We start from the raw sequence: 57,671 nt of genomic DNA, 5'->3' as shown, positions 1-57,671 counted from the left end.
CCATCTTCTCACAGCATGGTGAAATCATGCATGGCAACCCCTCCGATGCTAAGTTAGAAGCGGGTCGTCTGGCACTTTGTGATGCAGGTTGCGAACTCAACGACTATTGCTCAGATCATACCCGTACCATGCCTGTGTCAGGTAAGTTCACCCAGCGACAACTCGACATCTACTCTATTGTAGAGGCCTGTCACGACTATGTACTTGAGGTGGCTAAGCCCGGTGTAAAGTATGCCGATGTACATTTCGCCGTATGCCGTCTGATGACGGAGCGACTGAAGGAACTCGGACTGATGAAGGGCGACGTTGACGAGGCTGTCGCTGCCGGAGCCCACGCCATGTTCCTGCCTCACGGATTGGGACACATGATGGGTATGGACGTACACGATATGGAAGGACTGGGACAGATATATGTTGGCTTCGATGAAGAGACACGCCCCAATCTGGAGCAGTTTGGTACCAATTGTCTACGCATGGGGCGCAAGCTGGAAGAGGGTTTCGTTGTAACCGACGAGCCAGGCATCTATTTCATCCCCGCCCTGATAGACGAGTGGAAGGCCAGCGGACACTGCAAGGAGTTCCTGAACTTCGACAAACTAGAGACATACAAGGACTTTGGCGGTATACGCATCGAAGACGATATTCTGATCACGAAAGACGGCTGCCGTTTCCTCGGACAGAAGCGCATTCCTTATCACCCCAAGGATCTTGAGGCTTTTATGGAAAAGAACAATTACTAAACAATACAATTGAAACAATAGTAAGATTAAATTTATGAAAAAAACTCTGACACTCGCACTCGTGGCCATGATGGCTCTCAGTGCATCGGCTGCCAAGAAAAAGGCACCCGCAAAAGACGCTAACAAGCCCGTCTTTACTATCATTAAGGAGAATCCTATCACAAGCATCAAGGACCAGAACCGTTCGGGTACCTGTTGGGATTACTCTACCCTTTCATACTTCGAGTCTGAGATTCTGAAGGCCACGGGTAAAACCTACGATCTCTGCGAGAGCTTCGTAGCCAACAAGACCTATCTGGAGCGTGCCATCCAGGTGGTTCGCTATCATGGTGACTGCCAGTTCGCTCAGGGCGGAAGTGCCGAAGACGTACTCGCCACATTGAAGACTCATGGTATCGTTCCTGAGGGAACCATGCCTTTCCCTGGCTCTCTGTATGGTGATTCTCTGAACAACTTCAATGAGTTCTTCGGTGTGCTAGAGCCATACGTTGCCGCTATTGCCAAGAGCGATGCCAAGAAAATCAGCAATGCCTGGAAGAACGGTATGCAGGGTATCCTCGACGCCTACCTCGGCAAGTGCCCTGAGAAGTTCACCTATGAGGGCAAGGAATATACACCAAAGACCTTCATGGCTTCACTGGGCATCAACCTCGACGACTACGTAAGCATCACTAGCTATACCCACCATCCCTTCTACACCACTTTTGCCGTAGAGGTACAGGACAACTGGCGCTTCCCACAGAGCTACAACGTACCTATGGACGAGATGATGCAGATTATCGACAACGCAGTAAACGAGGGTTACACCGTAGCATGGGGCGGTGATGTTTCTGAGGACGGCTTCACCCGCAAGGGTCTGGCATACGCTGTTGACAGCAAAAAGACACAGCAGAGCCTCAAGGGCAGCGACATGGCAAAATGGCTGAAGATGACCGCCACTAAGAAACGCGACATCATCGACTCTCTGGGATGCACTGTTCCTGAGATTGTCGCTACACAGGAGTTGCGCCAGGAGCGTTTCGACAACTGGGAGCTGACCGATGACCATGGCATGCTGATCTACGGTGTTGCCAAGGATCAGAATGGTAAGGAATATTACATGGTAAAGAACTCATGGGGTGAGACCGGCGACTACAAGGGAACCTGGTATATGACCAAGACCTTCATTGCCGCAAACACAATGGATTTCCTCATCAATAAGAATGCTATCCCAGCCGAAATCCGCAAGAAGCTCGGCATCTGATATCATATAAAATAGGTAAAAAACGGCATAATCTGTTAAAAAATGAGCAGATTATGCCGTTATTTCATTTTTTATGCTTACCTTTGGGCGCTATATTGGGTTATTGTACCCATTTGCCACCAAAGCGATAAGAATAAAAAATAAATATATTAATGCATTTCAAATGGAATTACGAACCACCTACATCAGAACGACAGACGGCGGCTAAAGAGCTGGGAGAGAAGATTGGGATGAGCCCAATCCTCGCCGACCTGCTTATTCAGCGTGGCATCAAAACGGAGAGCGCAGCCAAGCGATTCTTCCGCCCGATGCTAAACGAACTGATAGATCCGTTCCTGATGAACGACATGGACGTGGCAGTAGACAGACTCAACGATGCCATGGGGCGTAAAGAGCGCATCATGGTGTACGGCGACTACGATGTCGATGGATGTACGGCGGTAGCTTTGGTGTACAAATTTCTACAGCAGTTCTATTCCAACATGGAGTACTATATCCCCGATCGCTATGAAGAGGGATACGGTATCAGCAAAAAAGCGTTGGACTATGCGGCTGAGAAGAGTATCAAACTGATTATTGTGCTCGATTGCGGCATTAAGGCAATCGACGAAATCGCCTATGCCAAGAGCTTAGGTATTGATTTCATCATCTGCGATCATCACGTGCCCGATGATGAACTGCCCGAGGCTGTGGCTATTCTGAATCCCAAGCGCGTTGACTCAACCTACCCATTCAAGCATCTGTGCGGATGCGGTGTGGGCTTTAAGTTCATGCAGGCCTTTGCCAAAAACAACGGCATTCCCTTTTCACGGCTTATCCCTCTACTCGATTTCTGTGCTGTCAGCATCGCTGCCGACATCGTACCTATCATGGGCGAGAACCGTATTCTGGCTTTCCACGGACTAAAGCAGCTGAACACTGCGCCATCAGTGGGACTAAAGTCGATTATTGAGATTTGCGGTCTTACAGGACGTGAGATTACCATGAGCGATATCGTTTTCAAGATTGGTCCACGTATCAATGCGTCGGGACGTATGCAGAACGGTACAGAGGCTGTAGACTTGTTGGTAGAGCGCGACCTTGAGAAGGCGCTGGCAGAAGCTAACCACATCAACGAATATAACGAGCAGCGTAAGGATGTGGACAAACAGATGACAGAAGAGGCCAACCAGATTGTAGCTAAACTTGAAAGCCAGAAGCATCATGCCAGTATCGTGCTTTACGATGAGAACTGGAAGAAAGGTGTCATTGGTATTGTTGCCTCTCGCCTGACTGAGCTTTATTACCGTCCGACGGTAGTACTCACCAATTTCAATGGTGTTGCCACAGGCTCAGCGCGCAGTGTGGCTGGCTATGATGTCTACGATGCCATCAAGAGTTGTCGCGATCTGCTCATAAACTTCGGCGGACACACCTATGCCGTAGGTCTGTCATTGAAGATAGAAAACATCCCTGAGTTCCGTCGCCGTTTCCAGAAATACGTCATGGAGCATATTCAGCCCGAACAGACCGAAGCGACTCTCGATATCAATGCCGTTATCGACTTCAAAGATGTCACCAAGAAACTGCACAACGACCTGAAGAAATTTGCACCTCACGGCCCCGACAATCCGAAGCCGCTTTTCTGCACTCGTAATGTCTACGACTATGGCACCTCAAAGGTGGTAGGTCGCCAGCAGGAACACATCAAGCTGGAGCTTGTCGATTCCAAGTCGAGCAATGTTCTTAACGGTATTGCTTTTGGCCAGAGTGCTGCTGCGCGCTATATTAAGTCGAAACGTTCGTTCGACATTGTCTACACCATCGAAGACAACATATACAAGCGCACAGAGGTTCAACTGCAGATTGAGGATATTCAACCCTCGGAAGAGTGAACTATCAAGAGATACTGAAACACTATTGGGGCTACGATGATTTCCGCGGTATTCAGCGCGAGATCATCGAGTCCATAGGCAGTGGTCACGACACGCTGGGACTTATGCCCACAGGTGGAGGCAAGAGTATTACCTTTCAAGTTCCGGCATTATCAATGGAGGGGACCTGTGTCGTCATCACCCCGCTTATCGCCCTGATGAAAGACCAGGTTAATAACCTGCGACGTCGAGGCATTCGTGCTGCAGCCATCTACTCGGGTCTTACTCGCGAGGAAATCATCATGACCCTTGAGAACTGTATCTTTGGCGATATCCGTATTCTCTACGTGTCGCCTGAGCGTCTCTCCTCAGACCTCTTTCAGACAAAACTTCGCCATATGAAGGTCAGTTTCATCACTGTCGACGAAGCGCACTGTATCTCGCAATGGGGTTATGATTTCCGCCCTTCATACCTTGAAATAGCAAAGATCCGCAAGTTCCTGCCAAATATCCCCGTACTGGCACTTACTGCGACAGCCACCCCTCAGGTTGTCGATGATATCCAAGACCGTCTTTCCTTCCAAGAGAAAAGAGTCTTCCGCATGAGTTTCGAGCGAAAGAATCTGGCCTATGTGGTACGCCGTACAGCCGACAAGCGCGAAGAACTGCTCCATATCCTCAGTAGCATGAAAGGTTCGGCCATTGTCTATGCACGCAGCCGTCGCCGCACAAAAGAATTCTCCGACCTCATCAACGAGGCAGGCATCTCTGCCACTTTCTATCATGCCGGACTCGACAGCGTTGTGAAAGACGACCGCCAGAAAGCGTGGCAAGAAGATAAGGTACGCGTGATGGTTGCCACCAATGCCTTTGGTATGGGTATCGACAAACCCGATGTCCGACTGGTTGTGCACATTGATTGCCCCGATAGTACAGAAGCCTATTTCCAGGAAGCCGGACGTGCTGGTCGAGATGGTTTTAAGGCCTATGCCGTGCTGCTTTACAATGATTCCGACAAACGTAAACTCGAGAAACGTATTGCCGACACCTTCCCAGAAAAAGACTATATCCGTGAGATCTACGAACATCTGGCCTATTATTATCAGATTGGTGTTGGTTCGGGCTATGGTCATACTTTCGAGTTCAACATCGATAAGTTCTGCCACACCTACCGACATTTTCCCATCCAAGTAGACGCTGCCCTGAAAATTCTCACACGTGCCGGCTATATCGAATATACCGAAGAGCAAGACAACCAAGCTCGCGTGATGTTTACCCTCGACAGGAACGATCTCTATCGTTTGGAAAGCAACACGCCCAACGAAGAAAAGGTCGTCACAGCACTTTTGCGTAACTACGGTGGACTGTTTACCGACTACAACTACATCGACGAGGCATTTCTGGCTTCACAATGCGGTATACAGCCACATCAGGTTTACATGATTCTAAAGAGTCTCAGCCAGCGCCATATCCTACACTTCATTCCCCAAAAGAAGACACCTTATATCCGCTATACACAGCGACGCGAAGATAAAGAGCATATCCTGTTGATGCCTGCCGTCTACGAAGAGCGTAAGCACCAGTTTACCCTGCGTATCCATGCCATGCTCAGCTATGCCACCAATGACAGCATTTGCCGTAGCCGACAGCTGCTTCACTATTTTGGCGAGGAGAATAGTCACGATTGCCATCAGTGCGACGTATGCCTGGACCATCATAAGAGTGCAGCATCAGAGCCCCGTCTCAACGAAGCCATGACGCAGATTCTTTCTCTGCTTGACGACGGGAAGCCCCACCCCATTACAGACATACGCGACATCCAGTTGCCTACTGCAGAACTGGATGCCGCGCTCGAATATCTCTTCAAAGAAGAGATTATCCGTCAGGAAGACGGTATGCTCTTAAAAGTCTGAATTTTTATTAGAACTCGATTTTCATCTGACGCTCATCTTCCTTGTCGTGCTCATGACAATAGCTTGAGCCATCGAAACAGTGTGTACAGACATGACACTTCTCCATACCTATCGACTTAATCAAGTCTTCCAACTTAGCGAATTTCAATGATGTCAGGCCCAGACGCTTGGCAATCTCATCAACCATACGCTTATATTCAGGAGAATCTGTCTGTGCATATTTCTCCAGATTCTTCTTGTCATCACCCTCAAAGTCCTTGATGATACGACGTGTAATCAGTTCCATGTCGCTCTTCGACGAGGTAAAGCCGATAAACGGGCAACCATATACCAATGGCGGACATGAGATACGACAGTGAACCTCCTTAGCACCATACTCGAAGAAGGTCTTAACGTTATCCTTCAACTGCGTACCACGAACAATAGAGTCGTCGCAGAACACCACACGTTTGTCTTTCAGCAGTGCCGGGTTTGGTATCAGCTTCATCTTAGCCACCAGTGAACGACGTTCCTGATTGCCAGGTGTAAACGAACGAGGCCATGTAGGTGTATATTTCAGCACGGCACGCTTATAGGGTACGCCCTTACCCTCTGCATAACCCAATGCCATGCCAACACCTGAGTCGGGCACACCGCAAACGCAGTCCACATCCGTATCATCCTGTTCACCCATCATCTTACCATTCGTCTCACGCACATTCTCAACGTTGATACCATTGTAGTCTGATGCGGGGAATCCGTAGTAGACCCATAAGAACGAGCAAATCTGCTCACGTTTGAAAGGCTCCTGCAGCACCTCCATCTTATCTGCTGTCAGAAGTACTATCTCTCCAGGCCCCAAGTCTCTCTCACGATGATAGTCAAGGTTCGGAAAACTCGTAGTCTCACTCGACACGGCATAAGCTCCCTCTTTCTTACCAACAACAATTGGCGTACGTCCCAAGAAGTCTCTTGCGGCAATGATACCCTTTTCCGTCAGAATCAGCATCGAGCAAGAACCTTCAATCTTCTTGTACACCAGATTGATACCCTCAACAAAGGTACGTCCCATGTTGATGAGCAATGCCACCAACTCCGTCTGGTTGATGGTATTGGCAGAATATTCGCTGAAGTGCATTCTGCGATCCAGCAATTCCTGAGCTATTTCTTCCAGATTATTAATCTTCGCTACTGTCACTACAGCATAGCGACCCAAGTGTGAATTCACGAGTATTGGCTGTGGATCAGTATCACTGATCACACCTATACCTTGGTTGCCTGAGAACGAGTCCAATTCATCTTCGAACTTAGAGCGGAAATAATCACGCTCAAGATTGTGAATCTTACGACTGAATCCCTTTTCCGTGTCATAAGTTACCAGTCCTGCTCGCTTTGTGCCAAGGTGAGAGTTATAGTCTGTGCCGTAGAACAAGTCGTTCACGCAGCATTTCGTGGAGATGGTACCAAAAAAGCCTCCCATACGTTATCCTTTTCTTTCTTTTATAGTTTGTTTATACAAAATAATACAGGAACGAAGCAATACCTTCGAGTGCAGGCTTGCGCTGTCCTTCAATCTCTATGCGGAACTCGATTTCTGCCTTGCAGATACCACGCAGATTCTGTATATTGTGCAGTTTTGTTACCAGACGCACCTTAGAACCAGTGATTACCGGCTGTCCGAAGCGCATCTTGTCCATGCCGTAGTTTACGAGCATCTTAATGTTGTTCACCTCGATGATCTGGTCCCACATGTAGGGCAACAGCGAAAGAGTCAGATAGCCGTGAGCAATAGTGCTCTTGTACTGGCTCTCTTCCTTGGCACGCTCCACGTCTACATGTATCCACTGATGGTCGAGTGTGGCATCAGCAAACAGGTTGATGCGGTCCTGATCTACTTGCAACCAGTCTGAGGCTCCGAGTTCCTCGCCCAGATGGGCTGCGAATTCATCATACGAATTAATTACTAATTTTCCCATACTTTTATAAAAATGAATTGCGGGGGTACACACCCCCGCAATTTCCTATTTAGATTATACGTCTTGATTCTCTGGACGCAGTTTGCGTACGGTCTCGCCGGCACGCCACATTTCCTGATTGCGCATAGCCTCAAGTTCCTTCTCAAGACCTGCACGATAGTCAGGTTTAGAGTTAGAATCGATGCTAATCTGCGCCTCGTTACCAGTCTGCACAGAGTAATAAAGCCACTCCATAACAGGCTTGATGGCATCATGGAAACGGGGAGCCCAGTCAAGTGCACCACGCTGTGCCGTTGTCGAGCAGTTGGCATACATCCAGTCCATACCCTTCTCACCGAACAACGGGCCAAGGCTCTGAGTCAGCTCTTCAACGGTCTCGTTGAAAGCCTCCGAAGGAGAGTGTCCGTGCTCACGGAGTACCTCATACTGAGCAAGCAAAAGTCCCTGAATGGCACCCATCAGAGAGCCACGCTCACCTGTCAGGTCAGAGGTAGCCTCACGCTGGAATGTTGTCTCAAACATGTAACCTGCACCGATACCGATACCAAAGGCCAGTGTCTTCTCCTTTGCGTTACCGCTTGCATCCTGATAGACAGCATACGAGCAGTTCAGACCACGGCCCTCGCAGAACATGGTACGCAGTGAAGTACCGCTACCCTTAGGAGCAACCATAATCACGTCGACATCCTTTGGAGGAACCACACCTGTACGATCACTCCAGTTGATGGCAAAGCCATGGCTGTAGTACAGAGTCTTGCCAGGCTTCAGATATTTCTTAATGGTAGGCCACTGCTGAATCTGACCAGCATCAGAAAGCAACATGCAGAGGATGGTACCCTTCTCGGCAGCCTCCTCAATAGAGAACAGCGTCTCACCAGGAACCCATCCGTCGGCAACAGCCTTGTCATATGTCTTTCCCTGACGCTGACCGACAATAACGTTAAATCCATTGTCACGCAGGTTACAAGCCTGACCAGGACCCTGGATACCATAACCGATCACTGCGATCGTTTCATTCTTTAATACTTCACGTGCTTTCTCAAGTGAGAACTCTTTGCTGGTGACAACAGTTTCAATAACGCCACCAAAATTCATTTGTGCCATAATAGCTTTTGTTTTTAAATGTTATACATATCCCTTGTGTACTATGCCAGCCCTTCCCGAGAACCAGACGCTTGGTGTTCACCACCTTTATTATTTTATCAGTCCACCCAGAGCTTACACGAAACTCCGACGAGGGGTTAACTTTAGAAATCGGTTGCAAAGTTAGCAATTTGCCACGACACTGCCAAATTATCTTTCATCTTTTCTGCAAAAAAGTTTTCCAAAAGAATTTTTATTCTTACCTTTGCAGCGTAATTGTAAGATTCTAACTAAATTTATAAACTATTTGTACATGAAAAGATTCCTATTTCTGACCCTGCTGGCTGGACTTTCCGTCAGCACAATGGCTCAGACGAAGTATGCTTGGCAAGACCCCAAGCTGCCAACAGCTGAGCGCGTAGAAAACCTCATCTCTATGCTCACCCCTGAAGAGAAGGTGGGACTGATGATGAACAAATCGGCCTCCATCGACCGCCTCGGCATTCCCTCCTACAACTGGTGGAGTGAAGCCTGCCATGGCGTTCGTCAGGACGGCTACACCGTGTTCCCCCAGCCCATCGGCATGGCTGCAGCCTTCAGTGAGCAGCTTTTCTATAATGTATTCTCTGCCGTGAGCGACGAAGCCCGAGCAAACTGGAACCGCTCCGACCATAATATATTTAATGTACCTATGGGCGTGGTCTACTATCCAGGAAATCCCGAGCTCACCTTCTGGTGTCCTAACGTCAACATTTTCCGTGATCCCCGTTGGGGACGTGGGCAGGAGACCTGTGGCGAAGATCCTTATATGAATGCCGTACTGGGCGTACAGACCGTTCTCGGCATGCAAGGTAACGATGACCACTATTTCAAGACCCATGCCTGCGCTAAGCATTACGCCGTTCACAGCGGTCCTGAGCCCTTGCGCCACTCCATGAATGTCGAGCCATCAAACCGCGACCTCTGGGAGACCTACCTCCCCGCCTTTAAAGCCTTGGTCAAGAAGGCGAATGTTCGTGAGGTGATGTGCGCTTATCAGCGTTTCGAAGGCACCCCCTGCTGCGCCAGCGACCGTCTGCTGATTGACATCCTGCGTAACAAATGGGGCTATGACGCTATCGTGCTTACCGACTGTGACGCCATCAACAACTTCTTCAACCGTGGTCAACACGAGACACATAAGGACGGACTCTCGGCATCTGTCGATGCAGTTCTCAATGGCACCGACCTCGAGTGTGGCAAGGTGTTCATGTCACTCACCGAGGGTTTGAAGAAAGGCCTCATCAAAGAGAGCGATCTCGATCAGCATCTGCGTAAGACGCTCACAGGTCGTTTCGAGCTCGGAATGTTTGACCCTGCCGACATGCTGCCTTGGGCTAAGCTGGGTTCTGATGTCATCAGCAGCGAGCCGTTCGACGCCCTCGCTACTCAGGCCGCCCGCGAGTCGATGGTGCTACTCAAGAACAACGGCATCTTGCCGCTTTCTAAAGATATCAAAACCATCGCCGTTCTTGGTCCTAATGCCGACGATGCTGCCATGCTCAATGGTAACTATGGCGGCACACCTACGCAGGCTCATACCCACTCGTTGCTCGAAGGCATCAAGGCTGCTGTGCCTGGAGCCAACATCATCTACCGCAAGGCCTGTGAGCTCAACGACGAGTACAACACCATCCGTCATCTCGGCGATTTCAACGATGGTCAGGGCGTGAAGGTTGAATTCTTCAACAACCGTAACCTCGAAGGCGCTCCTGTCAAGACAGCTTTCTACAACGAGCTCAACTTCTCTACTTTCGGTGCCTGGGGCTTTGCCGAAGGTGTCAACAGCGACTCAGTCTCTGTACGCATCAGCGGTCAGTACAAATCGACCTTCACTGGTGAGATGAAGTACACACTCATGACCGACAACGGGTATATCCTCCGTGTCAATGGTCAGATGGTAGAAGAGGTTCAGGGTGGCATGCGCCGTGGTTTCGGCTTCGGTCGTAAGGTTGAGTACAAGTCTTTCCCTGTTCAGGAGGGACAGACCTATGATCTCGAGGTTGAATATCGTCGCGGAAATGGTCAGTTTGCCATGCTGCGTGGCGACATCTGCGAACGCAACCTTGCCGACTTCACTGATCTGGCTAAGGAAGTAAGCACTGCCGACGCTATCATCATCATCGGTGGTATCTCTGCCCAGATGGAGGGCGAAGGCGGCGACAAGGCGGATATCGAACTGCCAAAAGTTCAGCAGATGCTCCTTCAGGCCATGCACGCCACAGGCAAGCCCGTGGTATTTGTCAACTGTTCTGGTTCTGCCATCGCCTTCGGTAGTGTCGAGAATGAGTACGACGCTCTCCTGCAGGCTTGGTATGCAGGTCAGGGTGGTGCCAAGGCATTAGCCGATGTGCTCTTTGGTGACTATAACCCTGGCGGCAAGCTTCCCGTAACGTTCTATCGCTCTAACAACGACCTGCCAGACTTCCTCGACTACTCGATGAAGAACCGCACCTATCGTTACTTCACAGGTGTGCCTCAGTATGCCTTTGGCTACGGCCTCAGCTACACCACGTTCACAGTCGGCAAAGGTCAGCTGTCTAAGTCGTCCATGAAGAAAGACGGCAAGGTAACACTCACCGTTCCCGTCAGCAATACCGGCAGTCGCGAGGGTACTGAGACTATTCAGGTATATGTCAAGGCACTCGACTACCCCGACGCTCCCATCAAGAGTCTGAAGGGATTCCAGAAGCTCTCACTCAAGGCTGGTGAGACTGCAAATGCCACCATCACCCTCGATAGCGAGTCGTTCGAATACTATGACGAAAGCATCGACGAACTCTCCACCCGTTCAGGTCGCTACCAGATTCTCTACGGCACCTCGTCATTGGACAAAGACCTCCAATCACTCGACTTCGTAGTGAAATAAACACATAAAAAGAGCAGGCTTCCGATTGGAAGCCTGCTCTTTTTTTAATCTAACCCGAAAAGGAGCTTCAGACCGCCGTCGACTCCTGAGAAGCCCATGAAGGCAAGACTCAGCAGACCAGCGGAGAGCATGACAATGGCCATACCCTGCATGCCCTTGGGAATCTTTACCAACTCGAGTTGTTCGCGCATACCGGCAAAGACGGTGAGTGCCAAACCAAAGCCAAGGGCCGTAGAGAAAGCATAGACCACAGACTGCAACAGATTATAGTCTTTCTGGATGCAGAGGATGGCCACGCCAAGCACGGCACAGTTGGTAGTAATCAGCGGCAGGAAGATACCCAGCGCCTGATAGAGGGCTGGCGATACCTTCTTCAGCACAATCTCGACCATCTGAACCAATGCGGCGATAACGAGGATAAAGGCGATGGTCTGCAGGTATTGCAAGCCAAAGGCATCAAGCACATATTTCTGTACCAGCCAGGTAACGATGGTGGCCAACGTTAGCACAAAGGCTACTGCTACCGACATGCCCAGCGAGGTATCGATTTTCTTTGATACGCCCAAAAACGGACAGATGCCGAGAAACTGTGACAACACGATGTTGTTCACGAAAATGGCGCTAATAAAAATCAGTATATATTCCATAATGCTTTTATTTTTTAGGAGTTCAGGGAGACAGGGAGTTCAGGACATATGTATTGGACTCCTTGAACTACTTGTATTCTTGTCTCCTTAATTTGTTCACGATTGCGATGAGGAAACCTAAGGTGATGAAGGCTCCCGGAGGCAAAACGAAGAGCAGAATATTGTAGGTCTCGGGCCACATGGTGAGGCCGAAAACAGAACCAGAGCCCAGCAGCTCGCGACAGATGCCAAGGAGCGTCAAACCCAACGTAAAGCCGAGACCGATGCCAATGCCATCGAAGAGTGAGGCTACAGGTGAGTTCTTCGAAGCAAAGCCCTCAGCACGACCGAGAATGATACAGTTGACCACAATCAGTGGGATGAACAATCCCAAAGCAGCATCGATGTCGGGCAGGAAAGCCTTGATGACCATCTGTAGAATGGTCACAAAGGCGGCTATCACAACAATGAACACAGGGATGCGCACCTTATCAGGAGTGACTGATTTAAGACACGAGATGACTAAATTGGTACAGATGAGTACCGCCATCGTGGCAAGGCCCATCGACAGGCCATTGAGAGCACTGGTGGTTGTGGCCAGCGTAGGACACATACCGAGCATCAAGACGAATGTGGGGTTCTCCTTGATTATGCCGTTCTTGATAATTCCTATATAGTTCATAATCCTTATATTTATATTTTTGGCGCAGATTTACACGGCTCTCATTTGAGAAGCACTGCTTTTGTGCGCAGCAGGCTGTGTCTTTATTTATAAAGCCGTGTTAATCCGTATCTAATTCTCTTTCTTAGTAGTGGCTCCTGTCTCCGCATCTGTAGCGGGTGTGGCCTTGTAGGCCTTATAAGCATTATTGACTGCGAGCAGGAAGGCACGGCTGGTAATGGTTGAAGCCGTGATGGCATCCACCTGTCCACCATCCTTAGACACCGTCAGAGCTTCTGCGGGGATCTTTCCGATAATATCACCCTTTTCGCCCTTCTGGAACCATTTGTCGGCCTTGGCACCAAGTCCTGGTGTCTCAGCATGCTCCAAGAGCGTATAGCCAAGAATCTGACCTTCTACATCGAAACCAACAAGCACCTTCAAATCGCCACCGAAGCCACCAGTGGTACTCTCTACAGCAGCGCCAAGATCTTTTCCCTTTGAATCCTGAGTCTGGTAGATCACGAAAGTCAGTTCTTTGCCCTTAGCATCGTTCTGACGAACCGTGTCGGTCTTGGCTACTTTCAGGTTATCGACTCCCATCACGGTTTTGATGCCGTCGGCTAGTGCCTTGGCTTTCTGATCACTGATAGGTCCCTCGGTAAGATGGTTTACAAAAGCGAGGATACCACCCATGATAACGGCTACTCCTGTGAGCACCAGCACCATATTCGTTAAAGATGATTCAAGCTTCTTCATTTTGCAACCTCCCCGAAACGTTTTGGTTTCACATAATTATTTATAAGCGGCGTGAACGCATTCATGATGAGAATGGCAAACGACATACCCTCAGGATAAGCACCCCAGTTGCGGATGACAATGGTAAGGAAACCGATGGCCACACCATAAATAAGTTGTCCCTTAGGCGTCATAGGACTCGTCACATAGTCGGTAGCCATGAAGATAGCGCCAAGCATCAGACCACCCGAAAGAATAACAGAGATCGGATTGGCGTATGCTGGATTAGCCAAATGGAGTAAACCTGCGAAGACAAACACCGTTCCGATAATCGATACCGGAATGTGCCAAGTGATAATCTTCTTCCACAACATGAAAGCAAGGCCGATGAGAAGTGCTAAGGCACAAACCTCACCCAGTGACCCGGCACCATAGCCGCACTCTGAAGGCAGACCGATAAACATGTGCAGACTCTCTGGCAGCTTATCCAAGACAGAGGCATCGCCACTCTTGATAGCCTCTTTCATAATGGAAAGAGGTGTAGCACCAGTCTCTGCATCGAGATAGCTAGTCAACTGGCCAGCCTGAGGCCATGATGTCATCTGTGCAGGAAAGGCCACCAACAGAGCGGCACGACCTACGAGTGCAGGATTAAAGAGATTATTGCCCAACCCACCAAAACTCATCTTTGCCACACCGATGGCGAAAAGCGCACCAATGAGGATAATCCAGATGGGGAGGTTTGAGGGCAGGTTGAAAGCAAGCAACAATCCTGTAAGGATGGCCGAGCCATCCATCACCGTGTTCTTACCTTGCTTCAGGATATACTTGCTGATAGCCCACTCAAAGAAAGCGCAGGCAGCCACACTGGTTGTCGTTACAACAACCGAACCCAGACCGAAATAAATGAACGACACAAGCAGAGCGGGCATCAGAGCAATGATGACACCATACATGTTGCGCTCTACCGAGTCAGTTCCGTGGGCATGTGGCGAAAGTGATACAATTAATTTTCCCATAATTCTTTATTTATTTTTGGCACGGATCACGCGGTTCTCTTTGAGAGACGCTGCTTTTTGCGCAGCTGGCCGTGTCTTTATTTATAAAGCCGCGTTAATCAGTGCCTAATTTTTATTTTTTAGCGGTGCGAGCGCGGATGATGCCCATGACTGTGGATTTGCCCTGGCGGATGTTATCGAGGAGCGGGCGATGAGCAGGACAGGTGAACTGACACGAACCACACTCAATACAACTGACAATTTCTTCACGCTCGCCACGCTCCCAGTTCTTTACCTCTGAGAGTTTGGCAAGCAGATAAGGCTCCAATCCCATAGGACATGCTGAGACACACTTGGCACAACGGATACAGGGCTGTGGTTCCTTGCGGCGAGCCTCTTCGGCAGAGATAATCGTCACAGAGTTAGTTCCTTTACAAATGGGCACCTCAACACTAGTGAGGGCCTTACCCATCATAGGGCCACCTGCCAGCAACTTATTGTCGCCATCGGGCATACCACCGCAGGCCTCAATCAGGTTTATCATCGGTGTACCCATACGAACGAGGAAGTTGCCAGGATGTTCCAAACGCTTACCTGTAACAGTAGTGCAACGTTCAAAGAGTGGTTTATGCTTCATCACAGCCTCATATACAGCTAAAGCAGTACCAACATTCTGAACAATGGCGCCGACATTGACAGGAATAGCGGGAGGAGCCGGTACCTGACGGCGGATTACAGCATCAACCAACTGCTTCTCACCACCCTGCGGATAGCGCTGTTGCAAGGGCACCACCTCAACATGATATTCTGTTCCATTGAACTTCTTAGCACATTTCTCGGTAAGCAGTTCAATGGCGGGCATCTTATTGGTCTCGATACCGATATAGCCCGTTGTTACCTTTGCACCTTTCATCAAGAGTTCCAGCCCCACGAGAATCTCGTCGGCACGCTCCATCATCAGGCGGAAGTCGGCGGTAATATAAGGCTCACACTCTACGGCGTTGATGATTACACACTCAGCCTTGGCTGTTGGCGGCGGCGTGAGTTTGATGAAGGTGGGGAAACAAGCTCCACCCATACCAACGACGCCTGCATCCTTAATACGACTGACAATCTCCTCAGGCGTCAGTTCGGGATGATCGGCCACCAACTCCAACTTGTCAGAACGGTCAATAGTCTCTTCCCACTCATCGCCTTCTACATTAATAATAATGGCAGGTTTGCGATAGCCTGTTGCATCAATGGCTGTATCAATCTTAAAAACCGTACCGCTGACTGATGAGAAAATGGGGGCAGAGACGAATCCACCAGCCTCGGCTATCATCGTACCTACCTTCACTTTATCACCTTTCTTAACTACGGGTTTAGCGGGAGCGCCAATATGCTGACTCAGTGGAAAAATTGCCTGTTTGGGCAGGGCTGCGACCACAATAGCTTCGTTGTGAGAGAGCTTATTCTCCTCAGGGTGTATACCACCTATACTGAATGTCCTTACGTTCATGCTTTTACCTCCTCTTCTTTTTTAAGTTCTTTAGGTTTCGGAGCCGGAGCAGGCGTGGGGAAGTTCACATCGCGAATGGCATGAGTAGGACACACCGACACACACTTGCGGCACAGGCGACACTTGTTGAAATCGATGTATGAACAATTGTTCTCTACAGTAATAGCGCCGAAGGGACACTCCTTCTCACACTTACCACAACCGATGCAGCTCACCTTACATGCCTTCATAGAAACGGCGCCCTTGTCTTTGTTGACACATGAGACAAATACCCTTCTACTCTTCGGTCCTTTCTTACGAAGTTCGATGATACCACGCGGACATGCCTTCATACAGGCACCGCAAGAGGTACACTTATCGTCGTCGACCTCGGGAATACCAGTTTCCGGATTCAAACGGATGGCATCGAACTGACAGGCCACAACACAATCGCCACAACCCAGACAGCCAAAGCCACAAGCCGTCTCACCAGCACCACAGGCATGCATGGCAGCACAGGTGCGCAGACCTGCATATTCAGCGATACGCGGACGATGCTCGCAAGTACCGTTACATCTCACCACGGCTACCATAGGCTCTGAGTTGGCAATAGCCATACCGAGCAGATCAGCCACTCTACCCATGACATCGGCACCACCAACAGGACAAGAGAGTCCATCAATACTTCCGGCATCGGATCCTTTCACAAGGGCATCGGCCATACCGCTACAACCAGGGAATCCACATCCACCGCAGTTAGCGCCAGGCAATACTTCGCTGACCTGCGCAATACGGGGATCTTCATAAACAGCAAACTTCTTGGATGCGAGAAAAAGTACCACAGCGGCAATCAAACCGATGGTTCCCAAGACAATCACTGCAATTAAGATGAAATTCATAAATGCTTTTTTTATTTGTTTTAGTTTATATTACTTAACTTCTATTGAGAAGGATATCTTCTTCTGAATCATACCCCGACAAGAGAAGATGATCAGATAATAAGGTGCGAGCGAGAGTAAGGCAGATACAGCGGCAAGTCCCTCACTGCCAGTAAACAGAAGCACCGCCAGCAATACGGCCATCATGATAACGAAAGGCAGACCGAACCCCAATAAAAGGGCTCTGTTTGCTACATCACGCGAAGCCCACACCGTGACATTCTGTCCCACGTTGAAAGCTGCTGTATCGCAATTGAAGACATCAATAATCTTCTCTTTCGACTCTGAGGCATGACAATGGGCAGCCACCTTACAGGCTGCACAAGCCGAAGTCTGAAGAATGCGTACCCTAACACATCCACCCGTTATCGATTCGATGATTCCAGAATGACTTATTTTAGTACTCATGAGCCCACTTCGGTAAGTTATCGGTTTTGTAAACTCGACTTTGCAAATGCAAAGGTACAATAAAAAAGGGAATTAAGAATTAAGAATTAAGAATAATTTCAAAAAAAAGTCGTAATCGTTTGCAATTACACCGATTTTTACTACTTTTGCAACGGAATTAAATTGAAACGAAGATGAAAGCCAGTGAACAGACTATTCAGCAGATTGAACGCGCCATTCGCAAGATTGCCGCTAAGTTTCCTCCAGAAGCAGAGGCCAATGACATGACCGATATCCATATCCGTGTGATACAGGAGACAGGTGAAATCAGAGCCTACAACGACAATGACGAAGAACTGGACCGTTGTGTGGTAGAAGAATGGATCGGCAATACCGATGAGGACTTCTATCAACAGGTGCCTTCAGTGATTCGCAAGTGTATCGAGAACCTGAAAGACATTGTAGAGAACATGTCAATACTGAAGCCATTCTCACTTGTTCTTGAAGATGAAGACAAGGAAACGGTAGAGGAACTTTATCTTGTTGACGATGAGATAGTAATCATCAATCCCGACCTGATGGCAGGGCTCGACAAAGATCTGGACAACTTTCTCGAAAATCTGCTGAAAGAAGACTAATCGTAGGACTCACTGTTCTGAAGCACGAAATGACGCGACGGATCCACATAATACACCTCCTCTGTACGCGTTTGATGAGCCTGCTTAGAATAGTCTAACAGATGTATTTCGTAATCGCTAGTAATTGAGAAATACTGTATAAATTCCTCAGGATTAATACTGAATTCATCTTCTTCATCCTCAACTGCATACAGACAAAGCTTATCGACGGGCATATACTCGTCGTCAAGTGAATAAAGGTATATTGAATAACGCTCTTCCTCGCTTGTCTCGTCGGCTGCCAATAACATCATACGGGCTCCAAGACTCTCGGAAACAGCGATAGCCTTAGGATGGTTTCCTTCGAGGTTCAGATATGTTACTATCTCCTGTGGAACCGGTTTAAAAGCAGGTAAGAATCTCACAAAGTCTTCGGTATAGCTGATGGGTAACGGCTGGATATCGAGACTATCGAAGAACATCTTGATAGGATTATCAGAGCTCTGGAGGTTGATACCCTGTGCCTCCAGCCGCTCACGAATTTCGATGGTCTTTATGCTGTCGAGTTTATGTTGCAGGACTTCTGACGAAAGATTCTTGTTACCACAAGAAATGAATAGTAAGTATTGAATAGAGAATAATAATACCCATGCGCCATGCCATAATGCCTGATTCCTCCTTTTCATATCGTTACAGTTTTATTTTCTTAACTACGGGCTTACTCTCATTCTGCAGACGGTTCAAGGCTGTTACTACATAAACACATTTTTCCTTACCATTCTCGTATGGTAGTTTATAGAAGGTCTGATTGGTGATGGTACATATTTTCGAAGCATCATTCAAATTCTGCACCTCACCTTTGGCAAAACGATAAACTACATATTTCGTAGCCGTATCACTCCAGTCCTTACCCTTGGGAGCAGTCCAGAAGAGAATATAGCCGTCACTGGTCCATACGGGCTTCACCTTACGCACCTTCTTAGGTGCCTTGTTGCTGATGAATTCCATAGATGGCTGCAAGGCGGGTGTTTTCCAATACACGTTGCGCAGGTTGCTACCATAGTTTCCCACATTGTCAACAGCTGCCTTAGCATACCACAGCACTGTTCCCTTTACATAGGGCAGTTGACGATGGAGGGCCATTTTTGCACTCTGCTGGTTGCGGTTAGGATCCTGAAGATCCGAAAATTTCACCGTACGCTCTACATCTTCGCCAATCACCAGCGGACGTGCTGCAGCATGTTGACTCCACCACTTAATCAGGGTCTCATAGTCAGCGGCTTTATTACCTATCTCCCAGTAAATCTGAGGCACACAATAATCAAGCCAGCCATTATTTATCCACAATAGGATGTCGGCATACAAATCGTCGTAGTTCTGTGTGCCATTCGTGTTACTGCCAATAGGCGAACTTTTCTTGTTGCGATAGATACCAAAGGGCGAAATCCCCACCTTCACCCAAGGCTTGGCCTCGTGGATGGTTTTATAGAACTGCTCTACAAAGAGATCAACATTATAACGACGCCAATCGTTCACATCCTTTATACCATTTGAGTTCTGACGAAACTGAGCAGCATCTGGAATAGAAACGCCCTTAACGGGATAGGGATAGAAATAGTCGTCCATATGGATACCATCGACATCGTAACGAGTAACAATATCTCTGGCCACCTCACAGATATAGTCGCGATTCTCGGGAATACCGGGATTCAGTATCAGCAAATCATCGTATTCAAAACAACGCTGTGGTGCACGTCTGGCAATATGGTTCTGCGCCAACTCTTTTGTGGTCTTTGTTCTAGCACGATAGGGATTAATCCATGCATGCAATTCCATACCACGTTCGTGGCACTCATCAATCATCCACTGCAGAGGATCCCAATAGGGGGACGGAGCTTTGCCCTGAACTCCTGTCAGAAAGCGACTCCAAGGCTCCAGCTTACTCTCGTAAAGGGCATCACACTCAGGGCGCACCTGAAAGATAATCAGATTGACGCCGTCTTTCTGCAACTCATCTAACTGATAGGTCAGCGTCTGCTGCATCTTCTCAGTGCCCATACCTTGGAATTGTCCGTTCACACACTGTATCCACGCGCCACGCATCTCACGCTTCTGCGCTGCGGAAGAGAAAGGTAAAAGAATAAAAAGACAAAAAGGTAAAAACCATTTCACCAATCCCATCACCTTATCATTATAATTATTTCCCATATCTATACTTTTTTATCTTATTAGAAAAGATTCAGTTTCTGTTTTCTTGCTTCTTCGATTGACGAGAGTTTTATTTGCTCATGCTGATATTCCACTCGCAGCTGTTCATATTTCTCTGCCAGTTCCTGCTCAACCTGCTGTTCATCACTTAGCAATCTTGATGCCACAAGGGCATTCTGCGAGGCATCTTTCATCCAAACCACAGGGCCACCGTAAACAGGGGCTATTTTCAGTGCCACATGCAGTTCGCTGGTAGTGGCTCCGCCAATCATGATAGGTATATTCATACCTGCTTTTTCCAACTCCTGTGCCACGTTGACCATTTCTTCCAAACTTGGAGTAATCAGACCACTCAGACCTACCAGATCTACATTTTCCTCTTTGGCCTTTCGCACTATCTGTTCGGCTGGCACCATCACTCCCATGTCAATGATCTCGTAGCCATTACATGCCATCACCACACCTACGATGTTTTTACCAATGTCATGTACATCACCCTTAACCGTTGCTAACAGCACTTTTCCCGCGCTTTTTGCGCCTGCGGTTTTCTCGGCTTCGATATAAGGCTGCAATATCTCAACGGCTTGCTTCATGGTACGAGCAGTCTTTACCACCTGAGGAAGAAACATCTTACCCTCACCAAATAGCTTACCTACGGTATTCATACCCGCCATCAGTGGCCCTTCAATAATATCAACTGCATGAGGATAAGACTCAAGTGCCTCTTTCAAATCTGCTTCCAGATGATCGGCTATGCCTTTGACAAGCGCTTTCTCCAGACGCTCATCCAGAGGTAGGTTTTCTTTTTCTTCTTCAGAAACGGAGGAGTCAATGGCAGTCTGGGTACGCTTCTTTTCCTGCTCCTCCAGTAACCGTCCCGCCAACTCAGTAAGCGCTTCAGCCGCCCCTTTTTGCCGATTCAGTATAACGTCTTCGATAACATCAAGTTCCTCCTGAGGAATATCCGAATACGTTACCTTCGTTGAAGGATTTACGATCCCGAAATCCATGCCTTTCTGGATAGCATGATAGAGGAATACGGCGTGCATGGCCTCGCGAATATAGTTGTTACCGCGAAACGAGAAACTCAGGTTACTTACTCCACCACTGATGTGAGCACCAGGCAGATTCTCCTTAATCCAGCCTGCCGCACGAATGAAATCGAGCGCATAGCTATCGTGCTCCTCCATTCCTGTGGCCACAGCCAGCACATTGGGGTCGAAGATAATATCGAGCGGATTCATACCCACCTGCTCAACTAGTAACTTGTAGGCTCTACCTGCTATCTCTATGCGACGCTCATAACTTGTGGCCTGACCTATCTCATCGAAACACATCACCACCACCGCAGCACCATAGCGCTTCACGTCGCGAGCATGTTCGAGGAATTTTTCCTCACCCTCTTTCAGTGATATAGAATTCACGATGCTCTTGCCCTGTACACATTTCAGTCCTGCACATATCACCTCCCAGTCTGAGGAGTCTATCATGACAGGCACCTTAGCAATATCCGGCTCTGCAGCAATCATGTTGAGGAAGTTCACCATCTCGGTCTTAGCATCGAGCAAACCATCGTCCATATTGATATCTATCACAAGGGCACCATCTGCCACCTGTTTACGGGCAATACCGATGGCCTCGTTGTAGTTTTTCTCTTTAATGAGACGAAGGAACTTTCGTGAACCAGCCACATTACAACGTTCACCCACATTCACAAACTGCACCTCAGGAGTGACATCAAGCAATTCGAGTCCAGAGAGCCACATCGTCATGGGATTCTCTACGGGCACATGAGGTTTCTTTCCTTCTACCAGTGGCGCATAAGCGGCAATAAACGTCTCATCAGTACCACAACAGCCGCCGATAATATTTACCAGTCCCTCATCAACAAGTTCGCCCATTTTGGGCGCCATCGATTCTGCGGTCTCATCGTAAAGTCCCATCGAATTGGGAAGACCTGCATTAGGATAGGCACTAATATAGTATGGCGCATGCTTGGCCAACTCACGCAGGAAAGGCTTCATCTGCGTGGCACCAAACGAGCAGTTCAACCCTACAGAGAAGATATTGTAGGTGCTGACGCTGGCGAGGAAAGCATCGAGTGTCTGCCCACTCAGAGTACGCCCTGCCAGATCACTCACCGTTACAGAGAGCATAATTGGCAGTTCAACACCTTTTTTCGTCATAACACGATCAACAGCATCGATGGCGACTTTGGCATTCAGCGTGTCGAAGATAGTTTCAATAAGCAGAGCATCTACCCCACCCGCTATCAGTGCTTCAGCCTGCTCTTCATATGCAGCCAACAACTCGTCGTAAGTCAAATCTCTAGCAGCAGGATTGCTCACATCAGGTGACATCGAACAGGTTTTATTTGTCGGCCCCATAGAACCAGCCACGAATCTGGGCTTGTCCGGGGTAGAGAATTCGTCTGCCACACGACGAGCAATTCTTGCACCCTCAAAGGCAATTTCGTAGGCCTTATCCTCCAGATGATAGTCTGCCTGCGATATACGCTGACTACTGAAAGTGTTGGTTGCTATAATATCGGCTCCCGCCGCCAGATACTGACGGTGGATGTCGGCTATCACATCAGGACGTGTCAGTGAGAGCATGTCGTTGTTGCCCTTCATCTGCCCCTCTAAATTCACAAAACGGTCTCCACGGAAGTCTTCCTCCGTAAGACCGTATGTCTGTATTTTGGTACCCATCGCTCCATCGAGTATGAGTATCCGCTGTTTGATTATATCGTTAAGTCTGCTCATTTATACACTTTCATTGCTCTATCCATCTCACGTCGGTCTTCCTTCTCTTTCAGCGTCTGACGTTTGTCGTACTCCTTCTTACCCTTACAGAGCGCAATATCCATCTTTGCACGCCCTTTATCGTCGATAAACACCAACGTAGGAACAATGGTATAACCCGTTTGTTTGGTAGCACTCTCCAAAGCTCTTATCTCCTTCTTGGTAAGCAGTAGCTTGCGGTCACGCTTCATCTCGTGGTTGTTGTACGCCCCATAGAAGTAAGGACTCACGCTCATACCCTTCACCCACAGTTCACCATTAATCACAGTGCAGTAGGTATCAACCAAGCTGGCCTTGCCTAGACGAATGGATTTGATCTCCGTACCCGTCAGCACAATGCCTGCTGTGTAGGTCTCAATAAAGAAGTATTCAAATGAAGCCTTCTTATTCTTGATTTGTATAGGGCTCTTCTTTCTGAGCAGTTCCTCTGTCTTGTTCATATCATTTTATCGTTGCGAAGTGCTCCAGATGATCGTCGATATAGTGGGCGATGTCATCAGTCCATTCTTCCTCGTTTTCAATGAAGAGATCATCGAGGTCATCGAACTCCGGATATTTCTCAAAGAGTGCCATAAACTCTTCGTCACTACAGTCTTTCTCTATCTCGTCTCGATACTTCAACCATAGTGTGTGAGCGTCGTAAATCATCTTCGATGGTCCACGCATTTCCCACTGACGCAGGGCTTTAGCAAACGGATTCTTGAAGATGAAAGGGCCGTAACCATTATGTATCAACTGCACGAATCCACCATCCATCAACTCCTCGTGCAGAATCTCCCATGAGAGAAGCGTTATCTGATCGCTATTCAACTCGCCCATATTCTCGGCAGTCAATTCTCCGCCAATGGCATCATGAATGGCATGGGTAAACACACCAATAAAGGCATCCATACCCTCCATAGCAGCCTGCTGCAAATCTGCATCTTTTACAATAACCTCTTTCATCGCACTTCTTTTTTGATTCTATATTAACTCATACACTCCCGTGGGCATGGTTCTACGAAGCACTTCCAACTCCAAGTCTTTTCCTGGAACGATGCCATAACTTCTCAATATAGTCTCCACCGTCTTGCGAGCGAGTTCTGGATGATTATTCTCTTCGCTAAGGTGACAGAGCCACACATGCTTCAAGTGTTCCGACATATTTTCAGCTAACACGCGTCCACATAAATCGTTCGACAGGTGTCCGCTATCGCTGAGTATACGCTTCTTCAGATAGGCAGGATATGGTCCGTTTTCCAGCATCTCCACATCGTGATTAGCCTCAATCACCAAATAGTCGGCTTTGGAGATTGCCTGCTTCACGTCATCAGTCACACTGCCCACGTCAGTCAATATCACGAAGGTCATTCCTTCTACCAGAATCTCATAGCCCACATTCTCTGTAGCATCATGAGGCACAGCAAAAGGTCTCACCGTAAAGTCGCCTAATTGCACCGTCTCACCAATTTTCAGCACCTTCCTCTTCTCATCGCTCACCTTACGGGTCACGCAGTAGTTGTGGTTAATGCCATTATGCACCTTTTCCGTAGCATACACAGGCACCTGATAATCGTAGCTGAACGAGCCAACCGATTTAATATGATCGGCATGGTCGTGAGTGATTAGTACACGTTTCACCGTACTAAGGCTTACGCCATAGTCCCTGCAGTGTTTTTTCAGGGTGCGTATACCTACGCCGATATCTATGAGGAGTGCGTCTGTGGCGGTACCAAGGTAATAGCAGTTTCCACTGCTGCCGCTTCCAAACGATATAAATTTCAACATCCTTATTTTTTAATTTTCGTGCAAAGGTAGTGCAAATCGAGCGAAATACCAAATTAATTTTGATTTATTTATATTAGAATGGTAGTCCAACTGCGAAATGAAATGCCAGATCGCGCCCCATTCTGGGGTGAATCAGCGGGTAATGTGCCTCTTCCTCTGTCTCATAAGCTGGATTGATGGCCTTCATACCAAGGTCGAATCTTAATATAAAGTAATCGAAATTCAGTCTCAGTCCCATACCATAGCTTACCGCCAAATCGTTCACAAGTCCTCGTAAGGTAAACTGCCCTTCTGGCTGTTCATCGTATTTGCGCAATGTCCAGATGTTACCCGCATCTGCAAACAAAGCGCCATAGAATTTCCAGAACAGATGGGTGCGGTATTCCAAATTCAAATCAAACTTCATATCACCCGTTTGTGTAATGAAGTTTATCCTACCATCCTTATCCTTATACCGTCCTGGGCCCAAACTTCTCACAGTCCATCCTCTTACACTGTTGGCACCTCCTGAGAAGTAGCGTTTCTCAAAAGGCAGTACCTGGCTATTACCATAGGGATAGGCAATGCCAAATCCCAAATGGAATATCAACTGATCCTGCTTACCTCCCAATAACTGTCGTGTAAAATCAAAGTCGGCCTTCACATATTGGGCATAGGCGATATTGAACACACGATATTGTCCCAAATAGTTCTTCTCGGCTCTAAAACTATGGGCACACAAATCCAACAAATTACCAGCAGACTCTACATGTGTCTTCAGTGCCAGTCGCCCATTGTTATAACTATAACCAAAGCCCATGCGCATGATAAACAGGTTCTCATAGTTATAGCGCAGGATTGCGTTCGAGTTCGACTCGTTTTCAAGATATTCCCTCCTGAAAGTCTGACTCACCCAAGGCATAAACACATAGTTTAAATCCACTAGGTCTAAACTATAGCTGTCACGGTGTTTCTGAGGTTTCCACTGGTAATGGAATCCTGTAGAGAGCACCCTTCGGTGGAACTCTGGGCGATCCTGCGAGTCATACAATAGCGACACCTCACTAGTGGCCGTGATTCTACGCCTCACATCACTATTCAGAAAAGGAAACAAAAATCGTGGAAAAGACAATCTACTCTCCACACTATATTCTATATAGTCCTGGTTGCGATAGCCCTCCAAGCCCTTGATAGCCTCATAGGCACCGCGTAATTGCACACTGAAGGTCTCCGAACCCCTGAACAAGTTACGGTTTTGATAGGTCAGTGAGGCTGCGGCACCGAAATCGCCTGCCGTGTTGGTACCCTCTGGTTGGAAACTGATTGTCGAGGGTTTGTTCGTCTGTACCTGTATGGTTGCGTCAAGCAGCGCGGTATCAGCCACCTGCTCAAAACTAATATTGGTATATCTCACAGCTCCCAATCGTCCAAAATGGTTATAAGTATTTTGCAAATCCGATGCAGAGTAGAGGCTGCCAGGTTTCAGGAATGTGTTCTCTTCGAGCACTCGCAGCCTTAAATGTATGGCAGAATCGCCCTGCGCTCCACTGACATAGTTGAGATTACGAATGCGGTACTGGCTATGCAGCGTGTCACGCCCCTCATCTATCTGATAAGGATGTAGTACCTTTGCCAGTGCTACATGGTGCAGGTTCTCATTTTTTCTTGCCTTATAACTCACATACTCCTTATGAAACCTGAAATAGCCTCTGTCCTGCAAGAACGATGATACATCTGAGCGCTCTTGTGCCATCGTCTCTACGTTAAACTGCATACCCTCGCTCAACAGCGACTTACGTTCTTTCAACAGCCTCTCAATCGTAGAGTCCTGAATATCGGTTTCAAGCGGAGTTATGTAATAAGGTTTCCCTGGGTGAAGAACATAGATAGCGTCAATTTTCTTTTTCTTCTTTTGGTCTACAAACAACTCCACCTGAGCATCCAAATAGCCTTTGTTCCGCATCGCCTGCTGTAGGTCATCGCACGTCTGTCTGGCTAACAGAGTATCGTAAATTACAGGTGCTTCGCCCATCTGTCGGAGCGTACGTCCTACCCAAGAACTATCTTTACCCGCCAACGCATACACGCCCAAAGGTATCTTCATCGACAAAAACCAACGAGCGTTTTCCTTCTGCCTCACGTAATTCTTCAGTTGTGAGGTACTAATGTCCTTATATTTCCTATCAGAAACGACCTTTACCTTGTCAAGTATCAATTCATTATCATCAAGATTATGCGTAACTGAGCAGCTGCACAACAATAGCACAACCACCATAGATATTATCACTCCCGTTTTCTTATTCCGAATCTTCAATTCTCATTAATTTGGGGCCAAAATTACAAAAAAACTCTTAATTCTCAATTCTTAATTCTCAATTTCTTCGTATCTTTGCATCAGAATTAACGACTTTTTTTAAATGATCAGTAAAAATCAGTTTAAATTTATCCGACAGCTCGAGCAAAAGAAGTTTCGCCGCCGCGAAGGACTCTTCGTTGCCGAGGGCACTAAGGTTGTAGGTGATTTGCTACAGCGCCACCAGCCCCACTCCGTCTACGCCACAGCCGAGTGGATTAAGAATAACCCTACCACAGAGGCTACAGAAGTCAGCGACGACGAACTCCGCCGTCTAAGTTTCCAGCAGCATCCTCAACAGGTTCTCGCCCTCTTTCCTCTGCCACAAGGGCCTAAAGGGGTGATCCCCGAGACTGTTGCGAATCTCAGGTCGTTTACTACCGAAGGGATGCAAGAAGGGCTATCCCTTGCTCTTGATGGCATCCAAGACCCTGGCAATCTCGGCACTATCATCCGCATAGCCGACTGGTTTGGCATTTCTACCATCTACTGCTCCGACGATACTGTCGACGCCTACAACCCTAAGGTGGTTCAGGCCACCATGGGCAGTATTGCGCGCGTGAACATAATTTATATTGATCTTACCGCCCTGCTAAAGTCGCTTCCCCAAGACTTCCCTGTCTATGGAACCTTCCTAGACGGTGAGAATATCTATACACAAGAGCTCTCTAACCATGGTCTTATCATCATGGGTAACGAGGGTAACGGTATCTCTGGTGAGGTGCGCGCCTTGGTCAACCGAAGACTTTTAATACCAAATTTCCACAATGGTGACACTGTCGACAGTCTCAACGTAGCTATCGCCACTGCCATCACCTGCTCTGAGTTCCGCCGACGCCAATAAACGTAATCCACCTAATGCGCAGGCGTGTGTAAAGATGTAGTCCCCTTATCAGAATAGTGGTGAGGGGATTTTTCATTCAATCGATTGCACATCGTAAATCACAAAAAATCACACTTTTAGATAACAACATATTCATATCTTTACTACATTTGCCAACGCAAAACAAATGTTACAGATTTTCAATTAACTAAAAACTACAAAAAATGAAAAAGCTATTATGCAAGAGAAACGGCAATCTTCTTATTGCCACTGGCATGTTGCTCAGCATGACGCTGACGCAAAGTTGTTCTGACACGTTGGACCTTGACCTGCAACCACAACCACAGACCGAAAAGGCTGCGACACGAGGCACCAACAGTCTGCAACCCCTCAACGATGTAATGATGCAGGCATTCTACTGGAATGTGCCTGTAGACGAAGCTGGTAGAAACGGTTCCTGGTGGAACACCCTTCGGTCTAAGGCCTCTGAGATGAAATCAAGTGGCATCACCGCCATCTGGACACCAGTGCCCTCTAAAGGCAACTGGGGTATCACTGACAACGGTTATGGTATCTACGACCATTACGACCTGGGTAACTACTATCAGAAAGGTACCACAGAAACGCGTTTTGGTAGTCGTGCCGAACTGGAGTCGATGATCAGTACCATGCACCAGTCGCCCAAGATCAGTGTCTACTCCGATGTGGTACTCAACCACGTCTATTCTTCCGATGAGAATGAGGAAGTGAACCCTGCCGTAAAGGCTTATGTGTTCGGTGAGGCTCATGGCGAGCAGAACAAGCCCTACCCTGCCAATGAGATTCGCTGGGTCATCCCAAATGCAGCGACAGGCGATTACTACATTCAAATCAAGGGATATGGACTGCCTTGGAATGAATCCTCTACTCAGCGCGGCTACGACCTCATGATTCGCTGGGACAACAGCAACATCTCGTCTTCTTACAATTGGGAGTATGAGCCCAACAACGGCAACGGCAGCTTCAACAACTTCCCGGGTTCTGGCCGTATCATCCGCGGACACATGGAAAATCATTCTGATATCGACGAGTACAAGATTCATGTATCGTCTAAGCACGACATAGAGATTCGTCTCTCTGCCAAGCGTGAGGATGGCAGCAACTGGGTTGACGCAGGCTCTATGCTTGGCTACTATCCCGTGGCTGTATGGTATAACGGCACCAACTTGGCCAACACCACCCTACAGGCTCGTACCAATACCAACATCACCTACGTGAACCATACTGGTAGTGGTGAACCTAACTATTCATGGAACTACAGTCATTTCCATCCGTCCGACGCTAACGACTGGCTTGGCGATTATGGATCAGATGAGATTATCACGAACACCAAGTTCTTCGGTAACGACTATAACACCTACAACAGCACAGTACAGACCCGTCTGAACAACTGGGGTAAGTGGCTGGTGAACAAGATTCATTTCGATGGTTTCCGTCTTGACTTCGTTCGCGGCTTCCAAGAGTCATTCGTTGCCAACTGGGTGAACGGCCTTCCGCATGTCGACGGTGCACAGCCATTCATCGTAGGCGAATACTGGGGTGCCGACTACCGTATCAAAAATTGGGTTAACACAGTAGCCTCTTACGGCGCTCAAGTTAACGGATTCGACTTCCCACTGAAGAGCACGCTCACAGAGATGTGTAATGGCAATGGAAACTCATTCAACATGTCATGGTTGAATCATGCCGGCATGGTACGCAACAGCGGCGGTAACGCGCTCCCAGGCACCTCGGTTGTGACCTTCCTCGACAACCACGATACTGGTAAGGAGCACGACAAATGGGTTACTAAAGACCATCAATTGGGCTATGCCTACATTCTCACCCACGAAGGACGTCCTTGTCTGTTCTATCCTCACTTCTTCGGCGTGACACAGGTGGATGCCGACCACTCCAACTACACCACAACCGCTCCTTCTACACTGAAAAACAAGTTGAAGAAGCTCATTGAAATACGTAAGAAGTATCTTGGTGGTGTTATAACAGTGCTCAGCGAAACGGGAAATCCATACCCATCAAGCAACTGCCAGAATCTGTATATCGCCCGTCGCCAGGGTAACGGCACCAAAGACGGCGCTATCATCGTACTGAACAACCACGACAGCAGTACTAAGGCCATGTGGGTAACGGTGAACGCCTCTGGCTTCAGCAATTGGGCTGGTAAGCGTTTGGTCAATGTCCTGAACACCTCACAGAAAGTCACTGTCGAGGCCGACGGCCGTGTAGAGCTCTCAGCTCCTTCACGTGGCTACAGCATATGGGTTAAAGAGAGTGATCTCTAAGTAATTAAGTAATAAAGAAAAAAGTGGTCAGGCTTTCATCGCTTGGCCACTTTATTTGTCTTATTCACTATAGGCTTTAACGCCGATAGTTTCCTGAGAGCCAATGGTCATCTGGCGCAAGTCGTAGTAGGAACCGTTGTAGATATTGAAGTCGACATTGCCCTTGATACCAGGAAGCCGTCCTGCATCGGTGTGCTGCCAGAACTTCCATGGACCTTGGTATTCAAGCGAATCGACGTAATAATGAGCTATCCAATAGGGATACTGATTAAAAATAGTATCGTTAAGATAACGGGTCTTAAATCTAAAATAGGTATAGATAATAGGTTTCACCTGATAGTAGCGTTCCACGATATCGAGCCACTCGAGCACAGACTGCTTAAACTGTTCGTCGGTCTGGCTCTTTGGTTTATGTTCAACGTCTAGAACAGGAGGCAGATCGCCATTTTCGAGTTTCACGGTGTTAATAAAATGCCAGGCCTGTTGTTCTGCAGGCGTGTGCACGCTATAAAAATGGTACGCGCCGCGCGTGAAACCATTTTCGCGAGCCTGATAGAAATTGTCTCGGAAGTTCTCGTCAGTCTGAGTGGCACCCTCAGTAGCCTTGATCATCACAAAACGAATGGGACATTTGTTGATGGAACCATTATCTTTAAGATCATCCCAATCGATACGGCCCTGATGGTGGGAGATGTCGATACCGTGAATCTCGTAGCCTTCAGGATAGCTCACGTCGCCATAGAGAGCACGCCATCGGAAGCCGAAGGGACCTACAAAAAAATAATAGAAAAACCACACATAGCCCGCAACAACCAAGCCAGCTCCAATCCACCATCCCCACGAAGGGACACGGCGCAACAAACGGACAAGGATGCTTGGCTTACGACGGCCTCGGGGGCCATGGTAAGTACGGGTAGTTCCAACTCCCTTTCTACGAACAACTCGGCGCTTTGGCATCAACGAAAAAGAAAAGGCACGAATTACACGAATTCACGCGAATAAAAAATAATTCGTGATAATTCGCGTAATTCGCGCCTAATAAATTAATTACTTACCCTGCTCAAGAGCGAGTGTACGGGTTGGCTGGTCGCAAACCTCTGTTGGACCCCAGTACTGGATTGGACCAGGATATACATAAGCGGTTTCACGAGCCCAACGATCACGCTGTGCAGCGAAGGTCTTGAAAGGAGCACCGTCGAGTTCAACGAGAGCCTTACGGATAACTGGCTTCATCTCACCAGCACGCTTCTCCATGTTCATCATCATGGTGATGGGCACACCACCAGCAATCCACTGCTCAGCAGGAGCTGTTGTGTTCTTAACGATAGCCATGTAACCAGTCTTGCCGTTAGCAATCAACTGGGCAGCTGATGTACCAAGAGCGTAGCAGTAGTCGGCATCGAAGTTAGAAGGAGCAGCGCAACGTCCCTCATAACCGAAGAAGTGGTGCTGAGCTGAGAACTTACCAGTGTACTTGCCTTCCTTCTTCATCTTTTCGAGCTTCTGAGCTACCATTGTAGAGAGCAGCTTCTCGGTCTCGATCAGTGATACCTGTACGTTTCCGTGTGGGTCACGATCCAGAGCCAGCTGACGGGCAACACCAGTAGGCAGGCTGTTGAATACAGCGAGGTTCTCGTCTGTCAGGTGAGCCTTTACGAAGTCAATCGACTCGTGACGATCCAGCTCCTTAGCCTCTGGCAAAGCCAGTACGTCGTTCAGCTGAGCAATCAGCTTCTTGATAGCAGGAATGAACTCGATAACACCCTCAGGAATGATAACGGTACCGAAGTTGTTACCATCAGCAGCACGCTGGCAAACAGCGTTAGCGATGTATGTAACGATATCGTCGAGGCTCATACCCTTCTGCTCGATCTCCTCAGAAACGAGGCAGATGTTTGGCTGAGTCTGCAGAGCGCACTCCAGAGCGATGTGAGATGCTGAGCGACCCATTACCTTAATGAAGTGCCAGTACTTACGTGCAGAGTTACAGTCACGCTCAATGTTACCAATCAGCTCAGAGTATGTTTTACAAGCTGTGTCGAAACCGAAGCTAGTCTCAATCTGATCGTTCTTCAGGTCACCGTCGATAGTCTTAGGACAACCGATTACCTGTACGCCGTAGTTCTTGGCAGCATAGTACTCAGCCAGTACACAAGCGTTGGTGTTAGAGTCGTCACCACCGATAATAACGATAGCCTTGATGTTCAGCTCGCGGATAATCTCGAGACCCTTCTCGAACTGATCAACCTTCTCGAGCTTGGTACGACCAGAACCGATCATATCGAAACCACCAGTGTTACGATACTCGTCGATAATGTCGGCAGTGAGTTCCATATAGTTGTGATCTACCAGACCGCCAGGACCCAGAATGAAACCGAAGAGACGGTTCTCGGGGTTCAGCTTCTTAATCTGATCGAAGAGACCAGTAATCACATTGTGACCGCCAGGAGCCTGACCGCCTGAAAGGATGATACCTACGTTCATCTTGGTGTTGTTAGCCTCGGTAGCGGGCTCGAACTCTACGATAGGCATACCGTAGGTGTTGGGGAAGAGCTTCTTGATTTCCTCCTGGTCGCCTACACTCTGAGTGGGCTGACCTTCCTTAACCTTAACAGCACCCTGAAGCGCCTTGGGGAGCTTTGGCTGATAAGCGGCTCTGGCGAGCTGCAATGCACTTTTTTCCATAATCTTATTACTACTTTATAAAATGAATAATATCGTTTCTGAGCCGCAAAATTAGTGATTTTTTGTAAGAAATACGAAAGAAAAGATAGGTAAAATACACTTTTTAATATTTTTTGGGACGGAAAGCATTGCTATCTCAGAAAATATTCCTATCTTTGCTTACTGAATATAACAAAATAGACCAAAAAGGAGGATTATTTTATGGCAAACAAAAGACATTTGAAGAAGAACATCAACATGGTATGCATGAATCTATTTGCAGAGTGTATGGCCGTTTCATTGTACGATTCGGACGAGAAGAAAAGGAAAAACGTGGAGAACCAGTTTGATACCATCATAAAACTCCAGGATCATTACTGCAGACGCATTTCACACCCCGAACCCGGCATGAAAGCGAAGGACTATTATAACGACCTGATCGATAAGTTTACTGAGCAGGCCAATGAAATTATTGACATCATCAACTCATAACGGCACATGTGGAAACAATTCTGTAACTGGTTACTATATAAGCGCTGGGGGTGGACTGCAGAGATAACTCAGGACCACCCCGATAAGTTTATTATTTGTCTGGCTCCCCACACTAGCAACTGGGATTTCGTGCTCGGACAGTTGTATAGTGGTGCCATAGGCATGAAGATCAATTTTCTGATGAAGAAGGAGTGGTTCTTCTGGCCTCTGGGCTCTGTCTTCAAGTGGTTGGGAGGCATACCCGTTCACCGACAGAAACACACCAGCATGACCGATGCGATGGCAGAGGCAGCGAAGGAAGCCAACACATTCCGTCTATGCATCACGCCAGAAGGCACACGAGCCAGACGGGAAGAGTGGAAAAAAGGCTTTTATTTCATAGGTATGAAGGCCCAACTTCCTATTTTGCTCTATGGCATAGACTACGAGAAGAAACTTATCAAATGTACGAAGACTATCATCCCTATGGGTGATCTGGACACTGATATGCGTGACATTAAACTTTATTTCAAGGACTTCAAAGGCAAGAAGCCCGAAAACTTTACGATTGGAGAACTATAACCATGAAAAAAACGCTCACCATAGTTCTGACCCTGATGTTGCTGCTTACTGCCCACACAGTGTTGGCTGCCAGAAGAAGAGTGGTGAAACCTATAGATCCGCAGAAAGAACTGAAAGATAAGCTGAACCGCTACTTCATCAGCTACAGCGTGAGTTCACAGAAACTCCGCAACCGCAGCAAGTTGACGACACTCAGCATCAGCGACTCGCTACGCACGATAGACATCAGCGCTGACACACATTTCGGTGAGCAGGTGTTTACTCCGGAGACAGTGAGCGAGATATACGACGCTGTAAGGGCACTGCTGCCCGACAGCATTATCGGCTACCAGATGAGTATCAAGACGGGCGGATGGACGCTGGAGCAGCTGGTTCCCAACAGGTTAAGACTGACCGAGGATAAAACACGCACCTGGGGCGACATCGATTATAAAGGAAGGCCTTGGGTGAGCAACGTATCACTCCCATATACCATCAGCAATGGACTGAACAATCGCCATCTATGCGTCTGGGCCAGTCATGGAAGCTATTTCCATACGAGAGACAGCGTATGGAAATGGCAGCGTCCCGCACTCTTCGGAACCCGCGAGGACCTGTTCACCCAGACCATCGTGGTGCCCTACCTCATACCGATGTTGGAGAAGGCCGGGGCGGTGGTGTTCACGCCAAGGGAGCGCGACTGGCAGCGAAACGAGTTCATCGTTGACAACGACACGCCTGAGAGTGGCTATCAGGAGACACGCGGGCAGCACCGCTGGCATCATGCCGACTCTGCAGGCTTTGCCTTCCACCCTGGAGTATATGTTGATCACGAAAACCCCTTCGAGCAAGGCACATCAAGACAAACCGAGGTTACCAACAATCCAGAAAGCGAAAGTACCATTATCTGGCGACCTGCCATCACCGAGGCAGGACGCTATGCTGTATATGTAAGCTATCAGACGGTAGAGAATAGCATAGACGATGCACACTACACTGTGTGGCACCAAGGCGTATCTACAGAATTTAGAGTAAATCAGCAGATGGGCGGACGCACTTGGGTGTATTTGGGAACATTCGATTTCGATGCGGGCAGTAGTGCACGCAACTGTGTAATACTGTCGAACCAAAGCCGTCATCACCATGGTGTTGTAACTGCCGACGCTGTGCGTTTCGGCGGAGGAATGGGTAACATACGAAGAGGTTACACCACCAGCGGACTGCCTCGAGCATTGGAAGGCTCTCGCTACTATGCGCAATGGGCAGGTATGCCCTACTCTGTCTATTCCACAAAGAACGGTGAAGACGATTATGGCGACGACATCAATGCACGCAGCTACATGGCCAACCTGCTGGGCGGCGGCTCCGTATACATGCCAGATACTACAGGAAGGGGTGTCCCTTTAGAATTATCGTTGGCCATTCACAGCGATGCAGGCTACACGCGTGATGGACAAACGCATACAGGTACACTATCTATATGTACCACCTACCTGAACGACAGCATCCTGTATTCAGGACTCTCCAGACTGGTGTCACGCGACTTGGCAGACGAACTACTGATATCAGTATCAAACGATATGGCAAAGCACTATGGCAGTTGGCCGACACGCGAACTCTATGACCGCAACTACTCAGAGAGTCGCTGTCCAGGCATACCCAGCGCCATATTGGAGACCATGTCACACCAGAACTTTTGGGATATGCGTTATGGACAGGATCCCAACTTCCGCTTCGATATGGCGAGAAGTATCTATAAGGCCATATTGCGTTATGTAAGTCGCATGCACCATACGAGATATGTAGTGTCACCATTGGCTCCGACACACATCAGGGCCGAGTTGACGGGAACAGGACAGGTAAAGGTAAGTTGGAAGAGCACTAAAGATGCCGACGAATCTACAGCAGAACCTACAGGCTACATCGTCTATACAGCCATCGGCAAAAACGGATTCGACAATGGCACATATGTAAAAGGGAAGAACACTAGTCTGACAATAGACATTGAGCCAGAGTTACTATACTCATTCAAGGTGACTGCCGTGAACGACGGCGGCGAAAGTTTCCCCACAGAGGTGGTATCGGCCTATGAAAGCCCTGGCGCTCAGAAAACGATACTCATCGTAAACGGATTCCATCGTTTGGCCTCGCCCGCTGTGAGGAACAATAGTGCAGAACAAGGCTTCGACCTGGAAATGGATGCAGGTGTCACATATGGACGTACGGCAGGATGGTTGGGCTATCAGATTAGCTTCGACAAGACACAGATGGGCAAGGAAACACGCAGTGGATTGGGATTTACCAACGACTCGCTGATGGGGCAGTTCATTGCGGGAAACGACTTCAATTATGTGCGTACACACGCAGAGGCCATCGCAACGGCAAAACGCTATAACATTGCAAGTTGTTCGAGCGAGGCTTTGGAAACTAACGATATCCACCCCACACAATATCAGATGATGGACCTGATATTGGGATTGGAGAAAAATGACGGATGGGCACTCCGCCAATATCAGGCATTCTCGCCCATGATGCGACAGCACCTGAAATTATTCACCTCACGAGGAGGCGCATTGTTAGTGAGCGGTTCGTACATCGGCTCAGACATGAACATGCCCGCTGAGAGACGCTATTTGGAAGATATACTAAAAATCAGCTACGAGGGTGTGAACACCGACAGTCTACGGCGCGACACCATTGAAGGATTGGGTAAGACTTTCGAATTCTATAGACATTTGAACGAGACCCATTACGCCGCTACCCACCCCGAAGTGCTGCAACCCGTAGCTCCCGCCTACCCCGCCATGGTCTATGCCGATGGCTACAGTGCCAGCGTGGCCTACGACGGCAAGGACTATAAAGCCATGACTATGGGATTCCCCTTCGAATGCATCAAGGACGAGCAGAAACGTTGCTCACTGATGAGGGGTATATTGAGATTCTTATTACAAACCAATTAAAATATTATACAATTATGAAGATTCAAACCAATTCATCAGGAACAAGGAGCATGGACATTACTGACCAGCACCTACAGACAATCGAAAAGTATCAACTTTTCCGTGACCTTATCGACAGTAACGGCTATGTAGACGAGCAGGTTCTCGACAAACTGAAGTTGAACATCCGTTCACTGCTTTCAGGCGATGCAGGCAAGGATAAAGATCTGCTTGACCTGTGTCTCGACGTTATCTACCACGCTAACATGAAGGCTTTCGGCCTACAGCAGCTGGTAATGCTCTACATTAACTGGAAAACCCAGGCCAACCACAATCTGGGGATGACCGTTAAGATTTTCCAGGGACTGCCGTTTAATTAATGGGTTAAATGGTAAAAATAAAAAGCTAAAAAAGAAAATTGGAGTATAGACTGACAGACTTTCTGCCAACTACCAAGAAGGAGTTGGAACTAAGAGGATGGGATTACGTTGACGTAATCCTGTTCTCGGCTGATGCTTATGTAGATCACCCTTCGTTTGGTGCCGCCGTGATTGGTCGCACACTCGAGGCCGCGGGTTTCCGTGTGGCCATCGTGCCACAGCCCGACTGGCATGGCGATTATCGCGATTTTAAGAAGTTAGGCCGCCCACGCCTGTTTTTCGGTGTGGCCCCAGGCTGCATGGACTCGATGGTAAACAAGTACACCGCCGCTCGCCGTTTGCGCTCAGAGGATGCTTACAGCCCCGATGGCCGCCATGACATGCGCCCTGAGTACCCCACCATCGTATATGCCAAAATCCTGAAGGAGCTTTATCCCGATGTACCCGTAGTACTGGGTGGTATCGAAGCCTCGCTGCGCCGCGTGAGTCATTACGACTACTGGAGCGACAGCCTCAAGAAGTGCCTGCTTTGCTACTCGCCTGCCGATATGATTACCTACGGCATGGGCGAAAAAGTTACGATCGAACTGGCACGCCGACTCGCTGCCGGCGAACAGATACGCGACATTCGCGACCTACCGCAAACCGTATATCTCTCGCGTAAGGAGGATATCATCGGTGGCATTACCGACCGCGACATCGTGCTGCACTCACACGAGGAATGCCTGAAAAACAAGAAGGCCCAGGCCGAGAACTTCAAGAACGTCGAAGAGCAGTCGAACATGATGCACGCCCAGCGCTTGCTGCAGGGTGTCGACGGGCGTTACGTGGTTATCAATCCTCCCTTCCCGCCAATGACTACCGAAGAGCTCGATGCCTCGTTCGATCTGCCTTACACGCGCCAGCCACACCCCAAATATAAGGGCAAGCGCATTCCTGCTTACGAGATGATTAAGTTCTCGGTAAACATCCATCGCGGCTGTTTTGGCGGCTGTGCATTCTGTACTATTTCGGCCCACCAGGGCAAATTCATCACCTGCCGATCGAAAGAGAGTATCCTGCGCGAGGTAAAACAAGTCATCGAGATGCCCGACTTTAAGGGTAACCTCAGCGACCTAGGTGGCCCGTCGGCCAACATGTACGGCATGAGTGGACGCAATAAGAACGCCTGCGAAAAGTGCCGTCGCCCATCATGTATCCATCCACAGATATGTCCTAACCTCAATACCGATCACTCTAAGCTGATTGATATCTACCGCTCTGTCGATGCCCTTCCAGGCATCAAACACAGCTATATCGGTAGCGGTGTTCGTTATGATTTACTATTACATCGTAGCAAGGACGAGGCCAGCAATAAGGCTGCTATGGAGTACACCCGTGAGCTGATTACCCGTCATGTTTCGGGTCGACTCAAGGTAGCTCCCGAGCACACCAGCGATCGTGTACTCTACCTCATGCGCAAGCCCTCGTTCCAACAATTCTACGAGTTCAAGCGAATCTTCGATAAGATTAATCGCGAGGAGGGTCTTCGCCAGCAAATCATTCCCTACTTCATCTCCAGCCACCCAGGCTGTCAGGAAGAGGATATGGCCGAACTGGCAGTGATTACCAAGAACCTCGATTTCCATCTCGAGCAGGTACAGGATTTTACTCCCACGCCACTCACCAACGCCACCGAAACGTGGTACACAGGCTACGATCCTTATACGCTGCAGCCAGTGTTCAGCGCCAAAACGCCAAAGGAGAAGTTGGCCCAACGCCAGTTCTTCTTCTGGTACAAACCCGAAGAGCGCCGTGGCATCGAGCAGTCGTTGCGCCGCATCGGTCGCCCCGACTTGATTGCCAAACTGTATAGCGGCATGCCCCCACAAAGCGGTTATCGCCCTGCAGGCGGAGGCCCCAAGGCCCCTGGCAGCGGCAAACCATCAGGGTATGGCAGCAGTAAGCCATCAGCTTACGGCAAGCCTAAATCTTATAACCCAAATTTTAAAAATGAAAATTCTCGAGCAAAGCATCATAGCGAAAAGCCCCAACAAGAAAAGCGAGGACGGAATCGTCGTAACTTCTGATTTTATCGCCGTTATCGACGGCAGCACCTCAAAAACCAAGCGTCGCCATTGCCCTCTTATGACCAATGGCCGTTATGCCATGCTGCTCATCAGTCGTTATATCCGCAAAATGCCAGCCAACACCAGCAGCCATCAGTTCTGTGTAGGTGTTACCCGTGCGTTGCGCCGCCATTACTGGCTCCGTTTCCCCGTTGAGCGCATGCAGCAACATCCCGAAGAACGGCTCTGTGCTTCGGCCATCATCTTCAGCCGTATGAGAAGAGAAATCTGGCTGGTTGGCGATTGCCACTGTCTTATAAACGGAATATATCACGACAATCCCAAGCCTTACGAGCAGAATCTAGCCGAGATAAGAGCCAGGAAGGTTAGGGAACTGCTGATGCAGGGCATGACACAGGATGAGTTGAGAAAGTCCCTCGACCCTGCCCGCGAAGTGATTATACCCACCATGCTCGAGGTGATGAAGAATCAGAACAAAACATATGCCGTTATCGATGGGTTCCCTATCCCAGAAACAAAGGTGTCCATCATCCTGCTCGATTTCCAACCATGGGAGATTGTGCTAGCCAGTGATGGTTATCCAAAGCTTGGCAAGACCTTAGAGGAGACTGAGTCGATGCTTGACAAACAAAGAAAAAATGACCCGCTGAATATTGGAGAGTTTAAGGCTACAAAGGCATTCATTGAAGGCAACAATTCTTTCGATGATCGCTCATATATAAGATTTACAGTCTGAAAAAATGCAATAAAAGCCCGAAAATTTGGAAGTTTGCAAAAATATATGTACCTTTGCAGCCGATTTCAGCAGAAATCACCTTTTTAAGGTCGGTTCCGTAGCTCAGCTGGATAGAGCAACTGCCTTCTAAGCAGTAGGTCTTGGGTTCGAGTCCCAACGGGATCACCATCACGATTTCCCCGCTTAATGATACGAGCGGGGATTTTTTATACCCTGCTCTAACCAAAGGAATGTCATCTATGAGTCGTCGGGATATCGTCTGTAGGTCGTTCAGATAGTCTCCACGCCCCATGGAGACGTCACCTATACCCCTATGGAGATTATCTCCGTCACCCGTGGATCCTATCTGCGTGACTCGTGGAGACTGTCTCCGTCAACCATGGGGGGCATTCCTTTCAGGCTCGCTAGCCTTATTGCGATGGTAAAGGTACGACTATCCCGAAAACAATTGGCGGGTTATGGCGCGTTAGCGGGGAAAAAAGTTCTCCCCATAGAGCACCCCTCATACTATAGCCCTCCCTCTTATAGAGGGGAGGGCATGTATAGAGGGGGGTAGCTCTTATCAGGGGGGATATGTTCTGTTGGCTAACCTTCGGCCTAGTCAACCGAGGAAGGCCCGGCATCGTAATGACACCGGGCCTTTTCTATTTGAATATCACTTTGCTGCGGCAACACTCTGTGCCATCATCCTTACAGATGCGAACGCAATATTCAAGTTCGCCAGTCTGCTCACGATAGAAACTAAGATGATCGCCCTGATGAGCCTCAGCCACATAAGCAATTTCGAAACGTTTGATCTGATGTTCACGGTACCATTCGAGATTCCAAAGGTCGAGAACATGCTCAATATACTTAACCGAGTTGATATGTCCATTGATATCGACATCATTATACTGGGTCTCAATGGTACGGACAAAAGCAGCATCATCGGTCATCTTGACGCGCCCGCCTTTATCTATAGGGCATTCTTTCTCGCTCTCGATCCAATTGTTGATAGCACCATTATCGATGGTGAAAATATCGGTAGGCTGACGACTCTCTGTATCAATCATGGCCCAGATAGAACGTCCATAGCCGTACACCTTACCATCGTCACCAATCACACGGAAATTACGTGAGGTAAAGAAACGCATGGCATTCTCAACCCACGTCTCAACATTGAATTTTGTGTACATCCATGGCATCTCATCCATCTCTATAGCCAAACGCGAAAGCACCCATGAGCGCTGAATAGTCATCAGATAATTCATGCCAAAACCACGAGCTGAAGAATGGAAATCGGCGGCATTAAGCATGTGATTTCCCAGATGGCCCATAAAGAGCCGCTGCGAGAAGTCGCAGTGAAACGGCTCAGCCATGAACTCGTATCTTCCGACTTTATCCATTGCCTTCCCTTTCTTCTAAGAACTCACTAACCTGCTCTTGCATACCACGAGTAACGGCAATACGACCGGAACGGGTATACTGAAGCACGCATCCAAAGGTGTCGAGGGCGCGGTATAATGAGATAATATCCTCTGTAACACCATGCATCTGAACAATGACGTATGTGGGGTTTACCTCAATGATATTGGCCTGGAAACGACGGATGGTGCGCGAGATTTCCGGGTTCTCCATCACCATAGGCGTAGAGAGTTTATAGAGGCCCGACTCACGGATGAAAAGCTGTTCATCAGTGAAATAGTTGGCCTTCACCACATCAATCTTCTTTTCTATCTGGCGTACGATTTTCTGTATCTGGTCTTCATCGCTCCATGCAGTAATCGTGTATTTATGGACACCAGGGATACTGGAGGCTGATACATTCAGACTCTCAATATTTACCTGACGACGAGTAAACACTGCCGTTACCTGGTTCAGAATACCAGCAATATTCTCAGAATATACTAACAGGGTATATAGTTTCTTCTCTTCCATGATCTTACACATTAATTTCAAGCATCATATCGTCGATATTCATACCTGGAGGAGTCATTGGCAATACATCGTCGTCCTCAAGGATAGCACACTCCAGAAGGTATGGTCCTTCAGTCTTGAGCATTCTCTCAATAGCAGCTGAAAGATCTTTACGATCGACGACAGCCTCATAAGGAATGCCATAGCCACGAGCGATTAGTTCGTAGTTAGGGTTAAGCATTTTGGTAAACGACTTACGGCGCTTCCAAAACATATCCTGCCACTGGCGCACATTGCCCAGATAATGGTTGTTCATCATCACCATCTTGACAGGACACTGCTGCTCCATAATGGTACCTAACTCCTCAATACACATTTGGAAGCCTCCGTCACCCGAGAAACTGACCACCGTACGACCAGGTGCGCCAAAGGTAGCGCCGATGGCTGCCGGCATACCATAGCCCATCGTTCCCAGACCACCGCTGGTACAGATGCTACGTTTCTTGGGATATTTAAAATATCGGGTAGCAAACAGCTGGTTCTGACCAACATCAGTTACCAATACAGCATCGCCCTGAGTTGCCTCAGCTACAGCGTTGACAACCTCACCCATCAGCAGAGGTCCTTCTTTTGGATGGATGGCTGGCTCAATAACCTTTTCGTATTCTTTCTTCTGAAGGGGAATGAATGACTCACGCCAACCTGTATGATCGTTCCGGTCTATAAGTTCCGTAAGTGCAGGAAGTGATTCCTTACAATCTGCGATTATAGCCACATCAGTCTTCACACACTTATCAATCTCGCTATGGTCAATATCGAGGTGAATAATCTTTGCCTGCTTAGCATAGGTCTTGAGATTGCCAGTTACACGATCGCTGAAACGCATACCAATGGCGATAAGCACATCACACTCCTGTTCTTTTAAGTTTGGCGCATAGTTACCATGCATACCCAGCATACCGACATTCAGCGGATGAGTACTTGGCAGAGCCGACAAACCCAACATGGTACGACCTGCAGGGATATCAGCTTTTTCCAGGAAATGAATCAATTCATTCTGAGCATTTCCAAGCTCAACCCCCTGACCAACAAGTGCCAATGGCTTCTTGGCTTTATTGATAAGATCGGCAGCCTCACGCACAGCCTTCATATCAAGCTTAGGATAAGCCACGTATGAACGGATGAAATTCACGTGTTCAGGTTCAAACTCCACCATCTCTGTCTGTGCATTCTTTGGGAAGTCGAGCACTACAGGTCCAGGACGTCCACTGCGTGCAATATAGAAAGCACGGCTTACAGCCCACGCGATATCCTCGGCATGACGAATCTGATAACTCCACTTCGAAATAGGCTGGGCCACACCTACGAGGTCGACCTCCTGAAAAGCATCTGTTCCAAGAGCGCCAATGGGCACCTGACCTGCGATGACGACGATAGGTGTAGAGTCAAGCATAGCATCAGCCACACCCGTCAAAGTGTTAGTTGCACCCGGACCACTTGTCACCAAGGCCACACCCACCTCGCCAGAAACACGGGCAAAGCCCTCTGCTGCATGAGTAGCAGCCTGTTCATGACGTACGAGGATATGGTCAAAAGCCTTTTTATTGCCTCGCGTGTAGTCGTAGAGGGCATCGTAGACCGGCATGATAGAGCCTCCGGGATAACCGAAGATGGTCTTCACCCCTTCAGCCTTGAGTGCCAGCATGAGTGCCTCTGAGCCTGTTATCTTTTGTTTATCCATATTCTTTAATCTATTATTCTAACACCGCCCTTATCTGCGCTGCTAACACTTTGAGCATAAGCACGAAGTGCCTTCGAAACGATGCGATTGCGTTTCAGCGGCTGCTGTGGACGAGCTGAAAGTTCTTCATCTGACAGTTTCACACTAATAGAGCGCGAAGGGATATCAATCACAATGATGTCGCCATCCTTTACCTTGCCGATATTACCGCCATTGGCAGCCTCGGGCGAGATATGACCGATACTCAAACCTGAGGTACCACCCGAAAAACGTCCGTCGGTAATCAGCGCACATTCCTTACCCAGGTGCATACTCTTGATATAGCTGGTAGGATAGAGCATCTCCTGCATACCAGGACCGCCCTTAGGACCTTCGTGGGTAATCACCACGCAGTCGCCACTTTTTACCTTACCACCCAGAATGCCCTCGCATGCATCTTCCTGTGAATCGAATACAACAGCAGGCCCCTCAAAATGCCATAAAGCCTCATCGACACCTGCCGTCTTAACCACACAACCGTCCTGCGCAATGTTACCAAACAGCACAGCCAATCCGCCATCCTTGGTGTACGCATGTTCAAGGTCGCGAATACAACCATTTTCACGATTGGTATCAAGTGTTCCCCACTCCTCGCTCTGCGATCCCATTTTGGTTGAGAAGCGGTTACCTGGTGCCGTTTGATAGATGCGATTAGCTTCGGCATCTACAGCACCATCTACTATACTATATTTCTGCATGGCCTCGTTGAGTGTCAGTCCGTCAACACGAGGAGCACTGCCATCAATCAAGCCACCCTTATTCAGTTCGTTCAGAATACCAAGAATGCCACCAGCGCGGCCACACTCCTGAACACTGTATTTCTGAGTGTTAGGAGCCAGTTTACACAGACAGGGCACCTTACGACTCAAGGCATCAATATCCTTCATGGTAAAGTCTGCACCTGCCTCTTGAGCTACAGCCAGCAAGTGCAGTACTGTGTTGGTACTTCCACCCATAGCAATATCCAGTGCCATCGCATTCATAAAGGCCTTGCGGGTAGCAATGTTTCGCGGCAATACGCTTTCGTCGCCATCCTCGTAGTAAGCAAAGGCGTTTTTCACCACTTGACGGGCAGCAGCCTTAAACAGTTCGATACGGTTAGTATGGGTAGCTAAGATGGTACCATTACCAGGCAGCGACAAACCTATAGCCTCAGTAAGCGAGTTCATCGAGTTGGCTGTAAACATACCCGAGCAACTACCACAGCCAGGACATGCACACTGTTCAATCTCTTTAATCTCCTCGTCGGTCACACTAGGATCGGCACCTTTAACCATGGCCGTAATCAGGTCGGCATTCTCGCCGCGCCACTTACCTGCCTCCATGGGGCCGCCACTACAGAAGACTGTAGGGATGTTCAAACGCATAGAAGCCATCAGCATACCAGGTGTCACTTTGTCGCAGTTAGAAATGCAGATCATGGCGTCGGCCTTGTGAGCATTGACCATATATTCGACAGAGTCGGCTATAATATCACGGCTGGGTAACGAGTATAACATACCATCATGCCCCATAGCAATACCATCGTCGATAGCAATCGTATTGAATTCGGCAGCATAGCAGCCCATCTTTTCGATTTCCTCGCGTACAATCTGACCGATCTCGTGAAGATGTGTATGACCGGGCACGAACTGGGTAAACGAGTTCACGATGGCAATGATAGGTTTGCCAAACTGCTCATGCTTCATGCCCGTAGCCACCCAGAGAGCGCGGGCTCCTGCCATTCTTCTGCCTTCTGTGCATACCGCACTTCTTAACTGATGCTTCATATATAAAATAAGTATTTGTTTCCGAAAATTTAGGTGCAAAAATACATTAAATATGTCAAACAGCCAACTATTTCACTATTTTTTCGTAAATTTGCAGCAAAATATTAAAAACTAATTACAATTTGTTATGAAAGAATTACTACTGGCGTTGCTTATGACGACTGCTGCAACTACAGCTTCCGCCCAGCAGCGATATGAGACGACATTAAGCAACGGATGGCGTTTTTCACACGATAAACAGACATGGCAAACCATTAGCATACCGCACGATTGGGCCATTGCAGGACCTTTCGACAAGAAGTGGGACCTGCAAGTAGTTGCTATCGAGCAGAATGGCGAAACTGAAGCTACTGAAAAAAGTGGCAGATCGGGTGCCCTGCCTTGGATTGGGAAAGGCTACTATCAGCGCACCATCACTATTCCAGAGAACTGCAAGCATGCAGAACTGGTGTTCGACGGTGCAATGTCTGAGCCAACAGTATGGTTTAACGGCATTCTGGCTGGCCATTGGGCATACGGCTATAATACTTTCCGCGTTGATATAACACCATTTATGCAAGCAGGCGACAACCAACTTGAGGTAGATTTACAGAACGTCGAAGAAAGCAGTCGCTGGTATCCCGGCGCAGGCATCTACCGTCCTGTAAAACTGATACTGACAGGGAGCAGTTGGATTGACCCCTGGAAAACCTTTATCCGCACCACAAAGTTGGCAGCAAATGAGGCAGAGCTGGCAGTAACCGTAGGCACAGGCAATGCGCTAGACGGCGGACTGAGTTTTGTAGTAGAGATATTGGATGCTGAGGGACAGCTAGTAGCACTTGAGAGTAACGACAACGTGAACTGCGAGGGTACGGCAGATATGACCTTCAGCATTAAGAGCCCTCAATTATGGACGCCAGAGACACCTTACCTATATACCGCCCGCATCAACTACATGCAGTGCGGACAGCTACTGGACACCACCACACAGAAGTTCGGCATCCGCACCATTCAGGTATCGAAGGAAGGCGGTTTCCAGCTGAACGGCGTGACCAGAAAAATCAAGGGTGTTTGTCTGCATCACGACCTCGGTCCTTTAGGCGCTGCGGTTAATAAAGCAGCCCTCATTCGCCAGATCAAGACGATGAAGGCGATGGGATGCGACGCCATCCGCACATCGCACAACATGCCCTCACAGATGCAGATGGACGTCTGCGACTCGCTAGGCATGATGGTAATGGCCGAGAGTTTCGACATGTGGGTCTATCCTAAGTGCAAGAACGGCTATGCCCGTTTCTTCAAGGAGTGGAGCAACAAGGACATCGAGAACCTGATTCTTGCCAACCGCAACCACCCCAGCATCGTAATGTGGTCGATAGGCAACGAGATTCCTGAACAGGGCAGCAAAGCGGGTAAGGAGATTGCAGAAAGCCTGCAGAAACTCTGTCATGAACTCGACCCCACCCGACCTGTGACGCAAGGTCTTGACCACGCCGAAGCATCTATTGAAAGTGGTGTTGCCAAGGTGATGGATGTGCCGGGATTCAACTATCGCGTGCACAAATATCAGAAAAGCATCGGACAGCTGCCTCAGGGATTCCTGCTTGGTTCTGAGACAGCCTCAACGGTGTCATCGCGCGGCGTATATAAGTTCCCCGTGGTGCCCGACGACAATTCGCGCTATGCCTCTTGGGCGCCAGGATACGATCCCAAGGCCATTGAGAATGCCGACGGCCAGTGTTCAAGCTACGATGTGGAGTACTGCTCATGGAGCAATCTGCCCGACGACGACTGGGTGTGGCAGGACGAGAAACCATGGGTGATCGGTGAGTTCGTATGGACAGGCTACGACTATCTTGGCGAACCATCGCCCTACGATGAGTATTGGCCGGCGCGCTCCAGTTATTTCGGCATCTGCGACCTCGCAGGACTACCTAAAGACCGTTACTGGCTCTACCGTTCGCATTGGAATAACAACAAGCACACAATCCATCTGCTGCCTCACTGGACATGGGGCAAGGAGCGCCGAGGTAAGGTGACACCTGTGTATTGCTACACCGACTATCCCACGGCAGAACTCTTCATTAACGGCAAAAGTCAGGGCAAGATATCTAAGAACCCTAAAGAGCGTCTTGACCGATATCGCCTGCGCTGGAACGACGTAAAATACGAGCCTGGCGAAGTAAAGGTCGTGGTCTATGATGCAGAAGGAAGAGCGGCTGGCGAGAAGAGTATGAAGACCGCTGGTAAGCCTGCTGATTTACGGCTTGACACCTGGACGCAGAACGGGCAAACGCTGAATGCCGATGGCGACGACCTCGCTTTCATCACCGTGTCGCTGACCGATGCAAAAGGTACACTCATCCCCGATGCTTCCAATCAGCTCATGTTCGAAGTAACGGGTGCAGGCACTTTCGAAGCCGTCTGCAATGGTGACGCCACAAGCCTCGAATCTTTCAAACAGCCCACCATGAAACTCTTCAACGGCCAGTTGGTGATCATTGTGCGCAGTGCCAGGGAAGCGGGCGTGCTCACCCTGAAAGTATCAGACAAAAAATCAAAACTTAATAAAACTATCAACATCAACGTTCTATGAAAAGAAGCTTCTTAGCTATAGCCGCATGTCTGACTGCGCTGGTCGGATTTGCACAAGACGACGTCAAGATAGAATTCTTCACGCCGAGTATCGTCCACATCGTTAAAGGCCAGCCAACGAAAACGCTGGTCATCACCGCCAAGCCACAGGAGGTGGCTGTGACACGTAAGGACAACACCATATCAAGTAGCGAGCTCAGTGTAAGACTCGACCCTACCACAAAATGTATTACATTCTCAACCGCCAAAGGCAAGGTGCTGTTACGCGAGAAACGTTGCGACGTCTCAAAGGTGAGCCAGACCTTTACGCTCGAAAAAGATGAAGCCATCTACGGTCTCGGCACCATCCAGAACGGCAAGATGAACCGCCGTGGCGAGACGAAACGCATGGAGCAGTCGAACCTTGAAGACTTTCAGAGCGTACTTCAGAGCATCAAGGGCTGGGGACTTTATTGGGAGAACTACTCGCCTACCCTGTTCGAGGATAACGCCAGCGGCATGACCTTCACCTCCGAGGCCGGCGAGGGCATCGACTACTATTTCATGTATGGCGGTTCGGCCGATGGCGTAATTGCACAGATGCGCCACCTCTCGGGCGACGTTCCCATGTTCCCGTTGTGGACCTACGGTTTCTGGCAGTCCAAGGAGCGCTATAAGACAGCTGCTGAGACTGAGGGCATCGTGGATAAGTACCGTGAGCTCCAAGTGCCTCTCGACGGCATCATTCAGGACTGGCAGTATTGGGGTTCAAACTATCTGTGGAACGCCATGGACTTTCTTTCCGAGGACTTCCAGAACGGCAGACAGCTGATTCAAAACGTACACCAGAAGCACGCCCACTTCATGATATCCATCTGGGCCAGTTTCGGTCCTCAGACACAGCAGTTCCGTGAGCTCAACGAGAAGGGCCTGCTGCTGCCCATCGAGACGTGGCCTCAAAGCGGCATCTCCCACATCTGGCCCCCAGTGATGGAGTATCCCTCGGGCGTCAAGGTCTACGACGCTTTCAGCCCCGAAGCCCGCGCCATCTACTGGAAACATCTGAAACGCCTCTACGACTACGGCACCGATGCCTGGTGGATGGACTCTACCGACCCAGATTTCTTCAACCCGCGTGAGAGCGACTACCAACACAAGGTGTATGGCGGCACATGGCGCTCTCAGCGCAACGCCTTCCCATTGGAGACCGTACGCGGCATCTATCAGGCTCAGCGCAAGGACGACCGGGGCAAGCGTGTGTTCATCATGACGCGCTCGTCGTTTGCCGGTCAGCAACATTACGGCTCCAACATGTGGAGCGGCGACGTAGCCTCTTCGTGGGACATGCTTCGCAAGCAGGTGCCCGCAGGCCTCAGTTTCTCACTCACGGGCAACCCTAACTTCAACACCGATATCGGTGGCTTCTTCTGCGGCTCCTACAACACCAGGGGGGCCGGTTCTGCTCCCATGAATCCCCAGTTCCAGGAGCTCTACGTACGCTGGATGCAGTACGGGCTGTTCTGTCCCGTGTTCCGCAGCCACGGCGCCGATGCGCCCCGTGAGATATGGCAGTTTGGCGAGAAAGGCTCGCCCGTCTACGACGCTATCGAAGAGATGATACGCCTGCGCTATCGCCTCTTACCTTATTTATATAGCACCGCCTGGCAGGTCACTTCGAATAACGGCAGCTATCTGCGCCCCCTGTTCAGCGACTTTGCAGCCGACAAGAAAGTATGGGACATGACCGACGAGTTCATGTTCGGTCGCAGCATTCTCGCTGCCCCCATCCTCGACCCTCAGTACACAGCCGAGAAGATTATCCGCGAGGACGCCATGACCGGCTGGGATCGCAAGGAGGTTGCGGGTGAGTTGACCACTCAGGCAGACTTCACCGCCACCAAGACCGCTACGAAATATCTGCCCAAAGGCGCCACATGGTACGATTTCTGGACGGGCCAGAGCTATCGGGGCGGACAAAGCGTCACTCTCGAGACCACATTCAACCGCGTGCCCATGTTCGTGCGTGCCGGCAGCATCCTGCCGTTGGGTCCAGAGATGCAGTATGTGGGCGAAAAGCCATGGGACAACCTAGAGCTCAGAATCTATCCCGGTGCCGACGGCGACTTCCTGCTCTATGAAGACGAAGGCGACGGCTATAACTATGAGAAAGGTGTATACACCACCATCGCCCTCCACTGGGACAACCGTCAGCGCACCCTTACCATCGGTGCCCGCCAAGGCTCCTATCCGGGCATGCTGACGTCGCGCACGTTCACCATCGTTCTCCCCGACGGCACAAAAGCCACCGTAAGCTACGACGGCACAGCCAAGCAGGTAACTCTCTAAATGAGAGTATTGTAAACGGCCACGATAATCACCATCAATACCTCAGCCGTTCGGTTTACCCGGACGGCTGTTTTCACGTCGGCAGTAGTGAGCGTACGGTCATGATCACCGATGTAAGGCTTATCGAACATTTCGCCAAAATAGTAATGCGGACCTCCGAAACGACAATTCAGTATGCCAGCAAGGGCTGCTTCGGGATAACCACTATTGGGCGAGGCGTGGTTTCGTCCGTATTTCATTACGAATCGCCAGTTGGCAATCCGTAATGAACCAATAATCATCAGCAGTGCCGTGAGACGGGCGGGGATATAGTTGGCCACATCGTCGATATGAGCCGCCCAACAGCCGAAGTCCTTGTAACGCTCCGTGTGATAGCCAATCATCGAGTCGAGCGTGTTCACCATCTTATAAGTCAGCATGCCAGGTGTGCCCAGCAGGGCCAACCAGAACAAAGGAGCTATCACACCGTCGCTCAGGTTCTCGGCCAATGTCTCCAAGGCGGCGGTACGCACCTCCTGAGCTGTGAGCTGCGACGTGTCGCGCCCTACGATGCGGGCCACCTGCGCCCTACCCTCTTCTAACGAGCGGTCTAAGGCTCGGAACACCTCGCGCACCTCGCGAATCAGCGTTGTGCCCGCCAGACAATAGAAGATGACAACGGTATCGAAGAAAAGGTGAAAGGGTAAGAAAGTAAAAAGGCTGAAGGATAAAAGTCGGCGGAGAAGCCATGTAAGGAGAAAGACTCCAGCAATCAGGAATAGGGCCATAAGGGCGCCTTTAAACATGCGGCGGGAACCACGGTTCAGCCGACGCTCGCCGAAAGCGATGAGACGCCCAAACCATACGATGGGGTGTGGTAACCTTGCGGGGTCGCCTACCATAAGGTCGAGCACCCAGCCAACCAGCAATGCTATCACGCTATTCATCTCTCAATATGCTGTAAATACGCTCCATATCCACATGATAGCGCACATGGTCGGCGAGTTTGTTATACTGCTGTTCTTTAAACACCACATAATCGGAAGGACTGGCGCCCTGTTCTATTTTCTCTCCATAAGGGCGCAGAAGATAATCGACAAACAGGGCGTTATCGAGAATGCCATGCAGATAGGTCCCCATACACTTGTCGTCGGCCACATAACCATCGGCCGTACCATCGTCAAGATGTGTCAGCGGCCTTGGTTTGGCATCACCGAAGGGGCAGGTTTCGCCCATGTGTATCTCGTAGCCCACACCATATTCGCACTTCACCTGACGGGTGCGCTTCTCACCGCTCATGGTTGTCGAGACGGGGAGCAGACCCAGTCCCGGCAGTCGCTCGATGTCGCCCTCCACATGGTCGGGGTCGCACACCTCTACACCCATCATCTGATAGCCCCCACAGATGCCTAATACCGTTGCCCCATCGCGGCGAGCCTTTACAATAGCCTGAGCACACCCGTTACGACGCAGTTCATAGAGGTCGTCAAGGGTTGATTTAGATCCGGGGATGATAATAATATCGGCTTTGCTGATGTCGTCGGTATTATTGGTATAGAAGAGGTGAAGTCTTGAATCACGCTCCAGCGCATCGAAATCGGTATAGTTCGACAGGTGTTTCAGCATCACAACGGCCACATTCACCTTGCCCTGTTCCAGTTGCCATGACTTCTGAGCCAGCGCCACACTGTCTTCCTCCTCGATATGGATATCCTTGAAATATGGAATGATGCCTAACACGGGAATGCCACAGAGTTGTTCCAACATGCGTTTTCCTTCATCGAAGAGCCTCATATCACCGCGAAACTTATTAACGATAATACCCTTTATTCGCTTGCGGTCTTCTTCGCTCTGAAGGGCGATACTTCCATAGACGGAGGCAAAGACGCCACCCTTATCGATGTCGCCCACAAGAATCACATCAGCGTTGGCATGACGGGCCATTGGCATGTTTACCAAATCGGCATCCTTCAGGTTGAGCTCTGAAATGCTCCCCGCTCCCTCCATGACGATAGGGTTAAAGCGGGCATTTAATCTATCGAAAGCCTCACAGACCTCCCGACGGAAGTCGATACCGTCGCCACCACGACGCCAATAATCATAGGCGCTCTTATTGCCAAGAGGCTTACCATGAAGCACGACCTGTGAGGTATGGTCGCCCTGGGGTTTCAAAAGCAGGGGGTTCATATCCGTTTCTGGAGCGATACCCGCAGCCTCGGCCTGTACCGCCTGAGCACGACCAATCTCCAAACCGTCGGGCGTGGCAAACGAGTTAAGTGCCATGTTCTGTGCCTTAAACGGTGCAGGATAATAACCGTCCTGGCGGAATATCCTGCAGAAAGCAGCAGCCAGCACACTTTTGCCCACGTCGCTACCCGTTCCAACGAACATCAAAGCATGTAATGTCCTGTCTCCCTGATTCATAGATCTCTCCCTGGTTTAAGTTGTTCTGCGTCATCGAAGGTCATAACGGCATTGCAGAGCGTAGCAGCAAGATTGCTGCCCCCCTTACGCCCCTCGACTATGATTTTCGGAATAGACTTAAAGGGCTTCACCATGTGCTTCGATTCTCGTACATGTACAAATCCAACGGGAGCCGCGATAATGCCAGCAGGATGGGCCTTGCCTTTACGAATCAGCTCGCAGAGTTCCATCAGTGCCGTAGGTGCATTGCCAAAGGCAAAGAGCGCATTAGGATGCTCCTCGACAGCCAGACGGATACCTGCCTGCGTACGCGTGATGCCTTCTGATTCAGCCATCTCAGCCACACGAGGGTCAGACAGATAGCATTTTGCCTCGACACCAAGCCGCTGGAGAGCTCCCTTACGAATGCCGCTGGTCACCATCGTCACATCGCTCACAATGGTCTTTAATTCGCCCTTGCAGATCATATTATACAGCGTTTCCACAGCCCCTTCATCGGTATAGAGAATGTTTTCCATATCAAAGTCGGCTGTAGTGTGGATAGCATGCAGCAAAGCCCACTTGTGGCCGAGGGAATAATCCTGACTACGCAACTCCTTCGAAATGGTACGGAAGGATTCTATCATGATATTCTGCCCCACCTTTGTACCATCCGTCGTTTCTTCGCGATAGTAGCCACGTGGCGTAACCATCTTGCCGTCAAACACATACGACTGCGAATTTCCTATCAGAATCACCGTAAACATATCCACATCCTCAGGGTTGAAGAATGCGAGGGTGGTCATTTTCACCTCCTGTTCAGGCCTGCCCGCCTGACGCACATACCCCACAGGCGTATCTGCACTACGCATCTGAAGGAAAATCTCCTGTAACCGGTAAAGTTGCCAATAGCGGCCGTGACTCTTAGGATTATAGACCGCCGTCACAAAATCGCCCGCTGCAGCAGCCTTGATGCGGCGTTCTATCACCTCCCAAGGCGTCATCAAATCGGAGAGCGAGATGATACACATATCATGGCCTATGGGAGCGCCAAGCAAAGAGGCCGCTTTCTGGAAGGCAGAGATACCAGGAAGCGATTCGACAGCGATATCCACGCCCCGTTCCCTCCGCATCTCATAGATAAGCGGCGTCATGCCATAGATACCAGCATCACCCGAGGATATGACCACAACCGTCTTCCCTTGTTCGGCTAATTCAAAGGCCTGTAAGGCACGCTCGCGCTCTTTCTTCATACCCGTATCGATGCACTCACATCCTTCTTTCACATAAGACATGATAAACTGGAAGTAATACTTATAGCCCACGATGACATCTGCCTCGCCCACAGCTTTCAATACGGCGGGAGTGATGTCTTGAGAACTACCAGGACCAATACCTGCAACGATAATCTTACCCATAGTTTTTTTTGTTACTTAAACCTTACCTTTAGTCCCACTACCAGCATACGGCCTGGCGAGTAAAGTGCGTATTTACGCGTTGTAGAGTCTATTCTGTTGTCTACCTTATCAAAGATGTTATCCACGCCGACGGCTGGTTCTAAGTAAATCCACTTTGCCACGTCGAAAGAGTGAGTGGTCTGCAAGTTCCATATACCAAAACCCGGAGCATCCTCATAAGTTCCGGTATAATAGGTTTTCGACTGGAGGCGCCCGTTCAGATTGACGTTCAATCCGTATTTCCGCCATGAACGATGATAGTTCGCGGCAATGGTGATAGCATTGCGGATGCTACGTTCCAACACACTCCAATCGTCGCCACTTTTGGTACGGGCGTAAGTATAGACATAGTTAGCCGAGAGGTTGAAACCTCGGAACAAATTGGCAGACACATTCACCTGCAAGCCTTTCACATCACCCTTGTCGCTATTCTGATAGCAGGCATACTGCTCCAGTTTCTGCGCCTCGGCATCAGTCATCTCGGGGAAATCCATTCTCAAAAACGACATCACCAGGTCGTCGACCTTCAGGTTCTGCTTCACTACCATGTCACTGATGCGGTTCAGATAGCCCGTCAGGCTCACGGCTATCACCTCGTTACGATACTCGGCATTGAGTGAGAAGTAGTTGCTATGCTCAGGCTTCAGAGTGGAATTACCAATACTAATCTGAGGTTTACCACGATTCACAGAATAATAATGATAGTAGAGCTCGTCGAGTCCTGGTGCACGGAAACCTGCCGAATAGGTGGCACGGAAACGGAAATTACCAGGGGCATACATCAGCGTAGCCTTAGGCGTAAGATGGTTGTTGAATGTCTCGTGATGAGTATAGCGCAGGCCAAGAGTCAGCATCAAATCACGAGCAAGTTCAGTCTCATGTTGGGCATAGGCCGCCAGCGAATAGACTTTTTCGTCTACATTTCCAGAGGTCGCTGTAAGATACTCCTTGCGCCAGTCGGCTCCGAAGATGGTTGTCGAATGCTCCGTAAGACCGAGAATCGCTTTCATGTTGCCTTCCATCATACGCTGTTTCTTCGACTGCACATAGTCACCAACAGCATAGGTATTCGTCTCCACATCGTACTCCTTGCCATAGCGGAACCGGTCGACCGTAAAATCGGCCTGCAACGAGTTTCTGGCATCAAACTTATAAATAGTTCCTACGTTCCAACGCAAGCCCTTATAACGCATCTCATAGTCGGTGCCGCCAGTGATGTCATTGCGCGACTGAGGACGGTCTGTCATCTTATATGAATAGTCTGCCCCAGCATTCAGCGCCAGGTGCTGATTGGGGGCATAGGTAAATTTCTGTCCGAAAGTGTTTGAACGATAACCTGTAAACAAGGGGGCTATCGACTGTTGTGTTTCTGTGTCAGAGCCTTTCACATATTCCAAAGGATTGTTGCGATAGCTGTTGGCCTCATCATGCCCGAAAGAAGTATACGAGCCAAAGCCGTTCTTATAGATATCAAGCGTCACGTTCTCTGTTTTTTGTCCGTGTCCGGATATCCTTGTGTCACTCGTCACGCAGATTAGGTTTTGTGTAGGCTGATCGGTGATGATGTTGATGACACCAGCTATGGCATCGCTACCATAAAGGGATGATGCCGCACCATCAAGCACCTCAATACGTTTCACCCTCGCCATGTTGATGCGGTTCAGGTCTACATTGTTCGAAATGTCGCCGTTCAGTTTCTGTCCGTTGATAAGGATGAGAATATACTTATTGCCCAGACCGTTGAGACGCAGAAACGAGCCCATACTGCTGGGTGCCATCGACACCTGAGGCATCATTCGCGTCAACGCCCCGTCGAAGGTGCTAATACCTTGCTCTTTAATTTCTTGAGCCGATAGCACATGAACTGGCGTGGCCGTGCTCTTCAGTCGCTGGTGATGCCCAGAACCTGTCACCACTACAGGGTTCAGGTTATAAGCACGATCTACCACAGAGGAGTCCTTACGATCCATCTTGTGGATTTGGGAAAAAGCGGCACTCCCCGAAAGGAGTGCCACCAATAGAGATAAAAGTTTCTTATTCATTACGTGTATTCAGAAAAAGAGAGTCTGATTATTCTTCTGGAGCCGTTGTCGGAGTTGACAGCGCAGCCTCCGTACCCAACTTGGCAATAGCCTCGCGAGTGTGGTTCATCCACAATTTACGAACAGCGCTACGCTCTGCCAATCCAGGGATATACTCCTCACCACTCTTATACTTCTTCCAACAAGGCTCGGTGTAGTTGGTCTCGTAAGCCTCGGTAGCGATACCAGCGGCATTAAACATGCTATACCAGCTCTCGTCGTCCTCATCATCAGCCATATCGTTGTGAGCGTGGTCACCGGCAATTGACATCAGCGGATAGAGCTGGGCCTTCTTGGCATCGTTGGCAGTATAGTTCATCGTAATGGTTACATCGCCAACTGCGATATCGAACTTACCACCAGCCACGTGCTCAAGCACATTGTCTACGTATGTATCCTCCATATCAACGGTGCCCACATAATAGTTGGTGTTGATGGCACGCAGATAATTCTCAAGCTGCAAGTAGCGCACGTTACCACCATAGTAGTCGTAACCCTCAGGATTACCATGACCCATAAAAGCAACGATGCCCTGAGCCACAGCAGCCTTCACATCGGCTTCATTGTTCAGCGTAGTTGCCAAAATCTGAGCATCGCTCTCCTCGGCCATCAGCGGAGTTCCAACAACCACATTCAAATCAAGACTCTTCATGTACTCATCCGTGAAGTCGCCATTGCGGTTGTTCATGAAGTCCTTTACGTAAGAGTCGCGAACACGACGGTACTCCTCGCCTGGGATGACCTGCAACGACTGAACAACAACCTGCTGATAGCCTGCCAGACCGATTGCGGTGAGCCAGTGCTCAGGATCGTAATAATCCTTAGGATCAACATTTTCACCAGCACGGGCGTTGTTGATACAGATGGCTGAAGAGAAGGAGAGATATACATCCCATCCTGAGAAGTTTGCTTTGTAATCTTCAACAACTTTGTCGAAGGTGTCGTAGGCCTGCTCCCAGGTAGAACCGAAGGCTACTAGCAGAATCACCTTGTTACTGCTTTTCTGAGTCTTTACGGTCTCGTTGACAGCCTGTTGATACTTCTCGTAATTCGACTGCGTCTTGTTGTCGTCGTCATCGTTACAAGCGGTGAACGTTGCGCTGGCAACGAAAGCCATCATGGCCAGCATCAAAAACTTAATCTTGTTCATTGTTGTTTGAATTAAAGTTTGAATTATATTTGTTTGTAA

At 49.1% G+C, this 57,671-nt stretch carries 45 protein-coding genes and 1 tRNA gene (2 of these 46 cut by a window edge); 17 read left to right on the top strand and 29 right to left on the bottom strand.

Translation table 11 applies throughout. The annotated features are described in order from the left end of the window. The 4 genes from BMX82_RS09815 to BMX82_RS09800 all read left to right on the top strand — a co-directional run. Positions 1–740, top strand: partial view of an aminopeptidase P family protein gene (locus tag BMX82_RS09815; RefSeq protein ID WP_091768377.1) — the 3' portion only. The gene continues 658 nt to the left of window position 1, outside the view; only the last 740 of its 1,398 coding nucleotides appear in the window; the start codon falls outside the window, past its left edge; it ends in the stop codon at positions 738–740. Between the two features lie 34 nt (positions 741–774). Then, on the top strand, positions 775–1,983 hold the full coding sequence (locus BMX82_RS09810; RefSeq protein WP_036911077.1) for a C1 family peptidase: 1,209 nt from the start codon (positions 775–777) through the stop codon (positions 1,981–1,983). Between the two features lie 152 nt (positions 1,984–2,135). Further along, on the top strand, positions 2,136–3,857 hold the full coding sequence (gene recJ / locus BMX82_RS09805; RefSeq protein WP_036911079.1) for a single-stranded-DNA-specific exonuclease RecJ: 1,722 nt from the start codon (positions 2,136–2,138) through the stop codon (positions 3,855–3,857). After that, a complete protein-coding gene (locus BMX82_RS09800) occupies positions 3,854–5,749 on the top strand; it encodes a RecQ family ATP-dependent DNA helicase (protein WP_091768375.1) in 1,896 nt (631 codons plus the stop codon). The genes recJ and BMX82_RS09800 overlap by 4 nt, the downstream gene beginning before the upstream one ends. 7 nt (positions 5,750–5,756) lie before the next feature. Here BMX82_RS09800 and BMX82_RS09795 read toward each other — a convergent pair whose 3' ends face one another. Genes BMX82_RS09795 through ilvC form a run of 3 tightly spaced genes read right to left on the bottom strand, consistent with a single transcriptional unit; the run spans position 5,757 to position 8,808 of the window. After that, positions 5,757–7,208 carry an amidophosphoribosyltransferase gene (locus tag BMX82_RS09795; protein WP_091768372.1) on the bottom strand — a complete coding sequence of 484 codons (1,452 nt, stop codon included), beginning with the start codon at positions 7,206–7,208 and terminating at the stop codon, positions 5,757–5,759. A gap of 31 nt (positions 7,209–7,239) precedes the next feature. Continuing rightward, positions 7,240–7,704 (bottom strand): MaoC family dehydratase, encoded by a 465-nt coding sequence (locus BMX82_RS09790; RefSeq protein WP_036911085.1) that lies wholly within the window; start codon positions 7,702–7,704, stop codon positions 7,240–7,242. Positions 7,705–7,758: 54 nt separating this feature from the next. Beyond that, the gene (gene ilvC, locus BMX82_RS09785; protein ID WP_036911086.1) at positions 7,759–8,808 is read right to left on the bottom strand and encodes a ketol-acid reductoisomerase; all 1,050 of its coding nucleotides are present in this window, start codon (positions 8,806–8,808) and stop codon (positions 7,759–7,761) included. Positions 8,809–9,100: 292 nt separating this feature from the next. Here ilvC and BMX82_RS09780 point away from each other — a divergent pair, with 292 nt between their 5' ends. Then, positions 9,101–11,695 (top strand): glycoside hydrolase family 3 C-terminal domain-containing protein, encoded by a 2,595-nt coding sequence (locus tag BMX82_RS09780; protein ID WP_255396588.1) that lies wholly within the window; start codon positions 9,101–9,103, stop codon positions 11,693–11,695. Between the two features lie 44 nt (positions 11,696–11,739). Here the strand turns inward: BMX82_RS09780 and rsxA are convergent, their stop codons facing one another. From rsxA to BMX82_RS09745, 7 genes are all read right to left on the bottom strand, one after another. Next, positions 11,740–12,342 carry an electron transport complex subunit RsxA gene (gene rsxA, locus BMX82_RS09775; RefSeq protein WP_036911088.1) on the bottom strand — a complete coding sequence of 201 codons (603 nt, stop codon included), beginning with the start codon at positions 12,340–12,342 and terminating at the stop codon, positions 11,740–11,742. Between the two features lie 67 nt (positions 12,343–12,409). After that, complete coding sequence (gene rsxE / locus BMX82_RS09770; RefSeq protein ID WP_091768369.1) at positions 12,410–13,003, bottom strand: electron transport complex subunit RsxE; 594 nt, start codon at positions 13,001–13,003, stop codon at positions 12,410–12,412. Between the two features lie 111 nt (positions 13,004–13,114). Beyond that, positions 13,115–13,741: an RnfABCDGE type electron transport complex subunit G gene (locus BMX82_RS09765; RefSeq protein ID WP_036911090.1), complete on the bottom strand. Its 627-nt coding sequence runs from the start codon at positions 13,739–13,741 to the stop codon at positions 13,115–13,117. Then, positions 13,738–14,739, bottom strand: a complete 1,002-nt coding sequence (locus BMX82_RS09760; RefSeq protein ID WP_036911091.1) for an RnfABCDGE type electron transport complex subunit D — start codon at positions 14,737–14,739, stop codon at positions 13,738–13,740. Before BMX82_RS09760 ends, BMX82_RS09765 begins: the two co-directional genes overlap by 4 nt. Before the next feature lie 112 nt (positions 14,740–14,851). Next, positions 14,852–16,219 carry an electron transport complex subunit RsxC gene (gene rsxC / locus BMX82_RS09755; protein WP_091768366.1) on the bottom strand — a complete coding sequence of 456 codons (1,368 nt, stop codon included), beginning with the start codon at positions 16,217–16,219 and terminating at the stop codon, positions 14,852–14,854. Next, the gene (locus BMX82_RS09750; RefSeq protein ID WP_036911095.1) at positions 16,216–17,097 is read right to left on the bottom strand and encodes a Fe-S cluster domain-containing protein; all 882 of its coding nucleotides are present in this window, start codon (positions 17,095–17,097) and stop codon (positions 16,216–16,218) included. Before BMX82_RS09750 ends, rsxC begins: the two co-directional genes overlap by 4 nt. 30 nt (positions 17,098–17,127) lie before the next feature. Beyond that, positions 17,128–17,544, bottom strand: a complete 417-nt coding sequence (locus tag BMX82_RS09745; RefSeq protein WP_036911097.1) for a SoxR reducing system RseC family protein — start codon at positions 17,542–17,544, stop codon at positions 17,128–17,130. Between the two features lie 173 nt (positions 17,545–17,717). On the opposite strand from BMX82_RS09745, the gene BMX82_RS09740 reads away from it, so the two are divergent. Continuing rightward, positions 17,718–18,161, top strand: coding sequence for a hypothetical protein (locus tag BMX82_RS09740; protein ID WP_091768363.1), 444 nt, complete (start codon positions 17,718–17,720; stop codon positions 18,159–18,161). On the opposite strand, the gene BMX82_RS09735 is transcribed toward BMX82_RS09740, so the two are convergent. The 7 genes from BMX82_RS09735 to BMX82_RS09705 all read right to left on the bottom strand — a co-directional run bounded on the left by BMX82_RS09735 (position 18,158) and on the right by BMX82_RS09705 (position 27,173). Then, positions 18,158–18,826, bottom strand: coding sequence for a hypothetical protein (locus BMX82_RS09735; protein WP_036911101.1), 669 nt, complete (start codon positions 18,824–18,826; stop codon positions 18,158–18,160). The genes BMX82_RS09740 and BMX82_RS09735 overlap by 4 nt on opposite strands. A gap of 4 nt (positions 18,827–18,830) precedes the next feature. Next, complete coding sequence (locus tag BMX82_RS09730; protein WP_036911238.1) at positions 18,831–20,321, bottom strand: glycoside hydrolase family 10-like protein; 1,491 nt, start codon at positions 20,319–20,321, stop codon at positions 18,831–18,833. A 47-nt stretch (positions 20,322–20,368) separates the two neighbouring features. Continuing rightward, positions 20,369–23,113 (bottom strand): methionine synthase, encoded by a 2,745-nt coding sequence (gene metH / locus BMX82_RS09725; RefSeq protein ID WP_091768360.1) that lies wholly within the window; start codon positions 23,111–23,113, stop codon positions 20,369–20,371. After that, the gene (smpB, locus tag BMX82_RS09720) at positions 23,110–23,592 is read right to left on the bottom strand and encodes an SsrA-binding protein SmpB (RefSeq protein ID WP_091768357.1); all 483 of its coding nucleotides are present in this window, start codon (positions 23,590–23,592) and stop codon (positions 23,110–23,112) included. Before smpB ends, metH begins: the two co-directional genes overlap by 4 nt. A gap of 1 nt (position 23,593) precedes the next feature. Then, the gene (locus BMX82_RS09715; RefSeq protein ID WP_036911105.1) at positions 23,594–24,097 is read right to left on the bottom strand and encodes a DMP19 family protein; all 504 of its coding nucleotides are present in this window, start codon (positions 24,095–24,097) and stop codon (positions 23,594–23,596) included. A gap of 18 nt (positions 24,098–24,115) precedes the next feature. Further along, complete coding sequence (locus tag BMX82_RS09710) at positions 24,116–24,919, bottom strand: MBL fold metallo-hydrolase (protein ID WP_091768354.1); 804 nt, start codon at positions 24,917–24,919, stop codon at positions 24,116–24,118. Positions 24,920–24,992: 73 nt separating this feature from the next. Next, positions 24,993–27,173 carry a translocation and assembly module lipoprotein TamL gene (locus tag BMX82_RS09705; protein WP_091768608.1) on the bottom strand — a complete coding sequence of 727 codons (2,181 nt, stop codon included), beginning with the start codon at positions 27,171–27,173 and terminating at the stop codon, positions 24,993–24,995. A gap of 142 nt (positions 27,174–27,315) precedes the next feature. Between BMX82_RS09705 and BMX82_RS09700 the strand changes: the two genes are divergently transcribed. Both BMX82_RS09700 and BMX82_RS09695 read left to right on the top strand, forming a co-directional pair. Continuing rightward, positions 27,316–28,095 carry an RNA methyltransferase gene (locus BMX82_RS09700; protein ID WP_091768351.1) on the top strand — a complete coding sequence of 260 codons (780 nt, stop codon included), beginning with the start codon at positions 27,316–27,318 and terminating at the stop codon, positions 28,093–28,095. Positions 28,096–28,298: 203 nt separating this feature from the next. Beyond that, on the top strand, positions 28,299–30,395 hold the full coding sequence (locus BMX82_RS09695; RefSeq protein ID WP_051949720.1) for an alpha-amylase domain-containing protein: 2,097 nt from the start codon (positions 28,299–28,301) through the stop codon (positions 30,393–30,395). A 60-nt stretch (positions 30,396–30,455) separates the two neighbouring features. Here BMX82_RS09695 and BMX82_RS09690 read toward each other — a convergent pair whose 3' ends face one another. Further along, entirely contained in the window at positions 30,456–31,352 is an 897-nt protein-coding gene (locus tag BMX82_RS09690; RefSeq protein WP_036911114.1) for a glycoside hydrolase family 25 protein, read from the bottom strand. 90 nt (positions 31,353–31,442) lie between these two features. Then, on the bottom strand, positions 31,443–33,080 hold the full coding sequence (locus BMX82_RS09685; protein WP_036911117.1) for a diphosphate--fructose-6-phosphate 1-phosphotransferase: 1,638 nt from the start codon (positions 33,078–33,080) through the stop codon (positions 31,443–31,445). 201 nt (positions 33,081–33,281) lie between these two features. Here BMX82_RS09685 and BMX82_RS09680 point away from each other — a divergent pair, with 201 nt between their 5' ends. The 7 genes from BMX82_RS09680 (at position 33,282) to BMX82_RS09650 (ending at position 40,383) form a co-directional block, all read left to right on the top strand. Next, positions 33,282–33,551, top strand: a complete 270-nt coding sequence (locus BMX82_RS09680) for a hypothetical protein (protein WP_036911120.1) — start codon at positions 33,282–33,284, stop codon at positions 33,549–33,551. Between the two features lie 6 nt (positions 33,552–33,557). Continuing rightward, a complete protein-coding gene (locus BMX82_RS09675; protein ID WP_091768348.1) occupies positions 33,558–34,112 on the top strand; it encodes a 1-acyl-sn-glycerol-3-phosphate acyltransferase in 555 nt (184 codons plus the stop codon). A gap of 2 nt (positions 34,113–34,114) precedes the next feature. After that, positions 34,115–37,051, top strand: coding sequence for a golvesin C-terminal-like domain-containing protein (locus BMX82_RS09670; RefSeq protein WP_091768345.1), 2,937 nt, complete (start codon positions 34,115–34,117; stop codon positions 37,049–37,051). An 11-nt stretch (positions 37,052–37,062) separates the two neighbouring features. After that, positions 37,063–37,410 (top strand): hypothetical protein, encoded by a 348-nt coding sequence (locus BMX82_RS09665; RefSeq protein WP_177172081.1) that lies wholly within the window; start codon positions 37,063–37,065, stop codon positions 37,408–37,410. A gap of 38 nt (positions 37,411–37,448) precedes the next feature. Further along, positions 37,449–39,479 carry a YgiQ family radical SAM protein gene (locus tag BMX82_RS09660; RefSeq protein ID WP_036911125.1) on the top strand — a complete coding sequence of 677 codons (2,031 nt, stop codon included), beginning with the start codon at positions 37,449–37,451 and terminating at the stop codon, positions 39,477–39,479. Further along, complete coding sequence (locus tag BMX82_RS09655) at positions 39,403–40,215, top strand: hypothetical protein (protein ID WP_036911128.1); 813 nt, start codon at positions 39,403–39,405, stop codon at positions 40,213–40,215. Before BMX82_RS09660 ends, BMX82_RS09655 begins: the two co-directional genes overlap by 77 nt. Positions 40,216–40,306: 91 nt before the next feature. Beyond that, positions 40,307–40,383: transfer RNA gene (locus BMX82_RS09650), tRNA-Arg, on the top strand. Positions 40,384–40,859: 476 nt separating this feature from the next. Here the strand turns inward: BMX82_RS09650 and BMX82_RS09645 are convergent. From BMX82_RS09645 to ilvD, 4 genes are read right to left on the bottom strand one after another with little or no spacing between them, the layout of a single operon-like run. After that, the gene (locus BMX82_RS09645) at positions 40,860–41,600 is read right to left on the bottom strand and encodes an acyl-[acyl-carrier-protein] thioesterase (protein WP_036911131.1); all 741 of its coding nucleotides are present in this window, start codon (positions 41,598–41,600) and stop codon (positions 40,860–40,862) included. Further along, positions 41,593–42,135, bottom strand: a complete 543-nt coding sequence (gene ilvN, locus BMX82_RS09640; protein ID WP_036911244.1) for an acetolactate synthase small subunit — start codon at positions 42,133–42,135, stop codon at positions 41,593–41,595. Before ilvN ends, BMX82_RS09645 begins: the two co-directional genes overlap by 8 nt. Position 42,136: 1 nt before the next feature. Next, on the bottom strand, positions 42,137–43,852 hold the full coding sequence (ilvB, locus tag BMX82_RS09635) for a biosynthetic-type acetolactate synthase large subunit (protein ID WP_091768341.1): 1,716 nt from the start codon (positions 43,850–43,852) through the stop codon (positions 42,137–42,139). A 5-nt stretch (positions 43,853–43,857) separates the two neighbouring features. Continuing rightward, positions 43,858–45,660, bottom strand: a complete 1,803-nt coding sequence (gene ilvD / locus BMX82_RS09630; RefSeq protein WP_091768338.1) for a dihydroxy-acid dehydratase — start codon at positions 45,658–45,660, stop codon at positions 43,858–43,860. Positions 45,661–45,787: 127 nt separating this feature from the next. Here ilvD and BMX82_RS09625 point away from each other — a divergent pair, with 127 nt between their 5' ends. Next, entirely contained in the window at positions 45,788–48,238 is a 2,451-nt protein-coding gene (locus BMX82_RS09625) for a glycoside hydrolase family 2 TIM barrel-domain containing protein (RefSeq protein ID WP_091768336.1), read from the top strand. After that, complete coding sequence (locus BMX82_RS09620) at positions 48,235–50,562, top strand: glycoside hydrolase family 31 protein (protein WP_091768333.1); 2,328 nt, start codon at positions 48,235–48,237, stop codon at positions 50,560–50,562. The genes BMX82_RS09625 and BMX82_RS09620 overlap by 4 nt, the downstream gene beginning before the upstream one ends. Here the strand turns inward: BMX82_RS09620 and cbiB are convergent. The 6 genes in view from cbiB to BMX82_RS09590 are tightly spaced (at most 28 nt apart) and all read right to left on the bottom strand, a layout consistent with a single transcriptional unit that may run on beyond the window. Next, on the bottom strand, positions 50,559–51,488 hold the full coding sequence (gene cbiB, locus BMX82_RS09615) for an adenosylcobinamide-phosphate synthase CbiB (RefSeq protein ID WP_091768330.1): 930 nt from the start codon (positions 51,486–51,488) through the stop codon (positions 50,559–50,561). The two genes, BMX82_RS09620 and cbiB, sit on opposite strands and share 4 nt — an antisense overlap. Continuing rightward, positions 51,481–52,965, bottom strand: coding sequence for a cobyric acid synthase (locus BMX82_RS09610; RefSeq protein WP_091768327.1), 1,485 nt, complete (start codon positions 52,963–52,965; stop codon positions 51,481–51,483). Before BMX82_RS09610 ends, cbiB begins: the two co-directional genes overlap by 8 nt. Further along, a complete protein-coding gene (gene cobJ, locus BMX82_RS09605; RefSeq protein WP_091768324.1) occupies positions 52,962–54,362 on the bottom strand; it encodes a precorrin-3B C(17)-methyltransferase in 1,401 nt (466 codons plus the stop codon). Before cobJ ends, BMX82_RS09610 begins: the two co-directional genes overlap by 4 nt. Positions 54,363–54,373: 11 nt before the next feature. Continuing rightward, positions 54,374–56,443: a TonB-dependent receptor plug domain-containing protein gene (locus BMX82_RS09600; RefSeq protein WP_091768321.1), complete on the bottom strand. Its 2,070-nt coding sequence runs from the start codon at positions 56,441–56,443 to the stop codon at positions 54,374–54,376. A gap of 28 nt (positions 56,444–56,471) precedes the next feature. Further along, positions 56,472–57,632 (bottom strand): sirohydrochlorin cobaltochelatase, encoded by a 1,161-nt coding sequence (locus BMX82_RS09595; RefSeq protein WP_177172071.1) that lies wholly within the window; start codon positions 57,630–57,632, stop codon positions 56,472–56,474. Beyond that, positions 57,619–57,671 carry the final stretch of a TonB-dependent receptor plug domain-containing protein gene (locus tag BMX82_RS09590; RefSeq protein ID WP_231622191.1) on the bottom strand. 2,089 nt of this gene lie beyond the right edge of the window, so 53 of the gene's 2,142 nt are visible here — the last part of the coding sequence; the start codon falls outside the window, past its right edge — the gene reads right to left on this strand; its stop codon occupies positions 57,619–57,621. The genes BMX82_RS09595 and BMX82_RS09590 overlap by 14 nt, the downstream gene beginning before the upstream one ends.

The organism is Prevotella sp. khp7 (genome assembly GCF_900109055.1).
Lineage (GTDB): Bacteria > Bacteroidota > Bacteroidia > Bacteroidales > Bacteroidaceae > Prevotella.
Note: the sequence above shows the minus strand (reverse complement) of the source record. Positions and strands in the feature narration are given on the sequence as shown.

What these genes read in the sequence shown, in the direction of transcription:
- ilvC (WP_036911086.1), bottom strand. Translation starts at nt 8,808, where the DNA reads ATGGCACAAATGAATTTTGGTGGCGTTATTGAAACTGTTGTCACCAGC.
- BMX82_RS09810 (WP_036911077.1), top strand. Translation starts at nt 775, where the DNA reads ATGAAAAAAACTCTGACACTCGCACTCGTGGCCATGATGGCTCTCAGT.
- smpB (WP_091768357.1), bottom strand. Translation starts at nt 23,592, where the DNA reads ATGAACAAGACAGAGGAACTGCTCAGAAAGAAGAGCCCTATACAAATC.
- BMX82_RS09700 (WP_091768351.1), top strand. Translation starts at nt 27,316, where the DNA reads ATGATCAGTAAAAATCAGTTTAAATTTATCCGACAGCTCGAGCAAAAG.
- BMX82_RS09710 (WP_091768354.1), bottom strand. Translation starts at nt 24,919, where the DNA reads ATGTTGAAATTTATATCGTTTGGAAGCGGCAGCAGTGGAAACTGCTAT.
- BMX82_RS09765 (WP_036911090.1), bottom strand. Translation starts at nt 13,741, where the DNA reads ATGAAGAAGCTTGAATCATCTTTAACGAATATGGTGCTGGTGCTCACA.
- cobJ (WP_091768324.1), bottom strand. Translation starts at nt 54,362, where the DNA reads ATGGGTAAGATTATCGTTGCAGGTATTGGTCCTGGTAGTTCTCAAGAC.
- BMX82_RS09670 (WP_091768345.1), top strand. Translation starts at nt 34,115, where the DNA reads ATGAAAAAAACGCTCACCATAGTTCTGACCCTGATGTTGCTGCTTACT.
- BMX82_RS09620 (WP_091768333.1), top strand. Translation starts at nt 48,235, where the DNA reads ATGAAAAGAAGCTTCTTAGCTATAGCCGCATGTCTGACTGCGCTGGTC.
- BMX82_RS09655 (WP_036911128.1), top strand. Translation starts at nt 39,403, where the DNA reads ATGAAAATTCTCGAGCAAAGCATCATAGCGAAAAGCCCCAACAAGAAA.
- recJ (WP_036911079.1), top strand. Translation starts at nt 2,136, where the DNA reads ATGCATTTCAAATGGAATTACGAACCACCTACATCAGAACGACAGACG.
- BMX82_RS09760 (WP_036911091.1), bottom strand. Translation starts at nt 14,739, where the DNA reads ATGGGAAAATTAATTGTATCACTTTCGCCACATGCCCACGGAACTGAC.
- BMX82_RS09695 (WP_051949720.1), top strand. Translation starts at nt 28,299, where the DNA reads ATGAAAAAGCTATTATGCAAGAGAAACGGCAATCTTCTTATTGCCACT.
- BMX82_RS09735 (WP_036911101.1), bottom strand. Translation starts at nt 18,826, where the DNA reads ATGAAAAGGAGGAATCAGGCATTATGGCATGGCGCATGGGTATTATTA.
- BMX82_RS09690 (WP_036911114.1), bottom strand. Translation starts at nt 31,352, where the DNA reads ATGCCAAAGCGCCGAGTTGTTCGTAGAAAGGGAGTTGGAACTACCCGT.
- metH (WP_091768360.1), bottom strand. Translation starts at nt 23,113, where the DNA reads ATGAGCAGACTTAACGATATAATCAAACAGCGGATACTCATACTCGAT.
- BMX82_RS09610 (WP_091768327.1), bottom strand. Translation starts at nt 52,965, where the DNA reads ATGAATCAGGGAGACAGGACATTACATGCTTTGATGTTCGTTGGAACG.
- BMX82_RS09790 (WP_036911085.1), bottom strand. Translation starts at nt 7,704, where the DNA reads ATGGGAAAATTAGTAATTAATTCGTATGATGAATTCGCAGCCCATCTG.
- BMX82_RS09730 (WP_036911238.1), bottom strand. Translation starts at nt 20,321, where the DNA reads ATGGGATTGGTGAAATGGTTTTTACCTTTTTGTCTTTTTATTCTTTTA.
- ilvB (WP_091768341.1), bottom strand. Translation starts at nt 43,852, where the DNA reads ATGGATAAACAAAAGATAACAGGCTCAGAGGCACTCATGCTGGCACTC.
- BMX82_RS09625 (WP_091768336.1), top strand. Translation starts at nt 45,788, where the DNA reads ATGAAAGAATTACTACTGGCGTTGCTTATGACGACTGCTGCAACTACA.
- BMX82_RS09780 (WP_255396588.1), top strand. Translation starts at nt 9,101, where the DNA reads ATGAAAAGATTCCTATTTCTGACCCTGCTGGCTGGACTTTCCGTCAGC.
- ilvD (WP_091768338.1), bottom strand. Translation starts at nt 45,660, where the DNA reads ATGAAGCATCAGTTAAGAAGTGCGGTATGCACAGAAGGCAGAAGAATG.
- rsxC (WP_091768366.1), bottom strand. Translation starts at nt 16,219, where the DNA reads ATGAACGTAAGGACATTCAGTATAGGTGGTATACACCCTGAGGAGAAT.
- BMX82_RS09740 (WP_091768363.1), top strand. Translation starts at nt 17,718, where the DNA reads ATGAAAGCCAGTGAACAGACTATTCAGCAGATTGAACGCGCCATTCGC.
- BMX82_RS09750 (WP_036911095.1), bottom strand. Translation starts at nt 17,097, where the DNA reads ATGAATTTCATCTTAATTGCAGTGATTGTCTTGGGAACCATCGGTTTG.
- BMX82_RS09675 (WP_091768348.1), top strand. Translation starts at nt 33,558, where the DNA reads ATGTGGAAACAATTCTGTAACTGGTTACTATATAAGCGCTGGGGGTGG.
- rsxA (WP_036911088.1), bottom strand. Translation starts at nt 12,342, where the DNA reads ATGGAATATATACTGATTTTTATTAGCGCCATTTTCGTGAACAACATC.
- BMX82_RS09680 (WP_036911120.1), top strand. Translation starts at nt 33,282, where the DNA reads ATGGCAAACAAAAGACATTTGAAGAAGAACATCAACATGGTATGCATG.
- BMX82_RS09705 (WP_091768608.1), bottom strand. Translation starts at nt 27,173, where the DNA reads ATGGTGGTTGTGCTATTGTTGTGCAGCTGCTCAGTTACGCATAATCTT.
- rsxE (WP_091768369.1), bottom strand. Translation starts at nt 13,003, where the DNA reads ATGAACTATATAGGAATTATCAAGAACGGCATAATCAAGGAGAACCCC.
- BMX82_RS09595 (WP_177172071.1), bottom strand. Translation starts at nt 57,632, where the DNA reads ATGAACAAGATTAAGTTTTTGATGCTGGCCATGATGGCTTTCGTTGCC.
- cbiB (WP_091768330.1), bottom strand. Translation starts at nt 51,488, where the DNA reads ATGAATAGCGTGATAGCATTGCTGGTTGGCTGGGTGCTCGACCTTATG.
- BMX82_RS09645 (WP_036911131.1), bottom strand. Translation starts at nt 41,600, where the DNA reads ATGGATAAAGTCGGAAGATACGAGTTCATGGCTGAGCCGTTTCACTGC.
- BMX82_RS09600 (WP_091768321.1), bottom strand. Translation starts at nt 56,443, where the DNA reads ATGAATAAGAAACTTTTATCTCTATTGGTGGCACTCCTTTCGGGGAGT.
- BMX82_RS09745 (WP_036911097.1), bottom strand. Translation starts at nt 17,544, where the DNA reads ATGAGTACTAAAATAAGTCATTCTGGAATCATCGAATCGATAACGGGT.
- BMX82_RS09795 (WP_091768372.1), bottom strand. Translation starts at nt 7,208, where the DNA reads ATGGGAGGCTTTTTTGGTACCATCTCCACGAAATGCTGCGTGAACGAC.
- BMX82_RS09685 (WP_036911117.1), bottom strand. Translation starts at nt 33,080, where the DNA reads ATGGAAAAAAGTGCATTGCAGCTCGCCAGAGCCGCTTATCAGCCAAAG.
- BMX82_RS09715 (WP_036911105.1), bottom strand. Translation starts at nt 24,097, where the DNA reads ATGAAAGAGGTTATTGTAAAAGATGCAGATTTGCAGCAGGCTGCTATG.